Annotated in this window: 46 protein-coding genes (2 of these 46 running past the window's edge); 25 read left to right on the top strand and 21 right to left on the bottom strand. The window is 71.2% G+C overall.

Going from position 1 to position 57,671, the window contains the following annotated elements:
* The 5 genes from ACIQAC_RS02660 to ACIQAC_RS02640 form a co-directional block, all read left to right on the top strand.
* A protein-coding gene (locus ACIQAC_RS02660; protein ID WP_402186293.1) for a multidrug effflux MFS transporter crosses the window boundary here: on the top strand, nucleotides 1–915 show its 3' portion. It extends 375 nt beyond the left edge of the window; only the last 915 of its 1,290 coding nucleotides appear in the window; its start codon lies beyond the left edge, outside the window; its stop codon occupies nucleotides 913–915.
* Nucleotides 873–2,039, top strand: a complete 1,167-nt coding sequence (locus ACIQAC_RS02655) for a serine hydrolase domain-containing protein (RefSeq protein WP_402186292.1) — start codon at nucleotides 873–875, stop codon at nucleotides 2,037–2,039. Before ACIQAC_RS02660 ends, ACIQAC_RS02655 begins: the two co-directional genes overlap by 43 nt.
* A gap of 124 nt (nucleotides 2,040–2,163) precedes the next feature.
* A complete protein-coding gene (locus ACIQAC_RS02650; protein WP_402186291.1) occupies nucleotides 2,164–3,150 on the top strand; it encodes a small ribosomal subunit Rsm22 family protein in 987 nt (328 codons plus the stop codon).
* Nucleotides 3,151–3,311: 161 nt separating this feature from the next.
* A complete protein-coding gene (locus ACIQAC_RS02645; protein WP_402186290.1) occupies nucleotides 3,312–3,926 on the top strand; it encodes a TetR/AcrR family transcriptional regulator in 615 nt (204 codons plus the stop codon).
* A 150-nt stretch (nucleotides 3,927–4,076) separates the two neighbouring features.
* Nucleotides 4,077–4,817 (top strand): bifunctional DNA primase/polymerase, encoded by a 741-nt coding sequence (locus ACIQAC_RS02640; RefSeq protein ID WP_402186289.1) that lies wholly within the window; start codon nucleotides 4,077–4,079, stop codon nucleotides 4,815–4,817.
* Between the two features lie 10 nt (nucleotides 4,818–4,827).
* Here ACIQAC_RS02640 and ACIQAC_RS02635 read toward each other — a convergent pair whose 3' ends face one another.
* The 6 genes from ACIQAC_RS02635 to ACIQAC_RS02610 form a co-directional block, all read right to left on the bottom strand.
* Nucleotides 4,828–5,838: a hypothetical protein gene (locus tag ACIQAC_RS02635; RefSeq protein WP_402186288.1), complete on the bottom strand. Its 1,011-nt coding sequence runs from the start codon at nucleotides 5,836–5,838 to the stop codon at nucleotides 4,828–4,830.
* Entirely contained in the window at nucleotides 5,789–6,670 is an 882-nt protein-coding gene (gene efeU / locus ACIQAC_RS02630; protein WP_402186286.1) for an iron uptake transporter permease EfeU, read from the bottom strand. Before efeU ends, ACIQAC_RS02635 begins: the two co-directional genes overlap by 50 nt.
* Before the next feature lie 3 nt (nucleotides 6,671–6,673).
* On the bottom strand, nucleotides 6,674–7,918 hold the full coding sequence (gene efeB, locus ACIQAC_RS02625; protein ID WP_402186285.1) for an iron uptake transporter deferrochelatase/peroxidase subunit: 1,245 nt from the start codon (nucleotides 7,916–7,918) through the stop codon (nucleotides 6,674–6,676).
* Nucleotides 7,919–7,927: 9 nt separating this feature from the next.
* Complete coding sequence (efeO, locus tag ACIQAC_RS02620; protein WP_402186284.1) at nucleotides 7,928–9,070, bottom strand: iron uptake system protein EfeO; 1,143 nt, start codon at nucleotides 9,068–9,070, stop codon at nucleotides 7,928–7,930.
* A gap of 191 nt (nucleotides 9,071–9,261) precedes the next feature.
* Complete coding sequence (locus tag ACIQAC_RS02615; protein WP_402186282.1) at nucleotides 9,262–10,134, bottom strand: heme ABC transporter ATP-binding protein; 873 nt, start codon at nucleotides 10,132–10,134, stop codon at nucleotides 9,262–9,264.
* Nucleotides 10,131–11,225, bottom strand: a complete 1,095-nt coding sequence (locus tag ACIQAC_RS02610) for a FecCD family ABC transporter permease (RefSeq protein ID WP_402186280.1) — start codon at nucleotides 11,223–11,225, stop codon at nucleotides 10,131–10,133. The genes ACIQAC_RS02615 and ACIQAC_RS02610 overlap by 4 nt, the downstream gene beginning before the upstream one ends.
* 240 nt (nucleotides 11,226–11,465) lie before the next feature.
* On the opposite strand from ACIQAC_RS02610, the gene ACIQAC_RS02605 reads away from it, so the two are divergent.
* Nucleotides 11,466–12,110 carry a PhzF family phenazine biosynthesis protein gene (locus ACIQAC_RS02605; protein ID WP_402186279.1) on the top strand — a complete coding sequence of 215 codons (645 nt, stop codon included), beginning with the start codon at nucleotides 11,466–11,468 and terminating at the stop codon, nucleotides 12,108–12,110.
* A gap of 216 nt (nucleotides 12,111–12,326) precedes the next feature.
* Here ACIQAC_RS02605 and ACIQAC_RS02600 read toward each other — a convergent pair whose 3' ends face one another.
* Nucleotides 12,327–12,974 carry a heme oxygenase (biliverdin-producing) gene (locus ACIQAC_RS02600; protein WP_402186277.1) on the bottom strand — a complete coding sequence of 216 codons (648 nt, stop codon included), beginning with the start codon at nucleotides 12,972–12,974 and terminating at the stop codon, nucleotides 12,327–12,329.
* Nucleotides 12,975–13,133: 159 nt separating this feature from the next.
* Nucleotides 13,134–13,991: a type I methionyl aminopeptidase gene (gene map, locus ACIQAC_RS02595; RefSeq protein ID WP_402186275.1), complete on the bottom strand. Its 858-nt coding sequence runs from the start codon at nucleotides 13,989–13,991 to the stop codon at nucleotides 13,134–13,136.
* 58 nt (nucleotides 13,992–14,049) lie between these two features.
* Between map and ACIQAC_RS02590 the strand changes: the two genes are divergently transcribed.
* Complete coding sequence (locus ACIQAC_RS02590) at nucleotides 14,050–14,286, top strand: hypothetical protein (RefSeq protein ID WP_402186273.1); 237 nt, start codon at nucleotides 14,050–14,052, stop codon at nucleotides 14,284–14,286.
* Between the two features lie 23 nt (nucleotides 14,287–14,309).
* On the opposite strand, the gene ACIQAC_RS02585 is transcribed toward ACIQAC_RS02590, so the two are convergent.
* Entirely contained in the window at nucleotides 14,310–15,626 is a 1,317-nt protein-coding gene (locus ACIQAC_RS02585; RefSeq protein WP_402186272.1) for an MFS transporter, read from the bottom strand.
* Nucleotides 15,627–15,689: 63 nt separating this feature from the next.
* Nucleotides 15,690–16,292, bottom strand: coding sequence for a hypothetical protein (locus ACIQAC_RS02580; RefSeq protein ID WP_402186271.1), 603 nt, complete (start codon nucleotides 16,290–16,292; stop codon nucleotides 15,690–15,692).
* Nucleotides 16,293–16,417: 125 nt separating this feature from the next.
* Here ACIQAC_RS02580 and ACIQAC_RS02575 point away from each other — a divergent pair, with 125 nt between their 5' ends.
* From ACIQAC_RS02575 to ACIQAC_RS02565, 3 genes are all read left to right on the top strand, one after another.
* The gene (locus ACIQAC_RS02575) at nucleotides 16,418–17,500 is read left to right on the top strand and encodes an exo-alpha-sialidase (RefSeq protein ID WP_402186269.1); all 1,083 of its coding nucleotides are present in this window, start codon (nucleotides 16,418–16,420) and stop codon (nucleotides 17,498–17,500) included.
* 47 nt (nucleotides 17,501–17,547) lie between these two features.
* Nucleotides 17,548–18,255, top strand: coding sequence for an NADPH-dependent F420 reductase (gene npdG / locus ACIQAC_RS02570; RefSeq protein ID WP_402186267.1), 708 nt, complete (start codon nucleotides 17,548–17,550; stop codon nucleotides 18,253–18,255).
* Nucleotides 18,256–18,328: 73 nt separating this feature from the next.
* Nucleotides 18,329–18,544, top strand: coding sequence for a hypothetical protein (locus tag ACIQAC_RS02565; RefSeq protein ID WP_402186266.1), 216 nt, complete (start codon nucleotides 18,329–18,331; stop codon nucleotides 18,542–18,544).
* Between the two features lie 6 nt (nucleotides 18,545–18,550).
* On the opposite strand, the gene ACIQAC_RS02560 is transcribed toward ACIQAC_RS02565, so the two are convergent.
* Nucleotides 18,551–19,351: a site-2 protease family protein gene (locus ACIQAC_RS02560; protein WP_402186264.1), complete on the bottom strand. Its 801-nt coding sequence runs from the start codon at nucleotides 19,349–19,351 to the stop codon at nucleotides 18,551–18,553.
* A 255-nt stretch (nucleotides 19,352–19,606) separates the two neighbouring features.
* Here ACIQAC_RS02560 and ACIQAC_RS02555 point away from each other — a divergent pair, with 255 nt between their 5' ends.
* Entirely contained in the window at nucleotides 19,607–22,861 is a 3,255-nt protein-coding gene (locus ACIQAC_RS02555) for a BTAD domain-containing putative transcriptional regulator (RefSeq protein ID WP_402186262.1), read from the top strand.
* A 3-nt stretch (nucleotides 22,862–22,864) separates the two neighbouring features.
* Here ACIQAC_RS02555 and ACIQAC_RS02550 read toward each other — a convergent pair whose 3' ends face one another.
* Both ACIQAC_RS02550 and ACIQAC_RS02545 read right to left on the bottom strand, forming a co-directional pair.
* Nucleotides 22,865–23,695: an ABC transporter permease gene (locus ACIQAC_RS02550; protein ID WP_402186261.1), complete on the bottom strand. Its 831-nt coding sequence runs from the start codon at nucleotides 23,693–23,695 to the stop codon at nucleotides 22,865–22,867.
* On the bottom strand, nucleotides 23,692–24,717 hold the full coding sequence (locus tag ACIQAC_RS02545) for an ATP-binding cassette domain-containing protein (RefSeq protein ID WP_402186259.1): 1,026 nt from the start codon (nucleotides 24,715–24,717) through the stop codon (nucleotides 23,692–23,694). Before ACIQAC_RS02545 ends, ACIQAC_RS02550 begins: the two co-directional genes overlap by 4 nt.
* A gap of 325 nt (nucleotides 24,718–25,042) precedes the next feature.
* On the opposite strand from ACIQAC_RS02545, the gene ACIQAC_RS02540 reads away from it, so the two are divergent.
* Nucleotides 25,043–28,402: a S8 family serine peptidase gene (locus tag ACIQAC_RS02540; RefSeq protein WP_402186257.1), complete on the top strand. Its 3,360-nt coding sequence runs from the start codon at nucleotides 25,043–25,045 to the stop codon at nucleotides 28,400–28,402.
* A gap of 89 nt (nucleotides 28,403–28,491) precedes the next feature.
* Here the strand turns inward: ACIQAC_RS02540 and panB are convergent, their stop codons facing one another.
* Nucleotides 28,492–29,367 (bottom strand): 3-methyl-2-oxobutanoate hydroxymethyltransferase, encoded by an 876-nt coding sequence (gene panB / locus ACIQAC_RS02535; protein WP_402186256.1) that lies wholly within the window; start codon nucleotides 29,365–29,367, stop codon nucleotides 28,492–28,494.
* Nucleotides 29,368–29,589: 222 nt separating this feature from the next.
* Between panB and ACIQAC_RS02530 the strand changes: the two genes are divergently transcribed.
* The 4 genes from ACIQAC_RS02530 (at nucleotide 29,590) to ACIQAC_RS02515 (ending at nucleotide 34,487) form a co-directional block, all read left to right on the top strand.
* The gene (locus ACIQAC_RS02530) at nucleotides 29,590–31,179 is read left to right on the top strand and encodes an MFS transporter (protein ID WP_402186254.1); all 1,590 of its coding nucleotides are present in this window, start codon (nucleotides 29,590–29,592) and stop codon (nucleotides 31,177–31,179) included.
* Nucleotides 31,180–31,285: 106 nt separating this feature from the next.
* Nucleotides 31,286–31,954, top strand: coding sequence for a TetR/AcrR family transcriptional regulator (locus ACIQAC_RS02525; RefSeq protein ID WP_402186252.1), 669 nt, complete (start codon nucleotides 31,286–31,288; stop codon nucleotides 31,952–31,954).
* Between the two features lie 188 nt (nucleotides 31,955–32,142).
* Nucleotides 32,143–33,180 (top strand): endonuclease/exonuclease/phosphatase family protein, encoded by a 1,038-nt coding sequence (locus ACIQAC_RS02520; protein ID WP_402186251.1) that lies wholly within the window; start codon nucleotides 32,143–32,145, stop codon nucleotides 33,178–33,180.
* Between the two features lie 98 nt (nucleotides 33,181–33,278).
* On the top strand, nucleotides 33,279–34,487 hold the full coding sequence (locus ACIQAC_RS02515; protein WP_402186249.1) for an MFS transporter: 1,209 nt from the start codon (nucleotides 33,279–33,281) through the stop codon (nucleotides 34,485–34,487).
* Between the two features lie 368 nt (nucleotides 34,488–34,855).
* Here ACIQAC_RS02515 and ACIQAC_RS02510 read toward each other — a convergent pair whose 3' ends face one another.
* The 3 genes from ACIQAC_RS02510 to ACIQAC_RS02500 form a co-directional block, all read right to left on the bottom strand.
* On the bottom strand, nucleotides 34,856–36,610 hold the full coding sequence (locus tag ACIQAC_RS02510; protein ID WP_402186247.1) for an NAD+ synthase: 1,755 nt from the start codon (nucleotides 36,608–36,610) through the stop codon (nucleotides 34,856–34,858).
* Nucleotides 36,611–36,725: 115 nt separating this feature from the next.
* Nucleotides 36,726–37,361, bottom strand: coding sequence for a DUF305 domain-containing protein (locus ACIQAC_RS02505; RefSeq protein WP_402186246.1), 636 nt, complete (start codon nucleotides 37,359–37,361; stop codon nucleotides 36,726–36,728).
* Nucleotides 37,362–37,383: 22 nt separating this feature from the next.
* The gene (locus tag ACIQAC_RS02500; RefSeq protein WP_402186244.1) at nucleotides 37,384–38,046 is read right to left on the bottom strand and encodes a DUF3105 domain-containing protein; all 663 of its coding nucleotides are present in this window, start codon (nucleotides 38,044–38,046) and stop codon (nucleotides 37,384–37,386) included.
* A 377-nt stretch (nucleotides 38,047–38,423) separates the two neighbouring features.
* Between ACIQAC_RS02500 and ACIQAC_RS02495 the strand changes: the two genes are divergently transcribed.
* Complete coding sequence (locus ACIQAC_RS02495) at nucleotides 38,424–39,785, top strand: glutamine synthetase family protein (protein WP_402186242.1); 1,362 nt, start codon at nucleotides 38,424–38,426, stop codon at nucleotides 39,783–39,785.
* Nucleotides 39,786–40,044: 259 nt separating this feature from the next.
* Nucleotides 40,045–41,271 carry a cytochrome P450 gene (locus tag ACIQAC_RS02490; RefSeq protein WP_402186241.1) on the top strand — a complete coding sequence of 409 codons (1,227 nt, stop codon included), beginning with the start codon at nucleotides 40,045–40,047 and terminating at the stop codon, nucleotides 41,269–41,271.
* A gap of 52 nt (nucleotides 41,272–41,323) precedes the next feature.
* On the opposite strand, the gene ACIQAC_RS02485 is transcribed toward ACIQAC_RS02490, so the two are convergent.
* Nucleotides 41,324–41,773 carry a VOC family protein gene (locus tag ACIQAC_RS02485; protein WP_402186239.1) on the bottom strand — a complete coding sequence of 150 codons (450 nt, stop codon included), beginning with the start codon at nucleotides 41,771–41,773 and terminating at the stop codon, nucleotides 41,324–41,326.
* Between the two features lie 33 nt (nucleotides 41,774–41,806).
* Nucleotides 41,807–42,319, bottom strand: coding sequence for a pyridoxamine 5'-phosphate oxidase family protein (locus tag ACIQAC_RS02480; protein WP_402186238.1), 513 nt, complete (start codon nucleotides 42,317–42,319; stop codon nucleotides 41,807–41,809).
* 234 nt (nucleotides 42,320–42,553) lie between these two features.
* Between ACIQAC_RS02480 and ACIQAC_RS02475 the strand changes: the two genes are divergently transcribed.
* On the top strand, nucleotides 42,554–45,556 hold the full coding sequence (locus tag ACIQAC_RS02475; RefSeq protein ID WP_402186236.1) for a bifunctional [glutamine synthetase] adenylyltransferase/[glutamine synthetase]-adenylyl-L-tyrosine phosphorylase: 3,003 nt from the start codon (nucleotides 42,554–42,556) through the stop codon (nucleotides 45,554–45,556).
* A 296-nt stretch (nucleotides 45,557–45,852) separates the two neighbouring features.
* On the opposite strand, the gene ACIQAC_RS02470 is transcribed toward ACIQAC_RS02475, so the two are convergent.
* Together ACIQAC_RS02470 and ACIQAC_RS02465 are read right to left on the bottom strand one after the other, a co-directional pair.
* Nucleotides 45,853–46,716, bottom strand: coding sequence for a phosphatase PAP2 family protein (locus ACIQAC_RS02470; protein ID WP_402186234.1), 864 nt, complete (start codon nucleotides 46,714–46,716; stop codon nucleotides 45,853–45,855).
* Nucleotides 46,717–46,804: 88 nt separating this feature from the next.
* Nucleotides 46,805–47,848 (bottom strand): LacI family DNA-binding transcriptional regulator, encoded by a 1,044-nt coding sequence (locus tag ACIQAC_RS02465; RefSeq protein WP_402186233.1) that lies wholly within the window; start codon nucleotides 47,846–47,848, stop codon nucleotides 46,805–46,807.
* A gap of 422 nt (nucleotides 47,849–48,270) precedes the next feature.
* On the opposite strand from ACIQAC_RS02465, the gene ACIQAC_RS02460 reads away from it, so the two are divergent.
* The 6 genes from ACIQAC_RS02460 to pulA all read left to right on the top strand — a co-directional run.
* Complete coding sequence (locus ACIQAC_RS02460; protein ID WP_402186231.1) at nucleotides 48,271–49,542, top strand: extracellular solute-binding protein; 1,272 nt, start codon at nucleotides 48,271–48,273, stop codon at nucleotides 49,540–49,542.
* A gap of 102 nt (nucleotides 49,543–49,644) precedes the next feature.
* The gene (locus tag ACIQAC_RS02455) at nucleotides 49,645–50,649 is read left to right on the top strand and encodes a carbohydrate ABC transporter permease (protein WP_402186230.1); all 1,005 of its coding nucleotides are present in this window, start codon (nucleotides 49,645–49,647) and stop codon (nucleotides 50,647–50,649) included.
* Between the two features lie 13 nt (nucleotides 50,650–50,662).
* On the top strand, nucleotides 50,663–51,568 hold the full coding sequence (locus ACIQAC_RS02450) for a sugar ABC transporter permease (RefSeq protein ID WP_402186228.1): 906 nt from the start codon (nucleotides 50,663–50,665) through the stop codon (nucleotides 51,566–51,568).
* Between the two features lie 58 nt (nucleotides 51,569–51,626).
* On the top strand, nucleotides 51,627–53,357 hold the full coding sequence (locus tag ACIQAC_RS02445; RefSeq protein ID WP_402186226.1) for a glycoside hydrolase family 13 protein: 1,731 nt from the start codon (nucleotides 51,627–51,629) through the stop codon (nucleotides 53,355–53,357).
* A gap of 177 nt (nucleotides 53,358–53,534) precedes the next feature.
* Nucleotides 53,535–54,908 (top strand): alpha-amylase family protein, encoded by a 1,374-nt coding sequence (locus ACIQAC_RS02440; RefSeq protein ID WP_402186224.1) that lies wholly within the window; start codon nucleotides 53,535–53,537, stop codon nucleotides 54,906–54,908.
* Between the two features lie 101 nt (nucleotides 54,909–55,009).
* Nucleotides 55,010–57,671: the 5' end (the start) of a pullulanase-type alpha-1,6-glucosidase gene (gene pulA, locus ACIQAC_RS02435; protein ID WP_402186223.1), read on the top strand. The gene runs 2,741 nt beyond the window's last position; 2,662 of the gene's 5,403 nt are visible here — the first part of the coding sequence; the start codon lies at nucleotides 55,010–55,012; the stop codon falls past the right edge of the window.

Raw genomic sequence — 57,671 nt, 5'->3', positions numbered from 1 at the left:
TTCCGGCTGATCCAGGGCCTCGCGGGCGCCTCCGGGATAGTGATCGCACGGGCCGTCGTCCGTGATCTCCACGACGGTGTGGCGATGGCCCGCTTCTTCTCCACCCTGATGCTGATCTCCGGCGTCGCGCCGATCGTGGCACCGCTGATCGGCGGACAGATCCTGCGGGTGACGGACTGGCGGGGCGTGTTCGTCGTCCTCACCGTCGTCGGCGTTGTGCTGGCGCTGGTCGTGTGGGCGAAGCTCCCCGAGACCCTCCCGCCCGAGGACCGGCACGCGGGCGGCGTCGGCGAGGCCCTGCGCTCGATGCGCGGCATCCTGGCGGACCTCCCCTTCACCGGCTTTATGCTCACGGGCGGCTTCGCCTTCGCCTCCCTCTTCGCCTACATCTCCGCGTCCCCGTTCGTGATCCAGGAGATCTACGGCGCCTCCCCGCAGACCTTCAGCCTGCTCTTCGGCGTCAACTCCGTCGGCCTGGTCGTCTGCGGCCAGATCAACGGCAAGATCCTGGTCGGCCGGGTCCGCCTCGACCGGGTCCTGGCCGTCGGCCTCACCATCGTCGTCGTCGCGGCGACCGCCCTCCTCCTCATGTCGACCGGCGTCTTCGGCGAAGTGGGCCTCGCACCCGTCGCCGCCGCCCTGTTCGTGCTGATGTCCGCCATGGGCATCACCCTGCCCAACACCCAGGCCCTCGCCCTGACGCGCGTCAAGCACGCGGCGGGCTCCGCCTCCGCCCTGCTCGGTACGTCGTCCTTCCTCATCGGCGCGATCGCCTCCCCCCTCGTCGGAGTGGCCGGCGAGCACACCGCCGTCCCGATGGCCGTCGTCCAACTGGCCGCCGCGCTGTTGGCGGCCGCCTGCTTCGTGGGAATGTGCCGCCCGTGGAGCGAATCGAGCGTGGGGGAGGAGAGCTGAGCGCGCCACGACTGCGCAACGGCACCCCCGAGCGGGCCGGACTCGACCCCGCCGAACTCAGCATCCTCGTCCGCGAGGTCCACGCCCTCACCGAGGGCGACCGCCCCTGGGCGCCCGGCGCCGTCCTGGTCGCCGGACGCGGTCCGGTGGTCGCGGTACGGGAGGCTGCGGGCCGGGCCGTCCGGTACGCGGCCTACGACCCCGAGTCCGACACGGGCGTCGAACTCCCGCCGGGCGAACAGCTCCCGGCGACCGTCGACACCCCCTTCGACGTGGCCTCCCTCACCAAGCTGTGCACCTCCGTCGCGGCCGTCCAGCAGATCGAACGGGGCCGGCTCGGCGTGGACGCACCGGTGGGCGCGTACCTCCCCGAGTTCCGGGCCGTCGCCCGGCACCGCGTGACCGTACGGCAACTGCTCACCCACACCTCGGGCCTGCGCCCCGAGGCCCCGCTGTACGACTGCGCCGACGACGCCGAACGGCAGGCGCTGCTGCGCGCCCAGGAACCGGTGGGCGTCCCCGGCACCTACTGCTACTCCGACCTCAACATGCTCCTCCTCCAGCACGTCGTCGAGCGTGTCTCGGGCCGGGGTCTCGACGTCCTGGTCCGTGACGGCATCACCCGGCCCCTCGGTATGACCGGGACACGCTTCGGGCCCTGTCCCGGGGCGGCGGCCACGGAGGACCAGCGGCGGCCGTGGGCGAAGGCGGACCGGGGGATGCTGCGGGGGGTGGTCCACGACGAGAACGCGTGGGCGCTGGGTGGGGTGGCCGGGCATGCCGGGCTGTTCTCCACGGGGCGGGATCTGGCGGTGTTCTGCCGGGCGTTACTGGCGGGCGGTTCGTACGGGCCCGCGCGGATTCTCGGGCCGGAGTTCGTGGAACTCCTGCTTGCCCCACCGGGGCTGGGATTCGCGGTCGACCAGCCTTGGTTCATGGGGGAGTTGGCGGGGCGGGGGGCTGCGGGGCATACGGGGTTCACGGGCACGTCGCTGGTACTGGACCCGGCGACGGACACGTTCCTCGTGCTCCTGGCCAACACGGTCCACCCGGTCCGCAGACCCCCGGACAGCCGCCCCCGGGCGGCGGCGGCGACGCGCTTGGCACGAGCGGTACGCGGCTGAGCCTGGATGTTGCCGGGGAGGCTGCTTTTCAGCCCGTCCGGCGTTTGAGGACAAAGGGGGGCCGGGGGCGCAGCCCCCGGGATGGGACGGGTAGGGGCGGCGGGGGCGAGAATAGGATTGGTGGGTGAATGTGCACGTGAACTCCGGGGAGACGCTGCGCGCCGCCCTCGCCGGCCTCCTGGACGGCCTCCCGCCCCGCCAGGCCGCCGCCGCGGTGGACCGCCTGATCGCCAACTACCGCGGAGCGACCCCCACCGACGCCCCCATCCTCCGCGACCGCGCCGACGTGGCGGCCTACGCCGCCTACCGCATGCCGGCGACCTTCGGCGCGGTCACGGCCGCGCTCGACGCGTTCGCCGACACCGTCCCGGACTGGACCCCCGCCACCCACGTCGACATCGGCGGCGGCACCGGCGCGGCGACCTGGGCGGTCAGCGCCACCTGGGAGGGACAGCGCCCGGTGACGGTACTGGACTGGGCGGAACCGGCCCTCGCCCTGGGCAGGGAGATCGCCGAGGGCAACCCGGCCCTGCGGGACGCCCGGTGGCAGCGGACCAGGATCGCGGCGGGGCTCCGCGTCGAGAGCGCGGATCTGGTGACGGTGTCGTACGTCCTGGGCGAGCTCACGGAGGAGGTCCGGACCGCCCTGGTCGACGCCGCCGCGTCCGCCGCGCAGGCGGTGGTGGTCGTCGAACCCGGCACCCCCGACGGATACGCCCGCGTCCTCGCGGCCCGCGAGCGGCTCGTCTCCGCCGGTTTCCGGATCGCGGCGCCCTGTCCGCACAGCGGGGGCTGCCCGATCGTGCCCGGCAGCGACTGGTGCCACTTCTCGGCGCGGGTCAGCCGCTCCTCCCTGCACCGGCAGGTCAAGGGGGGTTCGCTGGCGTACGAGGACGAGAAGTACGCGTATGTCGCGGCGACCCGGTTCGCGTCCGACCCCGCGCCCGCCCGGATCGTACGCAAGCCGCAGATCCGCAAGGGCCAGGTCCTGCTCGACCTCTGCGAACAGGACGGACAACTGGCCCGCACCACGGTCACCAAACGCCACGGCGACCTGTACAAGGCGTCCAGAGACGCGAACTGGGGCGACGCCTGGCCCCGAACGGTCTGAAAAGCAGCCACCCCGGCACTTCCAGCCCCTCCGGCGTTTGAGGAGCGGGGCCCGGGGCGGAGCCCCGGGATGGGACGGGCAGGGGCGGCGGGGGCGAGAATCCGGGGTCTGCCCCGACCGCAGCGAGACGGCGCGTCTCACCGCCTTGATAGCGTCGGCGTATGCCGAAGAAGACCGCGCCCGACTCCACCCGCCGCAGCGAGAAGTCCCGCCGCGCGATCTACGCCGCCGCCCTGGACCTGATCGGTGAGGTCGGCTACGCGAAGGCCACCATCGAGGGAATCGCCGCCCGCGCCGGCGTCGGCAAGCAGACGATCTACCGCTGGTGGTCCTCGAAGGCCGAGGTCCTGATGGAGGCCTTCCTCGACCTCGGCGAACAGTCCCACGAGCAGAGCGGCGGCGGCGACGCCGTCATCCCCGACACCGGCGACCTCGCCGCCGATCTCAAGTCCGTACTGCGCGCCACCGTCGACGAGTTGCTCGACCCGCGCTTCGAAGTCCCCTCCCGCGCCCTCGCCGCCGAGGGAGTCGTCAACGAGGAACTCGGCCGGGCCTTTGTGGCCAAGCTCCTCGAACCCTCGCTCCAGCTCTACGTCCAGCGCCTGCGCACCGCCCAGACCGCAGGTCAGGTACGGGCGGAACTCGACCCCAGGATCGCGCTGGAACTGTTCGTCTCCCCGCTCGCCCAGCGCTGGCTCCAGCACACCGGCCCGATCTCGTACGAGTACACCGACACCCTCGTCGACTACGCGCTGCACGGCCTCGCACCCCGCTGAGCGCCGGCGACATGTCCCGGCAAGGCACCCGATGCCACCTGATTCGGGTGTGCGGTATGTCTCACCCCGGATGTCGGGTCCGCCCCCCGGCGCGCACGATGGTGGGACCATAGGGCATGCTGTCCGCACGACGGCGAGGCAAGGGGACTGATGAGCGCGGAGTTCGGTGGCCGTACCGGCCGGCAGGGCAAACTCAGCCAGTGGCTGCGCGGACGCCGTCCGACAGCGGCCTCCGAGGACAGCGGCCGTGAGGCCCTGCTGCTCGCCGCCGCCGACGCCGGACTGCCCCTCGCGCCCGCCGCGCACCCGGCCCCCGGCTACCGCTGTTCCTGCGACCGCGTCGGCTGTCCGACCCCCGCGCGGCACCCGGTGTCATTCGCCTGGCAGACCCAGTCGACGACCGACCGCGGCCAGATCGAGCGCTGGGCCCGGCACCAGCCCGAGGCCAACTTCATCACCGCGACCGGCATGGTCCACGACGTCCTCGACGTACCCCTCGAAGCCGGCCGCGAGGCGCTGGCGGGCCTGCTGGCCGCCGGTGTAGAGGTCGGCCCGGTCGCCGAGAGCGACGAGGGCCGCATGCTGTTCTTCACCCTCACCCGCGGCACCCCCGAGGACGAGGACGAGTGGTGGCCGTGCGAGCTGGACTGCCACCCCGAGACCACGGACGAGCATCCGGGCCTGCGCTGGCACTGCCGCGGCTCCTACGTCCTCGTCCCCCCGGCCCGGCTGTCGGGCGACGACCGGGCCGTGCGCTGGCTGCGCGGCCCCGAGCACCCGCTGCCGGACCCGCTGACCCTGCTGGAACACCTCACGGACGCCTGCGCGCGGTACGCGGGCACCGAGTCGGAGTCCGAGCGACGGCAGGCCGCCTGGCCGTCCCGCCGCTGACGTACGTCGGCTACTCGCCCTGTGCGGACGTGAGTCCCTGGATCCTGCCGAGCACCGTCACCTGGTTCCCGGCGGTGCCCCGCCTCGGGTTCAGCACCACCTCGTTGGAGACGAACTCCATCGTCAGCGACTGCTTGATCTCGCCCTTCGTCAGCGCGAGCACGTCGTCGTTCGGGGTGGGCACGGAGACACCGGTGTGCGCGGTCTGCTTCTCGAAGTGCCGGGTGGTGAAGAACACCATGGCCCCGCCGTCCGTCGTGCGCAGCGCCAGCGGCGCGTAGTCGCCGTCCGTCATCGGCTCGTCGATGTACTGCGTGACCAGTCCCGGCCGCTCCGCGCTCTTCGCGCGCTGTTCACGCCACTTGGTGGTGTGCGCGCCGGCCGCGAACGTGTCGCCGCCCTGCTTCAGATAGGTGGCGTAGTCCTTGCTCAGGTCCTGTGGCGGTACGGCCAGTTCGGCGGAGTCGGCCGGCACGGGCTCGGCCCAGCCGTCCTGGTCCTTCTTGAACGCCGGCACCTCTCCCGGCGTCACCAGGGTGAGATAGGCCGCCTCCCAGGGCTGGTCCAGGCCGTCCCGGGTGAACACGAACAGCCAGCGCGCCTCGCCGCCCTTGTTGGCCTTCGCGTCGGCGAGGAACCAGCGCGGCCAGCCGGCCTTCTTCGGGATGGTGAACCGCGCGTCCGACAGTTCGAGCGGCGAGTACGACGGGTTGCCCTGCGGGTTGTTGGCCCGGCCCGCCTTCAGCCGCGCCGCGTCGATGTCCGAGAGGGCGCCGGTGACATGGTCGGCGTCCAGCGAACTGTCGTACGCCTTGTCGGCCTTGTTGTAGGCGGCCGTGAACTCCTTGAGGGCCACGGCGGCCTCGGCCCGGGTGGTCGCGGGCAGCACCTCGCGTTCCCCGTGCACCACCACGCATCCGCTCGCCGTCAGCGACAAAGCGGTCATGGAGGCCGCCACCAGAACGCTCCGGTCAATCCTGCGGCGACTGCGCGGCCCCGGAAGGCACCGATCCCTGCTCATCGACTACGTTCACCTTCCCCTTCCCGGAGGCGAACCCTACCGGGGCGAAGAACAGTGCGAGCGTCGGGACCAGGTAGAGCAGCCACACCGTGACCTGGAGGGTGGTCGGATCGGGCTGGAAGTTGAACACGCCCTTCAGGAGCGTGCCGTACCAGCTGTCCGGCGGGATCGTGGAACTGATGTCGAAGGCCCTGGTGTTGAGGCCGGGCAGCCAGTCGGCCTCCTGGAGGTCGTGGAAGCCGTACGCGAGGACGCCCGCCGCCACCACGACCAGCATGGCGCCGGTCCAGGTGAAGAACCGGGCGAGGTTGATCCGCAGCGCACCCCGGTAGAACAGCCAGCCGAGGGCGATCGCGGTGGCGATGCCCAGGGCGACGCCGATCAGCGGGCGGGGGGTGCCGTCGCCGGCCGCGCGCACCGACGCCCACACGAACAGGGCGGTCTCCAGGCCCTCGCGGCCCACGGCCAGGAAGGCGGTCGCGACGAGCGCGCCCGTGCCCAGCTGGAGGGCCGCGTCCAGCCTGCCGTGCAGTTCCGCCCTGAGGTGCCGTGCGGTGCGCCGCATCCAGAACACCATCCACGTCACCAGGCAGACCGCGAGGATCGACAGGGATCCGCCCAGCGCCTCCTGTGCCTCGAACGTCAGCTCCTGGGAGCCGAATTCGAGCGCGCAGCCGAAGCCGAGGGCGAGCAGGACCGCGACGGCGATGCCGAGCCAGATCGGCCGGAGGGCGTCCCTGCGCCCGGTCTTCACCAGGTAGGCGATGAGGATGCAGACGACGAGGCTGGCCTCCAGGCCCTCGCGCAGTCCGATCAGGTAGTTGGAGAACACGGGCTACGCCTCCTCGGAGAACAGCGTCCGGCCCCACCAGTCGTCCGGGTCGCGGACGCCGGGCGGGATCGCGAAGAGCGCCGAACCCACGTGCTGGATGTACTCGTTGAGGGTGTCCGGCGCCAGGCTGCGCTGGATCGGGATGAACCCGGTGCGCGGATCGCGCTGGTAGGCGAGGAAGAACAGGCCGGCGTCGAGCCGGCCGAGGCCGTCCGTGCCGTCGGTGAAGGAGTAGCCGCGGCGCAGGATCGTCGCCCCGTGGTTGGAGTCGGGGTGCGCGAGCCGGACGTGCGCGTCGGGCAGCATCGCCTTGAGGAACGGCTCGTCGCGTTCCTTGGCCTTGCCGACGGGGGCGCCCTCGCCCTTGTCGCGGCCGATGATGTCCTCCTGCTCCTGGAGCGAGGTGCGGTCCCAGGTCTCGATGTGCATCCGGATGCGGCGCGCGACGAGATAGGAGCCGCCGGTCATCCAGCCGGGGCCGTCCTTGGTGTCCACCCAGACGAACTTCTCCAGCCGGTCCGTCTCGGTGCCGGCGATGTTGCGGGTGCCGTCCTTGAAGCCCATCAGGTTGCGCGGGGTCTGCTCGTCCGGGGTCGTCGACGACGTCTTGCCGAAGCCCAGCTGGGACCAGCGCACCACGACCCTGCCGAAGCCGATGCGGGCGAGGTTGCGGACGGCGTGCACGGCGACCTGCGGATCGTCCGCGCAGGCCTGCACGCACAGGTCGCCGCCGCTGCGGTTCCGGTCGAGGTTGTCCCCGGCGAACTTCGGCAGCTCGGTCAGCGCGTCCGGCCGGGCGTCCGCCAGCCCGAACTTCTCGAACAGCGACGGCCCGAAGCCGATCGTCAGGGTCAGCCGCGACGGCCTGAGGCCGAGCGCCTCGCCGGTGTCGTCCGGCGGCGCCTCGGGCAGTCCGCCGTACGCCCCCTCGCCGACGGCCCGTCCCGCGGTCATCCGGCGGGCGGCGGCCGTCCAGTCCTTCAGCATCCGCACGAACTCGGCCCGGTCGTCGGTCTGTACGTCGAACGCGGCGAAGTGCAGCCGGTCCTGCACCGGTGTGGCGATGCCCGCCTGGTGGGGGCCGTGGAAGGCGACCGCGCCTCCCGATCCGGCGCTCACGGGATCGATGTCGGAGCCGGTGCGGGTCACCGCGACCGCGCCGCCGGCCGCGGCGGCGCCGAGCGCGAGCCCGGCTCCGCCCCAGCCGATCAGCGCGCGCCGGGACGGGGAGGGTGAGGTGTCGTTCACGGGGCGCCCCTACTTCACGACGACCGCGGCGGCCAGCTTGGACAGCGGCTCCGCGAGCGCGTTGACCGCGTCGGAGAGCTCCTTGCGGTCGGCCTCGCCGACCTTGTCGTAGGAGGTGAAGTCGTACGACGTCCTGTCCGCGCGGTACTTGTCGAGGAGCGTGTTCAGCGCGGCGAACTGCTTGTCGAGGTCGGTCACCAGCGCCGCGTCGTTCTCCTGGGCGACCGGCTTCAGCAGCGCGTAGGACTTCTCGGCGCCCTCGACATTGGCCTTGAAGTCGACGAGGTCGGTGTGGGAGTAGCGCTCCTCCTCGCCGGTGACCTTGCCGGTGGCGACCTCGTCGAGGAGTTCCTTGGCGCCGTTGGCCATCGAGGTCGGGGTGATCTCGGCCTGGCCGACACGCTTCTGCCAGTCCTTCAGATCGGTGATCAGCCGGTCGGCGAGCGCGCTGTCCTCGGCGGTGAGCTTCTTGTCCTGCCAGAGCGACTTCTCCAGGCGGTGCCAGCCGGTCCACTTCTGGCCGGCCTCAAGGCCGTCCTCGCGGACGTCGACCTTCGGGTCGATGTCGCCGAAGGACTCCGCGACCGGCTCGGTGCGCTCCCAGCCGATCCGGGAGGGCGCGTACGCCTTCTTCGCGGCCTCCAGGTCGCCGGCCTTGACCGCCTCGGCGAACGTCCCGGCGAGCGGCACGGTCTCGTCGGCCTGCTCCTGCGCGTACTGGCGGTAGGCGGCGACGGCCTTGTCGAGCCGCGGGTCGCGCTTGGCCGCCGTGCCGCCGGTGACCTTGAGGTCCTGGCGGATGCCGTCGCCCGTCATGCCGGGCTTGCAGGCGATCTGGTAGTCACCGGCCTTCACCTCGGCGGTGACCCGCTGCTTGGTGCCGGGGCCGATGTTCTCGCGCTCGGTGACCACCCGGTCGTCCGGGAACAGGATGTAGACCTCGTTGACCTTGGAGCCGTTGTTCTCGACGGCGAGCTCGACGTGCCCGGCCGCCACCTCGACCTTGGAGATCTCGCACTTGTCGTCCGTCGCGGTCACGGTGATCACGTTGTCGCCGTCGCCCGAACCGCCCTTCTCGGTGCAGCCGGTGAGGGCGGTCAGTGCCAGCGCGGTGGTGACGGCGGTGACGAGGGAGAGTCCGGCGGCACGCATAGCAGGCTCCATGAGGGTGGCGAGAAATCGCTGACAGAGGTCGCACAGGGTTCGGTGAGGCTCGCCTAACTTAGCTCAGCCATACCTGTGCGATAACCGGTCGTACCGTGATTCCTCTCTCAGGGACGGCGGTTGAGCACGGACCGATCACGGTGGCTCAAAACGGATCTCACGGGAGCGTCAAGGGACGGTCAAATGTCCCGTCGGGGGGCCACCAGGACCGCGCCCGTGCGCGGGTGCGGCAGCACCTCCACCGGCTGGTCGTAGACGTCCGACAGCAGCCGCTCGGAGAAGACCTCCGCCGGCGGGCCGTAGGCCGCGAGCCGGCCCGCGCGCAGGACCGCGACCTGATGCGCGTACGCCGCCGCGAGCCCCAGGTCGTGCAGGACGACCACCACCGTGTCCCCGGCCCGCGCCCGCTCCCGGCACAACCGCAGCACCAGCTCCTGGTGTCTGAGGTCCAGGGCGGCCGTCGGCTCGTCGAGCAGCAGCAGGGGCGCCCGCTGGGCCAGCACCCGGGCCAGCGCCACCCGGGCCCGCTCGCCACCGCTGAGCGCGGAGAACGGGCGCCCCGCGAAGGCGGCCACCTCGGTCGCGGCCATCGCCTCGGCCACCGCCCGGTCGTCGTCGTCCTGGTCGACCACGGCCCAGGGCGCGCGGCCCATCCGTACGACCTCCTCGACCGCGAAGGGGAAGGACAGCGCCGCCGACTGCGGCAGCACCGCCCGGCGCAGGGCGAGTTCGGGCGCGGTCCAGCGCGCCGCGGGACGCCCGTGGATCCGTACGACCCCCGTGGCGGCGCCGACGTCGGCGGCCAGCGCGCCCAACAGGGTGGACTTCCCGGCGCCGTTGGGGCCGACCAGCGCCAGCACCTCGCCCGCGCGGACGGTCAGGTCGAGACCGGTGAGGACCTCGCGGTCGCCGAGCCGGACCCCCAGGCCCTCGGTCTCGGCGAGCACGTCACCCGGTTCGGGGCGCGGCGGGGGAGTGGGCCGGGCGCGCAGCCGGAACAGCCGCCCGGGGCCCTTGCGTTCGTCCGTGCCGTGGATCGCTGCCGGTGTCATGCCCAGCCTCCTTGCTTGCGGCGGGTGCGGCGCAGCAGCCAGAAGAAGAACGGGCTGCCCACCAGGGCGGCCAGTACACCGAGCGGGAGTTCGGCGGGCGCGGCGATCGTGCGGGCGGCCAGATCGGCGCCGAGCAGCACCAGCGCCCCGCCGAGCGCGCTGCCCGGTATCAGGAAGCGATGCCCGGGACCGACGGCCATCCGCAGCAGGTGCGGTACGACGAGACCGACGAAGCCGATCACGCCCGCGACGCTCACCGCGGCCGCCGTCAGCAGCGCGACCACCAGGATCAGCACGATCCGCAGCCGCTCCACCTCCACACCCAGGTGCCGGGCCGGACGGTCGCCCAGGGCGAGCAGGTCCAGGCGGCGCGAGTACAGCGGCGCCAGCACCAGACCGACCGCCGCGCACGGCAGCACCGCGAGCACCTTCGGCCAGGTCGCCTGGGCGAGCGAGCCCAGCTGCCAGAAGGTGATCTGGTTCACCGCGGCGGTGTCGGCGAGGAAGATGAACAGCCCGACCAGCGCCCCGCAGAACGCGTTGACGGCGATACCGGTCAGGATCAGCGTCACGACCTCCGTACGGCCGCCCGCCCGGGACATGAAGTACACCAGCAACACGGTGGCGAGGCCGGAGACGAACGCCATCGCGGGCAGCGTCCAGTTGCCGAGGAAGCTCAGGTCGAGGGCGATCGCGGCGACCGCGCCGACCGCCGCGCCCAACGAGACGCCGATGGTGCCCGGTTCGGCGAGCGGGTTGCCGAACACGCCCTGCATCAGCGCGCCCGCACAGCCCAGCGAGCCGCCGACGAGCAGCGCCAGCACAATGCGCGGGAAGCGGACGTTCCACAGGACCGACTCCGCGACCCGGTCCAGTTCGCTGCCGCCGGCGCCCGCCTTGTGCAGTACCGAGGCGACGACATCGCCCACCGGGACGGGATAGGCGCCGATGCCGGCCGCCACCGGGACCAGGACGAGCAGGCCCACGACCATCCCGGCGGTCAGCAGCCAACCGGGGCCGCGGCCCCAGCGGCGGCGGCCCGGTGCCGCGGGCGCCGCGGACTCCTCTGCCGCCTTCTCCAGCACCGTCACGCGGTACCCCCTGTGTCTCGCCGCCCGGACCTTCCGGAATCACCCAGTCAAGCTTAGGTTAGCCTTACCTTGCTGGCTGGATCGGACCGGGTCCTCTGGCCGGTTCCTTCCACCTGCTGTCGCGTGCCCGTCCGTCACCGCGCCCGCCCGCCCGCCCCTGCCCCGCCGGAACGGCGGGTTGGTCCGGACAACGGGCCACCTCGCCGCCCCCGCGTCACCTCGATGCGCTTCAATGCCACGGTGACGGATTACGACGTGCTGCGCGTCTTCTGCGCGGCGAACGGCGGCTACGGCAACGAACTGGGCGTGGTGCGCGACGGTTCCGTACTGCCGGAGCGGGCGGAGCGGCAGGAGTTCGCGGGGAAGCTCGGGTTCAGCGAGACGGTGTTCGTGGACGACCCCGAGCGCGGCGTCATCGACATCTACACGCCCGGCACCCGGCTGCGGTTCGCCGGATACCCCTGTGTGGGCGCGGCCTGGCTGCTCGACGTGCCCGAACTGGTCACGGAGGCCGGTGTGGTGGGGGCGCGGCAGGACGGCGAGTTCAGCTGGATAGAGGCGCGCGCGGAGTGGCCCGCGCCGCGCACGTTCCGGCAGTACCCGACGGCCGCCGAGGTCGAGGCGCTCGACGTACCGCCGCCGGGGGAGTGGATCTACGCCTGGGCGTGGGAGGACGAGGCGGCGGGCCGGGTCCGGGCCCGCGGCTTTCCCGGCCGCGACGACGGCATCGCCGAGGACGAGGCCACCGGCGCGGCGGCCCTCCAGCTCACGGCCCACCTGGGCCGCGCCCTGAACATCACCCAGGGCGCAGGCTCCCAACTACTGACGGCCCCCCAGCCGGAGGGCTGGGTGGAACTGGGCGGCCGAGTCTTCCTGGAACGCTGAAAAACCCACCTCGCCCCCACCGGCCGTCCGGCTACTTCACAGGCCGTCCTCGGCTTCCACCAGCCCTCCGGCCACCTCGCAAGCCGTCCTCGGCTTCCACCAGCCCTCCGGCCACCTCGCAGGCCGTGCTCGGCCCCCACCAGCCCGTCCGGCGTTTGAGGACGAGGCCGTTCAGGCCGATACGGGGGCGCGGGGGCGGAGCCCCCGACCCTTCGCTCAGGCGGAGAGACGGAACTCCTCACCCAGCGCCCGGAACACGCCGGTGTTCAACGCAAACGCCCGCTTGCACTCGAAGATGATCCGCTGCCGCTCCAACTCATCCGCCGGAACGGCATCCAGCAGCTCCCGGTAACCCCGCTTGAACGCGGCCGGGTTCCCGATCTCCTCGAAGACGTAGAACCGCACACCGTCGCCCTTCTTCGCGAAGCCCCACGTCCGCTCGGCCTTGTCGCGGATGATCTGGCCGCCGGAGAGATCGCCGAGATAGCGCGTGTAGTGGTGGGCGACATAACCACCGGGCCACGTCTGGGCGCACTCGCGCACCCGGTCCGCGTACTCCTGCGTGGCGGGCAGCGCCGACAGCCCGCTGCGCCAGTCCGCACCGCGCAGATGCTCCAGGTCCCGCTCCAGCGAACCGAGCCGGAACAGCTCCGGCTGGATGAAGGGACCCGCCCACGGGTCGGTCGCCAGCCGGTCGGCGCCGGCCTCCAGCGCCTCGTACACGAACCACAGCTGCTCGGTGTAGCGGGCGTAGGCGTCCACGCCGAGCCGGCCGCCGAGCAGATCGCTCATGAACGTCGAGGTCTCCGCCTCCACGTGCTGCTCGTGGGACGCGGTGCGGATGAGTGTCGAGAACGAGTCCATGAGTCCAGATTCTCTATGGTTAGGCTTACCTAAGTCAATGCTTTTGCCGACTGCCTGTCGGTAAAGGTGTACCCGTTCTCGCCCTCCTGATCCACCCCGGCCACGGCAAAGGGCCCGCCCTCCGGGGAGAGCGGGCCCTTTCGCGCGGGTGACCTGCGGTTACGGCAGTGTGAGGATCTCCGCGCCGGAGTCCGTGACCACCAGCGTGTGCTCGAACTGCGCGGTCCGCCGCCGGTCCTTCGTGACGACCGTCCAGCCGTCGTCCCACATGTCGTACTCGTGCGTCCCGAGCGTCAGCATCGGCTCGATCGTGAACGTCATGCCGGGCTGGATCACCGTCGTCGCGTGCGGGCTGTCGTAGTGCGGGATCACCAGGCCGGAGTGGAACGAGGAGTTGATGCCGTGGCCGGTGAAGTCGCGGACCACGCCGTACCCGAAACGCTTGGCGTACGACTCGATGACCCGGCCGATGATGTTGATCTGCCGGCCGGGGCGGACCGCCTTGATCGCGCGGTCCAGGGACTCCCGGGTCCGCTCCACGAGCAGCCGGCTCTCCTCGTCGACGTCACCGACCAGGTAGGTCGCGTTGTTGTCGCCGTGCACCCCGCCGATGTACGCCGTCACGTCCAGGTTGACGATGTCACCGTCGCGCAGCACGGTCGAGTCCGGGATGCCGTGGCAGATGACCTCGTTGACGGAGGTGCACAGGGACTTGGGGAAGCCGCGGTAGCCGAGCGTGGAGGGGTAGGCGCCGTGGTCGCACATGTAGTCGTGCGCGACCCTGTCCAGCTCGTCCGTCGTCACCCCCGGCGCGATGTGCTTCGCCGCCTCCGCCATCGCCCGCGCGGCGATCCGGCCGGCGGTCCGCATCGCCTCGACGGTCTCGGGGGTCTGCACCTCCGGACCGGTGTACGGGGTCGGAGCGGGCTTGCCGACGTACTCCGGGCGGCGGATGTTTCCGGGCACGGAACGGGTGGGAGACAGCTCCCCTGGGACGAGCAGCGACTGGCCAGACATGTCTGCGAGTTTAACCAGCGGGCATGGGGGACCATGTCCTCGGCGAAAGGAGCCGCTCATGGCCCTGTTCAAGAAGCGCACCGCCGGCAAGCCCGGCGAGTGGTACTACTGCCTGGAGCACAAGAAGGTCGAGGAGGGCCCCGACTGCCCGGCCAAGGACCGCTTCGGGCCCTACACGACCCGCGCCGAGGCCGAGCACGCGATGGCGACCGCCCGCGAGCGCAACCTCGAATGGGAGAACGACCCCCGCTGGCACGACGCGCCCCCCGGCGGCGCGGACCGCGACGACGACTGACGAGGGCCGCCGCCTCCGGCGGCTCAGTCCGCGGCCGGTACGGGCGCGGTGCCGGCCGCCTTCACCCGGCGCTCCCGCAGGGCCCGCGCGTGCTCGCTGGTGCGTACGTCGTACGTCATCAGCTTGGGCAGACACAGCGCCAGCAGGCCGACCGCGCCCACGCACAGCAGTCCGCCCGACCACACCGACGTCCGCACCCCGAACAGCGCCGCCATACCGCCCGAGCGGACCTGGCCGAGCGTCGGGCCGGCCGAGTACGACAGCAGCTCGATCCCGGCGAGCCGGCCACGCAGCTCGTCGGGGATCGTCTGGTTCCACATCGCCGAGCGGAACACCCCGCTCACCATGTCGCAGCCGCCCGCGAACGCCAGGCACAGCAGCACCAGCCACACGTTCCCGGCGAACCCCGCGCACGCGATCGACACACCCCACAGCGCCGCCGCCAGCGCCACCATCCGCCCGTGCCGGTGGATCCGCGAGGTCCAGCCGCTGGTCACACTCACCAGCAGGGCACCGAACGGCACCGCCGCGTACATCAGGCCCAGTGACCACTCGGCGTCCAGGTCGTCCGCGAGGAACGGCAGCACCGCCAGCGGCATCGCCAGGAACATCGCCGCGAGGTCCACGGCGTACGTACCGAGCAGCTCCTTGCGGCTCCACGCGTACCGGGCGCCCTCCAGGATCGCCGCGAGGGACGGCTTCGCGGCCTCGTGGCTCGCGGGGGAGGGCGCGATCCGCAGCACCAGCAGCACCGAGACGACGAACGTCAGCAGATCCGCCCCGTACGCCCACGCCGACCCCGCGTACGCCACGACCACACCCGCCACCGCCGGGCCCGCCACCCCGCCGACGGTCCAGCGCAGCGCGTTCAGGGACGCGGCGGCCGGCAGGTCCTCGTGGGCGACGATCCGGGGCCACAGCGAGTCCAGCGCGGGCCGCTGCACCGACACCAGCACCGAGGACAGCGCCGCGATCACATACAGCGGCCAGATCATCGGGGTCGGCAGCATCGCGTTGACCAGCAGCGCAGCCGCCAGCAGACCCTGCCCCAGCTCGGTGCGGACGATCAGCTTGCGCTTGTCCAGCGCGTCGGCGAGCGCACCCCCGTACAGCCCGAACACGATCAGCGGCACCAGCTCCACCGCGCCGATCGCGCCCACCGCCGCCGCGGAGCCCGTCAGCTCCTTCATCTGGACCGGCAGCGCGACGAAGGTCAGAAAGCTGCCGAAGGTCGAGATCAGCCCCGACAGCCACAGCCGGCGGAAGTCGACGGAAGCGTGCCAGGGCGCGAGATCGGGCAGCAGCGCCCGCAGCTTCGAGGGGGGTTGGTCGGCAGTCACGAACCGCCATGCTCCCGGGCGCCCGGATCGCCCGGCAACAGGTTTTCCGCCCCGGCCGATCCCCTACCAGCGGGGCGGTGGCGGTGCCGTCAGCTGGTCCGCGAGCCGCGACACCCGGTCCCGCAGCCGGCGCCGGCCACGCGGCGCGGGCATCGAGTTCTCGCCCGCCGCCGCGCTCACCAGATGCTGCACGGTGTCCAGGTCCAGCTCGGAGCCGTCCGGCACCTCCAGCAACTCGTGGGCCATCGCCGCCAGTTCCCGCTCCCGCGAGCCCAGGGCGAGCACGGTGACCCCGGCCCGCCGGGCGTCGTGCACCCGCTCCAGAAGCGGTGCCCCCGGCTCGCGCGGCGCCACCACCAGCAGCGTCTCGCCGCGCCCGGCCGCCTCGATCCGGCCGAGCCCGACCGCCAGATGGGCCGGATCGGTGGGCCGCGCACCGTGCCGGACCAGGGTCGGCGCCAGCTCGGGCGTGCCCGACCAGGCCGCCTCGTCCACCAGATGCGCCGCCAGATGCCACGGCTCGTACTCCGGGGTGCCCACCAGCAGCAGCCCACCCCCGTGCGACACCACCGACCCGCGCAGCGCCCCCGCGAACCTGCGGGTCGAGCCCAACCACTCGGTCCCGGCGAGCACTTCACGCAACAGTGCGACCCGTACGGCGTCCATGCCCCCGCATCCTGCCGCAATCAACCACTCGTGACCCGGAGTTCACCGCGAATTCGCCCAACCAGGGCATGGAGAGCCGTTATGCCCGAGCCCACCCCGAACCACCCGCAGGCAAGGAGCCGCGCATGCCCGAACCCGTCGTCGCCACCGTCCCGTTCCGCGCCGGGCAGGAGGGCTACGCCAGTTACCGCATCCCGGCGGTCGTCGCGACCGCGTCCGGCACCCTGCTCGCCTTCTGCGAGGGCCGGGTCACGTCCGCGCAGGACTGGGGCCGTATCGACATCGTCCTGAAGCGCTCCACCGACGGCGGCCGCAGCTGGGGCCCGCTCCAGGTGGCCGCCGCCAACGGCACCGACCTGGCCGGCAACCCGGCGCCCGTCGTCCTCGACACCGGCCGCGTCCTGCTCGTCCACGTCCGCTCCGCCGCCACCGCCTCCGAGCACCTGATCCTGCGCGGCGAGGTCCCCGAGGCCGACGGACGCCGGGTGTGGGTGCAGCACAGCGACGACGAGGGACTGACCTGGTCGGCCCCCAGGGAGATCACCGCACAGGTCAAGGAAGCGGGCTGGCGCTGGTACGCCACCACCCCCGGCCACGGCATCCAGCTCACCGGCGGCCGGGTCGTCGTCCCCGGCAACCACACCCTGCCGCCCACCGGCACCGACACCGGCGCCGAACCCCAGTACAACAGCGGCCACTGCCTGCTCAGCGACGACCGCGGCGAGACCTGGTACCTCGGCTACCTCGAACAGAACACGGACGGCTACATCAACGCCAACGAGACCACCGCCGCCGAACTCCCCGACGGCCGCGTCTACTTCAACACCCGCAACGACTCCCGCTCGCCCGGCAACCGCGCCGACGCCCACTCCACCGACGGCGGCCGCACCCTGGAGCGGCCCTTCCGCCCCCAGGCCGGCCTCGACGGACCGGTCTGCGAAGGCAGCCTGCTCCAACTGCGCGACCCCGACGTACTGCTCTTCTCCGGCCCCGCCCTCTCCGCCGCCCGCGCCCTGATGACCGTCCGCGCCTCCGACGACGACGGCACCACCTGGCACCCGGTCCACACCGTCGACGGACTGCCCGCCGCCTACTCCGACCTCGTCCGCGTCGACGCCCGCACGGTCGGACTGCTCTACGAGACCGGGGACTTCTCCGCCTACGAGCGGATCGTCTTCCGGCGGGTGCCCGTGTCCCGTCTCACCTGAGCGAACACGGGCGGCGCGGGCTGCGGGGGCGCACGTAGAGTCGGCCCATGACCTCTACCGACAGTGCTGTACAGAAGGCCCCCGCCAAGGACCCCTGGGACCTTCCCGACGTCTCCGGGCTGGTCGTCGGCGTGCTCGGCGGGACCGGGCCGCAGGGCAAGGGCCTCGCCTACCGGCTCGCCCGCGCCGGACAGAAGGTGATCATCGGCTCCCGGGCCGCCGAGCGTGCGCGGGCCGCCGCCGAGGAGCTCGGCCACGGCGTCGAGGGCGCCGACAACGCCGACACCGCCCGCCGCAGCGACATCGTGATCGTCGCCGTGCCCTGGGAAGGACACGGCAAGACCCTGGAGTCGCTCCGGGAGGAACTCGCCGGGAAGCTCGTCGTGGACTGCGTCAACCCGCTCGGCTTCGACAAGAAGGGCGCCTACGCGCTCAAGCCGGAGGAGGGCAGCGCCGCCGAACAGGCCGCCGCCCTGCTGCCCGACTCCCGGGTCGCCGCCGCCTTCCACCATCTGTCGGCCGTGCTCCTCCAGGACCCGGAGATCGAGGAGATCGACACCGACGTGATGGTCCTCGGCGAGGAGCGCGCCGACGTGGAGATCGTCCAGGCACTGGCCGGCCGCATCCCCGGTATGCGCGGCATCTTCGCCGGCCGGCTGCGCAACGCCCACCAGGTCGAGTCGCTGGTGGCGAACCTGATCTCCGTGAACCGCCGCTACAAGGCACACGCCGGACTCCGCGTCACGGACGTATGACCCGATGGGGGACACTGGTGACGCGCGGCAGCAGCATCCGCGCACCCCGTGTCCCCCGACAGGAGCCACCCCTATGCCCCCCTTGCTCCCACCCGGCCCGTCCCGGCGACTGGGCCTTTACGCCCTCGTCGTCTGCCTGCTGGCCGTCGTCGCCGCAGTCGTCTCCTTCGTGCAGGGCAGCTGGCTCGGGATCGTGTGGGTGCTGATCGCCGGCCTCGCGTCCAACATGACCTGGTACTACGTCAGGCGCGGCCGGGCCGAGCGGCGGCAGTCCGCCACTACTGGCTGACCTGCACTACTGGCTGACCTGGCAGAACTCGTTCGAGTCCTGCCAGAAGCGGTACAGGTCGCGGCCGCAGTAGGTCTCGAAGTCGGTGATGCCGAGGCCGCTCAGGATCCCGTCGATCGCGTCGAAGAACAGGTTGTTGACCGACGGCACCCACAGCAGCGCGAACACGAACAGCAGGCCGAACGGGGCGAACGGCTCCACCTGGCGCCGCACGTTGTACGACAGCCACGGCTCGATCACGCCGTAGCCGTCCAGGCCCGGGACCGGCAGGAAGTTCAGGATCGCCGCCGTGAGCTGGAGCAGCGCCAGGAACGCCAGCGCGAACCGGAAGTCCGTCGGCACCCCGTCCAGCGCGTCCAGCCAGAACGGGGCCGTGCACACCAGCGCGAACAGCACGTTCGTCAGCGGGCCGGCCGCCGAGATCAGGCTGTGCTTCCAGCGCCCGTGGATCCGGTTCCGCTCGATGAACACGGCACCGCCCGGCAGCCCGATGCCGCCCAGGATCACAAAGACCACCGGCAGCACGATGCTCAGCAGGGCGTGGGTGTACTTCAGCGGGTTCAGCGTCAGATAGCCCTTCGCGCCGACCGAGATGTCGCCGCTGTGCAGGGCCGTGCGCGCGTGCGCGTACTCGTGCAGACACAGCGACACGACCCAGGCGCCGGTCACGAACAGGAAGACGGCCAGACCCGGCTGCTCGGCGAAACCGGTCCAGGTCGCCCAGCCCGTGACCGCCGTGACGGCCAGGATGCCGAGGAAGACCGGGCTGATCCGCCGGTCTCCGGCGCGGGTGGTGGCGGTGGGCATGAGCGGGACTCCCGGGTTCGTGAACGGGCTGTGTGAACGGGCCGCCGCGTGAGCGGACTGGGTGATCGGGCGGACGTGCGGGCTCGACCGTACCGGTGGTGCGCGGTGAGTGGGGAACGAGCCGGGGACGGGCCCTGGTTCCTGGGGCTCCCGGCCGGCCCGGACCGGCCGCGCCGGCCCCGGAACGGCACCGTCCGGTCCATGCCCCCGTAAACCCACAGGCGGTGACCGCCCACGGACAGGGACAATGGGCCGGTGCACTATCGGATTCTCGGCACCACGCAGGCGTTCCGCCCCGACGGCAGTGCCGTCCCGGTCGGCGGGGCGCGGCTGCGCGCGCTGCTGACCGTGCTCGCGCTCAGGCCCGGCCGGACCGTGCCGGTGACCCTGCTGGTCGAGGAGGTCTGGGACGGGGACCCGCCGGCCGACGCGACCGGCGCCGTGCAGGCCCTCGTCGGACGGCTGCGCCGGGCCCTCGGCGCCGACGCCGTGGAATCCGTGGACGGCGGCTACCGGCTCACCGCCCCCGCCGACGACATCGACCTGCACCGCTTCGAGCGGCTCACCGACGAAGGCCGCCGCGCCCTCGCCGACGGCGACGCCGCCAAGGCCGCCGACGTCCTCGACGACGCCCTGGCCCTGTGGCGCGGCCCCGCCCTCGCCGACCTCCCGGACCGCACCGCCGAGGCCGCCCGCGTCGAGGCCCGCCATCTGGAGGCCCGCCGCGCCCGCCTCACCGCCGCCCTCGCGCTCGGCGGCGCCGACGGGGCGCTGCCCGAACTGACCGCCCTGTGCGACACCCACCCCCTCGACGAACCCCTCCAGGCGCTGCGGCTGCGCGCCCTGCGCGACACCGGCCGCACCGCCGAGGCCCTCGCCGCCTACGACGACGTACGGCGTCTGCTCGCCGACCGGCTCGGCTCCGACCCCGGGCCCGAACTGCGGGAACTGCACGCCGAGTTGCTGCGCGCCGACTCGCCCGCGCCGGCCGCCGCGCCCCGCTCGCGCGGCAATCTGCGCGAGCGGCTCACCTCGTTCGTGGGCCGCGGCGCCGACATCGAGGCCATCCGCGGCGACCTCGCCACCGCCCGCCTGGTGACCCTGCTCGGGCCCGGCGGCGCGGGCAAGACCCGGCTGTCCCAGGAGGCCGCCGAGACCGTGCAGGACACGGTCCCCGACGGCGTCTGGCTGGTCGAACTCGCCCCCGTCGACGACCCCGCCGCCGTACCGGAGGCGGTCCTCACCGCGCTCGGCGCCCGACAGACCGTGATGTACGGCGCAGGCGCCGAGGAGATCCGGGCCTCCTCCGCAGACCGGCACGACAACCCACTGGACCGGCTGACCGAGCACTGCGCACCGCGCCGCATGCTGATCGTCCTCGACAACTGCGAGCATGTCGTCGACGCCGCCGCCCGGCTCGTCGAGGAGCTCCTCGCCCGCTGCCCGCGGCTCACCGTGCTCGCCACCAGCCGCGAACCCCTCGGCGTACCGGGGGAGTTGCTGCGCCCGGTGGAACCGCTCCCCGAGCCGTTCGCGCTACGGCTGTTCGCGGACCGCGGGGCCGCCGCCCGGCCCGGGTTCCGGATCGAGGACGACCCCGGGGCCGCCGCCGAGATCTGCGAACGCCTCGACGGACTGCCGCTCGCCATCGAACTCGCCGCCGCCCGGCTGCGGATGCTCACCCCCCGCCAGATCGCCGACCGGCTCGACGACCGCTTCCGGCTGCTCACCTCCGGCAGCCGCACGGTCCTGCCCCGCCAGCAGACCCTGCGGGCCGTCGTCGACTGGTCCTGGGACCTGCTCGACGAGGACGAACGCGACGTACTGCGCCGTCTGTCGCTGTTCGCCGGCGGCTGCGACCTCGCCGCCGCCGAAGCCGTCTGCGGTCCCGGCGCGCTCGACACCCTCGGCTCCCTCGTCGACAAGTCCCTCGTCGTCGCCGCCCCCGCGGACGGCACCGGCATGCGCTACCGGCTCCTGGAGACCGTCGCCGAGTACGCCGCCGAGCGGCTCACCGAGTCCGGGCGGCGCGCCGACGCCGAGCGCGCGCACCTCACGTACTACCGCGAGTTCGCCCGCACCACCGACCCGTTGCTGCGCGGTCCCGGCCAGCGGCAGGCCGTCGAGGGACTGGAGCGCGAGTACGAGAACATCCGCACCGCGCTGCGCCGCGCCGTCGCCGGCCGGGACGAGCAGGAGGCGCTGAGCCTCGTGCACTCCCTGGTCTGGTACTGGCAGCTGCGCGACCTGCGGATCGAGACCCGCACCTGGTGCATCGAGGTGATGGCCCTCGGCCCCGACCCGTTCGCCGAGCCGCTGCGCCGCGCCGAGCCGGTGTGGGAGCGGGTCACCGACGCGCCGCCACCGCTGACCGGCGAGGCCCTGTGGGAGGCCCGGCGCGGTGTCCATCTGGCCCGGCTGTCCTGCATGGACGTCGAGATGGACCTCTGGCAGACCGACGCGGCCCGGCGCAAACTGCACCTCATCGGCCAGGCCTACGACCCCGGCATGCCGCAGGTCTGCCGCAGCCCCGGCATGTTCTGGTTCTTCGCGGTGATGCTCGACAGCGGCTTCGACCGGGTGCTCGGCATCCTCGACGCGGCCGTGGAGACCACCCGCAGGACCCCGGGCTACGAGTGGGAACTGGCCGGTGTCCTGCACGTGCGCGCCAACGTCCTCGCCAACCGCAGCGACAGGACGGGCGACGCCACCCGTGACGCCGAGGAGGCGCTGGAGATCCACCGCCGGATCGGTGACGCCTGGGGCCTGGCCGAGGCGCTCTCCGCCCGCGCCGAGACCCATGAGCGGCGCGGCCAGTACGCCTTGGCCGAGGTCGACTTCCTGGCCGCGGTCGAGCTGGCGGAACAGCTCGGCGCGCGCAATCAGGCCGCGATCCTCACGGCCCGCCTCGGCGGCACGCTGGCCGAGGCGGGGGAGTACGAACGGGCCGAGGCGACCCTGCGGGACGTACTCGCCCGGTACGACGGCACACCCAACGAGGCGATGCCCGCCGCCCGGCTGTTCCTGGCCGGACTGCTCGGCACCACCGGGCGCACCGTCGAGGCCCGTGAGCAGCTCACCACCCTGCGGGCGGACTTCCACCTCTCCTCCTTCGCCGTCTTCGACGCCTTCATCCTGGGCGCCGAGGCCTGGCTGGACGCGGCCGAGGGCCGCTACGACGACTGCCTGGACAACACCCGGCGCGCGCTGCGGGAGGCCAACGACCAGCTGGCCATGGCCATCCAGCCGACCATGCGGGCCGCGTTCCTCAACATCGGCGCGATCGCCCTCGCCGAGGCGGACGGCGGACGGCGCGCCCGTGACGCCGCCCGCTGTCTGGGCGCCGCGGCCGCCCTGCTGCCGCCCCAGCACGTGCAGGGCGCCCAGGAGCGGCTGGCCCGCGAGCACGCCACCGCGGCGGCCCGTGCCGCGCTCGGCGACGCCGCGTTCGAGGAGGCGTACGCCGAGGGCGGCGGCCTCTCCCCTGAGGAGGCCGCCGCCCTGCTGTGAACATCAGTTCTTGGTGCGGAACTTGTGGATCGCGACCGGCGCCATCACCGCGGTGATCGCCGCCGACCAGCCCAGCGTGATCCACAGATCGTGCGCGACCGGGCCGCCCACCATCAGCCCGCGGGCCGCGTCGGCCAGGGTGGAGAGCGGGTTGTAGTCGGTGAAGGCCTGGAGCCAGCCCGGCATCGACGCGGTCGGCGCGAAGATCGACGAGCCGAACTGGAGCGGGAACAGCACCAGGAAACCCATCGCCTGCACGGACTGCGCGTTCTTCAGGATCACGCCCAGGGTGAGGAACACCCACATGATCGACGAGGCGAACACCGCGGACAGTCCGACCGCCGCGAGCAGACCGGTCCAGCTGTTGATGTCGAACCCGACCAGGACGGCGACGATCATCAGCACGGTCGTCGCGAACAGCATCCGCAGCAGCTCGACGGAGACCTTCGCGAACAGCACCGAGCCGCGGCCGATGGGCAGGGACCGGAAGCGGTCCATGACACCGGAGTTGAAGTCCTGGCTGAAGCCGGTGCCGACGCCCTGGGAGAGCGTCATGCTCATCATGGCGATCATGCCCGGGATGACGTACTGGACATAGCCGTCCTGTCCGCCGCCCAGGGCCTGGCCGATCGAGCCGCCGAAGACGTAGACGAACAGCAGGGTGAAGACGACCGGCATCAGCAGGGCGTCGAACATCGACTCCGGGTCCTGGCGGATCCACAGCAGATTGCGGCGGACCAGGGCTCCGGTGTGGCGCAGATGGCCGCGCAGCGAGATCCGCGCGTCGTCCTTCGGGTCGGGGAACCGGGTGACATCGGTGGCGACGGCGCTCATACGGCGACCTCCTCGCGGGTCTCGGCGGGCACCGTGTCCTGCGGGGCGCTCGCGCGGTGCCCGGTCAGGGACAGGAACACCTCGTCCAGGCTGGGCAGTTCGGTGGTGATCGAGCTGATGGTGATACCGCGGGCGACGACCGCGCCGGTGACGGCGGTGAGCTGCTCGTCGCTCAGGATCGGCACCAGGACGCTGCCGCCCTCGGTGTCCACGACCGTGCTCGCGAGGCCGGTGATGCCGAGCTCGTCGAGGTCGGTGGCGAGCGGGCGCAGCTGGAGCGGGTCGGCCGGCCTGATCCGCAGCGCGCGGCCGCCGACCTTCGCCTTCAGCTCCTCGATGCCGCCGCTCGCGATGACCTTGCCGCGGTCGACGACGGTCAGCTCGCCGGCGAGCTGCTCGGCCTCCTCCATGTACTGCGTGGTGAGCAGGACGGTGACGCCCTCCCCGACCATCGCCTTGACCTCGTCCCAGACCTCGTTGCGGGTGCGCGGGTCGAGGCCGGTGGTCGGCTCGTCGAGGAAGAGCACCTGCGGGCGGCCGATCATCGAGGCGGCGAGGTCGAGGCGCCGCCGCATACCGCCCGAGTACGTGTTCACCGGCCGGCGGGCCGCCTCGGTCAGGGAGAACCGCTCCAGGAGCGCGTCGGCGCGTGAGCGGGCCTCCTTGCGCGGGAGGTCGAGCAGCCGGCCGATCATGTAGAGGTTCTCCCAGCCGGGGAGCTTCTCGTCCACCGAGGCGTACTGGCCGGTGAGGCCTATCACGCGGCGCAGCTGCCGGGGCTGGCGGACCACGTCGTACCCGGCGACGACACCGGTGCCGGTGTCCGGGGTGATCAGGGTGGAGAGAATGCGTACGAGGGTGGTCTTGCCGGCGCCGTTCGGCCCGAGCACGCCCATCACGGTGCCCTCGCGCACGTCCAGGTCGACGCCGTCCAGCGCCTTGGTCTCGCCGTAGTGCTTGACCAGCCCCCGTACGGTGACAGCGGATCCGCTGCCGTTGGGGTTCTTGTCGATTCGCGTCATGGGCAGAACGCTCCCAGGCCCCACCGACAAACCGCCGACAGCCGCCCGACATGCTGTCGACGCCCCGTCGGGCCCCTGTAGGCGCCGGCATCGCGTGCGTGCCGGAAAAAGCACCGGGAATGCGTCGATAATGCCTACGGGCCGGAATTCTTTCACAGAGTGGAAACATGCCAATCGGTTTAATGAAAGCCGACAGCGAAGTGGCTGTTTTATCGCAACTGTCCATGGCCAGGGGCCTGTTGAGGAATGGTGCTTGTCATGTCCATACTGAAGAAGCGGAGCCCGCCGGGTTTCCTTTCGCTATGACTTCGTCAGGGGAACGGAATTGAAAAGACAGCCGAGCAGCAGACCGCGTCGAATACGAGCCTTTTCCGTCGCCGCGGTCTCGGCCACCGCACTTGTCGCCGGACTGACCACGACCCCGGCGGCCGCGTCCCCCGCCTCGGGGACCCCGTCCGCACCGGACGCCGGCACCGCGCGGAACTGGATCACCCTGGTCACGGGCGACCGCATCGCCGTGGACGGCGAGGGCGAACCGCTCTCCGTGGAGCGCCCCGAGGGACGCGAGGACATCCCCATCCAGATCCAGCACGTCGAGGGCCACACCTACGCCGTGCCCGCCGACGCCGCCCGCCTGGTCCAGGAAGGCACCGTCGACCGGCGGCTCTTCGACCTCACCACGCTCGCCGAGCCCGCCTACCTGGCCCGCCAGCGCGACGGACTCCAGCTCATCGTCACCTACCGGGGCGAGCGCCCCGCCGCGCGCCAGGACGTCCGCACCGCAGGCGGCAACGAGCTGCGGCGCTCCTTCGCGGCGCTCGACGCGGACGCCGTGACCACCCCGGCCGAGGACGCAGCGGCGACCTGGGACGCGCTCACCGGTGAACCCCCGGGCGCCGCCCCGTACCGCACGGCCGCGTCCGGGATCGACGCCGTCTGGCTGGACGACATCCGCCAGGCGGACCTGGACCGGAGCGTGCCGCAGATCGGTGCCCCGGCCGCCTGGCAGGCCGGATACGACGGCGAGGGCACCACGATCGCCGTCCTGGACACCGGAGTGGACCAGACCCACCCGGACCTGGCCGGCCAGGAGATCGCCGAGAGGAACTTCACGACCTCCCCCGACTCGAAGGACCGCTTCGGCCACGGCACCCACGTCGCGTCCATCGCGGCCGGTACGGGGGCCAAGTCGGCGGGGAAGTACACGGGTGTCGCGCCGGGCGCGAAGATCCTCGACGGCAAGGTGCTCAACGACTACGGCTCGGGCGCCACCTCCGGGATCATCGCCGGAATGGAGTGGGCCGTCGCGCAGGGTGCCAACGTTGTCAACCTGAGCCTGGGCGGCGCCGACTCCCCGGGCATCGACCCCCTGGAGGAGGCCGTCAACCGGCTCTCGGCCAGTACCGACACGCTGTTCGTCGTCGCCGCGGGCAACACCGGCGTCGGATCCGGTACCGGCACGGTCAACTCGCCCGGCAGCGCGGACGCCGCCCTGACCGTCGGCGCCGTCGACAAGAGCGACGTCCTCGCCCCCTTCTCCAGCCGCGGCCCGCGCGCGGGTGACGCCGCGATCAAACCCGACGTGACCGCGCCCGGCGTGGGCATCGGCGCCGCCGCGGCGCCGGACAGCACCATCGCGAGGACCGGCACCCCCGTGGCGGACGGCTATGTGGCGATCTCCGGCACATCCATGGCGACCCCGCACGTGGCCGGCGCCGCCGCCGTCCTGGCCCAGGAGCACCCGGACTGGACCGGCGAGCAGATCAAGTCCACGCTGACCGCGTCCACGGTCTCCGGCGGCTACACGCCGTTCCAGCAGGGCTCCGGCCGGATCGACCTGGCCCGCGCGATCGGCCAGAGCGTCACCGCCGAGCCCAACTCCCTCTCCTTCGGCCGCCAGTCGTGGCCGCACACCGACGACGAACTCCTCACCAAGCGCCTCACCTACCGCAACGACGGCACCGAACCGGTCACCCTCGACCTGTCCGTGACGGCCACCGGCCCCGACGGAAAGCCCGCACCCGAGGGCCTGTTCACCGTCGAGCACCCGCGGCTGACCGTGCCCGCCGGCGGTGAGGCGTCCACCACGGTCGGCGCGGACACCCGCGCCGGCACCCTGGACGGCGCCTACAGCGCGTACGTCACCGCGAGCGGCGGCGGCCAGAGCGTGCGCACGGCGGCGGTCGTGGAGCGCGAGATCGAGTCGTACGACCTGACCCTCGAACACCTCGGCAAGGACGGGAAGTCCGCGACGAGCTATCTGAGCCACTACGTGGGCGTCGGCGGACTCGGCAGGGGCCGCTGGGGCGATCTGGCCGGCACGACCGGCACCGACACCGTCCGGCTGCCCAAGGGCCGCTACTTCGTCAGCACCTCCTTCTACGTCTTCACCGGCTCCACCTGGACGGGCGCGGACGTCATCAACCAGGCCAACCTCCAGCTCGACCGGAACACCAAGGTCACCGTCGACGAGCGCACCGCCAGGCCCGTCGACATCACCCCGCCCGATCCCAAGGCCACGGCCCTGTCGGGTTACGTCGCCGCGGAGATCAGGACACCCGAGTACTGGACCAGTGCCGGGTGGCTGCTCAGCAGCTTCAGGACGTTCACGTTCGGCACCGCGCACCTCGGACCCGAGGCCGCCCCCGGTGAACTCCAGCAGCGCGTGCAGGCCAGCTTCCTGAACGACGGGGCGGCCGCCGAGTACCACCTCGCGTACCAGGCGGCCGGCACCCGCTACACCGACGGCTTCGTCCGCAGCCCGGACGCCGGCGACCTGGCGAGGATCTCCACCCGGCTCGGCTCACCCGTCCCCGGCAAGCAGGCCTACCTGCTGCTCAACGCCGACACCGGCAACGGCCCGACCGGCGCCTCCTACATCGTCGCCCGCGCGCTGCCGTACGAGACCACGGTCCACGTCAACACCGACAACGCCACCCGGTGGCAGGTCGACTTCCGGCGCTACGACGTCGCGACCGGCGCCTTCGAGGCCCAGTACATCGCCCCGTACACGGCGTACGAGCCGGGCAGGACCTATCAGCGCTCCTTCGCCATCGGAGTGTTCGGCCCCCACCTCGGCACGGGACAGGGGCTGTTCCGTACGGGGGACACGATCACCGGTACGGTCCCGCTGTTCGCCGACAGCGACGGCAACTCCGTGCCGCTCACCTACGCCTCGGCGCGCACCTCGCTGTCCAGGAACGGCACCGAGATCGGCACCAGCGACGATCCGCTGACCGGCGCCGCCTCCTTCACGGTCCCGGCCCGCTCCGCCGCCTACCGGCTGACCACCACGGCCACCCGGGCCGCGGGCACCCCGGTCTCCAGCAAGGTCACCGCGACCTGGACGTTCCGCTCCCGCAACGTCACCGAGAAGACCCCCCTCCCGCTGTCGGTGGTGCGCTTCACCCCACCCCTCGCCGCGAACACCACGGCCCCGGCGGGCTCAACCCTCAAGATCCCGGTCACCGTCCAGGGCCCGGCGGCCGGCAAACGGCTCGCCGCACCGCACGTGTACGTCTCGTACGACGAGGGCGCGCACTGGACCCCGCGGACGGTCGTCGCGGGCAAGGTCAAGGTCAGAACCCCGAAGACGGGCGACACCGTCTCCCTCCGAGCCAAGGCAACCGACAAACAAGGCAACACGGTGACCCAGACCATCCTCCGCGCCTACACCGCCCGCTGACCGCGAAAGCGGCGCCGGCTCAGGCGCAAAGCACAGACGGCCCGCCGACGGGGGAAGATCGGCGGGCCGTCCAGGTGGTGCGGCAGTGGTCAGTGGACGGAGTGCTCGTCCTGCGGGAAGGTGCCGCCGACGACGTCGTCCGCGAACGCCTTGGCCGCGGCTCCGAGAACGCTCCGCAGGTCGACGTACTGCTTCACGAACTTGGGTACGCGGCCGGCGGTGAGGCCCATCATGTCCGTCCAGACCAGCACCTGGGCGTCCGTCTCGGGGCCCGCGCCGATGCCGACGGTCGGGATGTGCAGGGTGCGGGTCACCTCGGCCGCGAGTTCGGCCGGTACCAGTTCCAGGACGACCGCGAAGGCGCCCGCGTCCTGGACGGCCTTCGCGTCCCGCAGCAGCTGGGCCGCCGCTTCCTCGCCGCGCCCCTGGACGCGGTAGCCCATGGCGTTGACGGACTGCGGGGTGAGGCCGATGTGGGCCATCACCGGGATGCCGGACTCGACGAGCAGTTCGATCTGCCGGTGCGAGCGCTCGCCGCCCTCCAGCTTGACGGCGCCGACTCCGGCCTCCTTGACCAGGTGGGTCGCCGAGCGCAGCGCCTGCACCGGGCCCTCCTGGTAGGAGCCGAAGGGGAGGTCGCCGACGATGAGGGCGCGGCTGGTGCCGCGGACGACCGCGGCGGACAGCATGGTCATCTCGTCGAGGGTGACGGGCACGGTCGACTCGTAGCCCAGGTGGACGTTGCCCGCGGAGTCGCCGACGAGCATGACCGGGATGCCGGCCTCGTCGAAGACGGACGCGGTCATGGCGTCGTAGGCGGTGAGCATGGGCCACTTCTCGCCGCGTTCCTTGGCGGCGGTGATGTCCCGGACGGTGATGCGGCGGGTCCCCTTGCCCCCGTACAGCGTCTTCGCGCTGTCGGGAGGTGTCTGCTGCGCGGACCGGGCAGCCGAGAGCTGCGTCATGGCAACGGCTCCTTACGTCATCTCGAGGCGCCCTTACGGCGTCCCCGGATCACCCCCCATGGTGGCACCTCGTGTCACAGAGGACCAGGGGACCCTCGTCACGTCCGCGACGAGCCGTGCGGACGCCGTCCGGAACCGGCCACCCGGCGCGGACGTAAGAAGGCGGTAAAAGGTTTACGATACGGCACGGTGCCGTATCGTAAGTCGCCTAGCCTCTACGGCATGACTACTCCTGCCGTCCCCGCCTCGCGCGTACCGGCCGAGGTGCACCGGCGACGCTGGGCCATCCTCGGTGTGCTCATGTTGAGCCTGCTGATCGTGGTGCTCGACAACTCGATCCTGAACGTTGCGGTCAAGACCATCTCCACCCCGGCCCCGACCGGTCTCGGCGCCACCCAGAGCGAGCTGGAGTGGGCGATCAACGCCTACACCCTCGTCTTCGCGGGCCTGCTGTTCTCCGCCGGTCTGCTCGGCGACCGGCTGGGCCGCAAGAAGGTGCTGCTCGGCGGCCTCGTGGTGTTCGGCACAGGCTCCGCGCTCGCCGCGTCCTCCGGCTCGCCGGGCGAACTGATCAGCTTCCGTGCCGTGATGGGTCTGGGTGCCGCCTTCGTCATGCCGGCCACCCTCGCCGTCCTCATGAACGTCTTCGAGCGCGACGAGCAGCCCAAAGCCATCGGCATCTGGGCGGGCGGCGTCGGACTCGCCATCGCCATCGGCCCGATCACCGGCGGTGTGCTCCTCGACCACTTCTGGTGGGGCTCGGTCTTCCTGGTCAACGTGCCGATCGTGATCGTCGCGGTCGCCCTGATGCTGTGGCTGGTCCCCGACTCACGCGACCCGAAGCCCGGCCGGATCGACCCGATCGGCGTGGGCCTGTCCGTCGTCGGCCTGGTACTGCTCGTCTACGGCATCATCCGCGGCGGCGAACTCGCCGACTTCACCGACCCGACCGTGCTCGCCTCGATCGGCGGCGGCCTTGTGGTGCTGATCGCCTTCGTGCTGTTCGAGAAGCGCAGCAGCCACCCCTCCATCGACGTCGGCTACTTCAAGAACAAGGTGTTCTCGGCGGCGATATCCGTCATCGCCCTGGTCTTCTTCGCGCTCATGGGTGTGACCTTCTTCTCCGTCTTCTACACCCAGAGCGTGCGCGGCTACTCGCCGCTGGAGACCGGTCTCCTGCTGCTGCCGCTGGCCGTCGCCCAGCTGATCTTCGCGCCGCGCGCCCGCCTCGTCGTCGACCGGATCGGCATCCGGGCCACCACGACCGGCGCGATGCTGCTCATCGCGGCGATGCTCGCGGCGTTCGCCACCCTGGACGCCGACACGCCGATCTGGGTCCTCGAAATCATCTTCTTCCTGATGGGCACCGGAATGGCGCACATCATGACGCCGACCAGCGTCGTCATCATGCAGGCCCTGCCCCGCGAGAAGGCCGGCTCCGCCTCGGCGCTCAGCAACACCTTCCGCCAGGTCGGCGGCGCCCTCGGCATCGCCGTACTCGGCTCGGTGCTGTCCACCGCCTACCGCGGCAGCATCGAGGACAAGCTCGGCATGGTCCCGCCCAACCTCCGGGACACCGCCGGCGAGTCCATCGAGGCCACCCTCGGCGTCGCCGCGAAGCTCGGCCCCGAGGGCCGCGCCCTGGTGACACCCGCCTACGACGCCTTCCTGCACGCCATGCACATCACCGCCCTGTGCGGCGCCGGCGTGGCGCTGCTCGGCGCCGTGGTGGTGGCCCTGTGCCTGCCGGGCCGGCAGCGGCCCGCCGAAGGGGCCGAGAAGGAGGCCGAGTTGGTGCCCGCGGGCGAGTGACGACACCAAGGGCGCCGGGGGGCGCCGGAGCGCCGGGTGGTTCCGTCGGGGCCGCCCGGCGCTCGCGCGGGGGAGCTGCCGCGGGCGGGGGCGGCGGCATAGGACAATGCCAGAACCGCTGTACACCGAAGGGCCAAGTGACGTGAGCAGTCTCGCCGGCGACCGGCCGAAGCCATCCGGAACTCCCAAGGGGCGCCCCCGTAGCGAGGCCGTCGAGCGCGCCATCCTGGAGGGCGCCATGAAGCTCCTGGAGGAGGGCATCCCCCTCTCCGAGCTCTCCATCGAGCGCATCGCGCGCACCGCGGGCGTCGGCAAGGCCGCCATCTACCGCCGCTGGAGCGGCAAGGAGGCCCTCTTCGTCGACGTCGTACGCGCCGCCGAGCCGGACGAGGCCCCGCTGCCCGGCACTTCGATGCGCGACGACCTCGTCGTGCTGCTCGAAGCGCTCCGCCGGCGCGGCCTCGCCAAGCGCAACTCGGCGATCCTGTACAACGTGCACGCCCAGATGAGGACCAGCCCGCGGCTGTGGGAGTGCTACGACGAGGCGGCCGTCGCCCCCCGTCGCAGGCTCGGCATCGAGGTGCTGCGCCGCGGCCAGCGCAACGGCGAACTCCGCGACGACATCGACGTGGAGCTCCTCAACGACATGTTCGTCGGGCCCATGCTGGTGCGTACGGTCATGCGTCCCGACGGCGATCTGCCCGAGACGCTCGCCGAGGAGATCGTGGACACAGTCCTGGAAGGACTACGACCCGTCAGGTCCCCCGAGTCCTGACCCCAATGTGCGCGTTTCGTCACAGAGCACGCGTTCCGCCCGGTGGACCGGAACTCCCGACGACCACTTCTTCGTCCTCGTGCCCGTACGGCCGTCGAGTGACGGCGGGAACGGGACCGATCATCCCCTAGGGTCTCCTTGGGACACGGGGGGATAACGGTGTGCACGGCAGGTAGCGAGGCGACGGTATGGCGCAGCAGGCGTACGTGACGGAGACGGCAGACGACGGCTCGGGTCCCGAGCGGCGTGCGGCGCGGCTTCGGCGCCTCTTCGGCGAGAGACTGCGCGACTCGGGTGTCTGGCGTCGCGGCATCGTGCTCGCCGCCCTCGCGGTCCTGCTCGCGCTCGTGATGGCCCTGCACTCACGGATCCCCAACGCCATCGGCAACCTCGGCAGCCTCATCGAGACGTTCCTGCCGTGGTTCGGTCTGGCCGTGCCGGTGCTCCTCGCGCTCGGCCTGTTCCGCCGCTCCGCGACCGCCGTCATCGCCGCGGTGCTGCCGGCGGTCGTCTGGCTCAACCTCTTCGGCGGGCTGATCACCGGCAAGAGCGGCACCGGCGGCGACCTCACGATCGCCACGCACAATGTCAACGCCGACAACCCCGACCCGTCCGGCACCGCCCGGGACGTGGCCGCCTCGGGCGCCGACGTGATCGCCCTGGAGGAGCTGACCACCGACGCCGTGCCGGTCTACGAGGAGGCGCTGGCGGCGACGTACAAGTACCACGCGGTGGAGGGCACCGTCGGGCTGTGGAGCAAGTACCCGCTCAGTGAGGTCGCCCCGGTCGGCATCAAGCTGGGCTGGACCCGCGCGATGCGCGCCACGGTCACCGCCCCCGCCGGGCAGGTCGCCGTCTACGTCGCCCATCTGCCGTCGGTACGGGTGAAGCTGGAGGCCGGTTTCACGGCCCGGCAGCGCGACAAGAGCGCCGACGCGCTCGGTGAGGCGATCTCCGACGAGAAGCTGGAGCGGGTGGTCCTGCTCGGCGACCTCAACGGCACCATGAACGACCGCGCGCTCAACGCCGTGACCGCCCAGATGCGCTCCACGCAGGGCGCGGCGGGCGACGGCTTCGGGTTCAGCTGGCCGGCCTCGTTCCCGATGGCGCGGATCGACCAGATCCTGGTCAGGGGAGTGGAACCGGTGAGTTCCTGGACCCTGCCGGAGACCGGCAGCGACCATCTGCCGGTGGCCGCGCGGGTGGACCTCGCCACGGGTTCCTAACCGGGGGAATACCCGGCGGGAACGTCTTTGTTCCGTACGTGAACATAATGGGTACCGACGGTACCGACGTCCCCGCTCCGAAAGGCACAGGCACCTCCATGCCCCTGGCCCTGCTCGCACTGGCCGTAGGCGCATTCGGCATAGGCACCACCGAGTTCGTGATGATGGGACTGCTCCCCGACGTCGCGGACGACCTCCACGTCTCCATCCCCACCGCCGGCCACCTGGTCTCGGCGTACGCGCTCGGCGTGGTGATCGGCGCGCCCCTGCTGGCCGCCGTCACCGCCCGGATGTCCCGCCGCAAGGTCCTGATCGGCCTGATGCTGCTGTTCATCGCCGGCAACACCCTCTCGGCCTTCGCCCCCGACTACGACTGGCTGCTCGCCGCCCGCTTCCTCAGCGGCCTGCCGCACGGCGCCTTCTTCGGTGTCGGCGCGGTCGTCGCCACCGGGCTCGCCGCGCCCGAGCGCAAGGCGCGCGCGGTCTCGCTGATGTTCCTCGGCCTCACCATCGCCAATATCGCGGGTGTCCCCGTCGCCACGCTCATGGGCCAGCACCTCGGCTGGCGCTCCACGTTTCTCGGCGTCAGCGTGATCGGCGTCCTGGCGGTCGTGTCCCTGGCGCTGCTCGTCCCTCACGACGGCACGCACGCGCCCTCCGCGGGCCTGCGCGGCGAACTGGCCGCCCTGCGCTCGCTCCCGGTCTGGCTCGCGCTCGGTACGACGGTGGCCGGGTTCGGCGCGCTGTTCGCCGCGTACAGCTACATCACGCCGATGCTCACGGACGCTGCCGGCTACGCCGACTCCAGCGTGACGCTGCTGCTCGCGCTGTTCGGCGTCGGCGCGACGGCGGGCAACCTGCTGGGCGGACGCCTCGCGGACCGCTCGATGCGGGGCACGCTGTTCGGAGGCCTGTTGTCATTGGCGGCGGTCCTGGCCCTCTTCCCACTCCTGATGGCAACGGAGTGGAGCGCGCCCCTTGCCGTGATCCTCCTGGGCACGGCGTCATTCGTGACGAGCTCCCCCCTGCTGCTGATGGTCATGGAGAAGGCGTCCTCGGCCCCGTCGCTGGCGTCCTCGGCCAACCAGGCCGCGTTCAATCTCGCGAACGCGGGCGGCGCGTGGATCGGCGGCCTCGCCCTCGCGGCGGGCTTCGGAGTGACGTCGCCTGCGGTGGCGGGAGCGTTCCTGGCGGTGCTGGGCATGGGTGTGGCAGGCGTGGCCTACGCGGTGGACCGCCGCCGCCCCGCCCCCGCCCGAATCGTGGCCACCCACATCCCCCAACCCACAGAACCCCTACACCACTGACCGCCCGCGTTGCGCAGCCCGGCACGACGGGGGTGCCGCCGCGCCCACCCGTGCCGCCCTGCGGCACGACTGCCCGCGGCTACGCGGGGAGGGCGTGTGCTCTGAAGGGGCGCGGGGAACTGCGCGACAAGCCCCCACAGGCCCCGCGGCCGCCCGACAACCGGTCACCCCCCCCCAGGGGCGCGGGGAACTGCGCGACCAACCCCCACCGGCCTTGCGGCCGCCCGACAACCGGTCACCCCCCCAGGGGCGCGGGGAACTGCGCGACCAACCCCCACCGGCCCGCGGCCGAGCGACGACCCTCAAGGGGCGCGGGGAACTGCGCGAACAGCCCCCACGCACCCGCACCCGCACCCGACCCCGTACCCCTACGCAGTCTCCCGCCACCCATTGGTAATCGGCAGCCGCCGATCCTTGCCGAACCCCTTCGGCGAGATCTTCGTCCCCGGCGGATACTGCCGCCGCTTGTACTCCGCCGTATCCACCATCCGCAGCGTCTTCGTGACAAGCCCCCGCTCGAACCCGGCACCGACGATCACGTCAGCCCCCTCGTCCCGGTCCACATACCGCTCAAGAATCGCGTCCAGCACCGGATAGTCCGGCAGCGAATCCGTATCCACCTGCCCAGGCCGCAGCTCCGCACTCGGCGGCTTCGAGATCGAGTTCTCCGGAATCGGCGGCACGGCCCCCCGCTCGACCGCCGCCCGGTTCCGCCACTCGGCGAGCCGGAAGACGGACGTCTTGTACACGTCCTTGATCGGCCCGTACGCGCCCACGGAGTCGCCGTACAGCGTCGAATACCCCACCGCCAGCTCCGACTTGTTGCCGGGCGCCAGCACGATGTGCCCCTCCTGGTTGGAGATCGCCATCAGCATCGTGCCCCGCAGCCGCGACTGGAGGTTCTCCTCGGCGAGCCCGGTCAGCCCCAGCGACCCCATGTACGCGTCGAACATCGGCTCGATCGCCACGGTCCGGAAGTTCAGCCCGGTCCGCCGCGCCAGCTCCGCCGCGTCACCCTTGGAGTGGTCGGAGGAGTACTTCGACGGCATCGACACGCCGTACACGTTCTGCGCGCCCACCGCGTCGCACGCGAGCGCCGCGACGAGCGCCGAGTCGATACCGCCGGACAGCCCGATCAGCACCGACTTGAAGCCGTTCTTGGCGACATACGCCCGCAACCCCACCACCAGTGCCGAGTACATCTCCTCGGCGTCGTCGAGCCGCTCGGCGTACCCGCCGGTGTGCTCGGGCTCGTACGCCGGAAGCGGGTCCTCCGACAGCACCACCCGGTCGATGCGCAGCCCGTCGTCGACGATCCCCTCGGGCGCGTCGGCCCGCGCGGCCGGCAGATCCAGGTCGAGCAGCACGCACGCCTCGGAGAACTGCGGCGCCCGCGCCACCACGTCGCCGCTCGCGTCGACGACGATCGAGTCGCCGTCGAAGACCAGCTCGTCCTGGCCGCCCATCATCGCCACATAGGCGGTGGTGCAGCCGGCCTCCTGGGCACGCTTGCGGACCAGTTCGAGCCGGGTGTCGTCCTTGTTCACCTCGTACGGCGAGGCGTTGACGGAGACCAGGAGACCCGCGCCCGCTGAACGCGCCGCCGGCACCCGGCCGCCGTCCTGCCACAGGTCCTCGCAGATCGCGAGGGCGACGTCGACACCGTGCACCCGCACCACCGGCATGGTGTCGCCGGGCACGAAGTAGCGGAACTCGTCGAACACGCCGTAGTTCGGCAGGTGGTGCTTGGCGAAGGTGAGCACCACCTCACCGCCGTAGAGCACCGCCGCCGCGTCCTGCGGGGCGCCGGCCGGCTGGCCGTACTTCGGCTGGGCGGTCTCGGAGCGGTCCAGGTAGCCGACGACCACCGGGAGCGTGCCGAGGCCCTCGTCGGCGAGCCGGGTCGCGAGGCCGCGCAGCGCGGCGCGGGAGGCCTCGACGAACGAGGACCGCAGGGCCAGGTCCTCCACGGGATACCCGGTCACCGCCATCTCCGGGAACGCCACGAGATGGGCTCCCTGCTCGGCGGAGAGCCGGGTCCAGTCGAGGATCCGGTCGCAGTTCCCGGCGATGTCGCCGACGCGTGAGTCGATCTGGTTCAGGGCGAGGCGTAGTTGAGGCACGGGGCCCAGTGTAATCGTCAGAGCGACGCGATGGGGTGGCGTGAGATGAGCGCCACCCCGCCGGAGCCACTTCCCCGGTCCCGCCCACGACGGCCTACGGACGGCCCACGACGTCCTACGCGTCCGGTTCCGCCGTAGCGCCCCGGTCCTCCAGCATGTCCGCCATCAGCCTGATGTCCGACTCCTGGCCCTGGACCATGCCCCGCGCCAGCTGCTTCTCCACACCCACCGAGCAGCGCTCGACACAGCCCTCGGCCATGTGGATGCCGCCCTGGTGATGGGCCGTCATCAGCTGGAGGAAGAAGATCTCGGCCTGCTCGCCGTTGAGCCTGCCCAGCTTCTCCATTTCGCTGTCGGTCGCCATGCCCGGCATCAGCGAACCCTTGCCCTTGGACGGCATGTCGCCCATGTCCATCCACGACATCGGCGGCTTCGAGGAGACCTTCGGCAGCCCCCACAGATCCAGCCAGCCCAGCATCATGCCCCGCTGGTTGGCCTGCGTCTGCGCGATGTCGTAGGCGAGACGCCGTACGTCCGCGTCGTCGGTGCGGTCGCGCACGATGTACGACATCTCCACCGCCTGCTGGTGGTGGACCGCCATGTCGCGGGCGAACCCCGCGTCCGCCGAGTCGGCGGCCGGCGGCTCGACCCCCGACCCGCCGTCCTCGGCGACCGCGTACGTGATCGCGCCCGCCGCGACCAGTACCCCCGCCACGGTTCCCGCGATCCAGCCGGCCCGCGCCTGTCCCATCACCGTCGCCGCCCCACTGCGCTCACTTCTCCAGTCCGCCCGTGCACGCGGCACCCGGCTCCGGGGTCTGCTCGCCCTGGACGAACTTCTCGAAGAACTTGTCCACGTTCGGGTCGGCCGCGCCGGTCACCGTCCGCTGGTGGCCCCAGGCCGACAGCATGATCGGCGACGCCTGCTTCTCGTCCGGGCTCATCAGCGTGTACGGGGTCTTCCCGACCTTCTCCGCCAGCGCGTCCACGTCCGCCTTGGACGCCTTGCTGGTGTACGTCACCCAGACCGCGCCGTGCTCCAGCGAGTGCACGGCGTTGACGTTGGGGATCTCCTTGTCGTAGACGTCCCCGTTGCAGTTCATCCAGACCTGGTTGTGGTCGCCCCCGACCGGGGGTTCCATCGGGTAGTCCACGTTCTCGGTGACATGGTTCTGGGTGAGCTTGGTGTCCCACTCCCGCACACCGTCCGCGCCGGTGACGAACTTGCCGGTGCCCTTGGAGCCGCCCGCCGCGTCGGAGTCGTCCGACTGCGACTGGAAAAGGACCACACCGCCGACGACGAGACCGGCGACGACGACCACGCTCGCGGCGATCGTGAGGATCCGGCCACGCCGGGCACGGGCACGCTCCTCGCGCCGCATCTCCTCTATTCGCGCCTTGCGCGCGGCGCTGTCTCTCTTCTTGGCGGAACCCATGGGGGCGGCCCTTCTGGGATGTGGAGTGCACGGGCGGACGGTCGGGTCAACTGATCGTAGTGGGATACGACTGTCTCTCCGCAGGGAGGGCACAGGAATGGCGGGATCGACAGGGAACCGACAGCTCCCCCTGCCGCCCCGCGCCGCCCCGTACCGCGGGGAGAGCCGCCGACCATGACGTATCCCCGGGCGGCCGGGCAAGATGGGCCGGGAGCGGTACATCTGCCGTACCCGTGGCGTTCAGGCCGGGGTCGGCGGACCGATCAAGGTCCGCAACGCGCACGAAACGGTGTTGTGGTGGGATGCTCAGGTGCCCGACCGTCTCTCACGGTCTCCGGGAGCAGATGGCCTGACCAGCAAGGATGGGGAAGCGGAAGATGGACAAGCAGCAGGAGTTCGTGCTCCGTACATTGGAGGAGCGCGACATCCGGTTCGTGCGCCTGTGGTTCACCGACGTCCTGGGCTTCCTCAAATCCGTGGCAGTCGCCCCCGCCGAGCTCGAACAGGCCTTTGACGAGGGCATCGGCTTCGACGGCTCCGCGATCGAGGGCTTCGCCCGCGTATACGAGTCCGACATGATCGCCAAGCCCGACCCGTCGACGTTCCAGGTGCTGCCGTGGCGCGCGGAGACCCCGGGCACGGCCCGGATGTTCTGCGACATCCTCATGCCGGACGGCTCCCCGTCCTTCGCGGACCCGCGCTATGTCCTCAAGCGCGCCCTGGCCCGCGCCTCGGACCTCGGCTTCACCTTCTACACCCACCCGGAGATCGAGTTCTTCCTGCTGAAGAACAAGCCGGTCGACGGCACGGTGCCGACCCCGGCCGACAACTCCGGCTACTTCGACCACACCCCGACCAACGTCGGTATGGACTTCCGCCGCCAGGCGATCACCATGCTGGAGTCGATGGGCATCTCGGTCGAGTTCTCCCACCACGAGGGCGCCCCCGGCCAGCAGGAGATCGACCTGCGGTACGCGGACGCGCTGTCGACGGCGGACAACGTCATGACCTTCCGGCTGGTCATGAAGCAGGTGGCGCTGGAGCAGAACCTCCAGGCGACCTTTATGCCGAAGCCGTTCTCCGAGCACCCCGGCTCCGGTATGCACACCCACCTCTCCCTCTTCGAGGGCGACCGCAACGCGTTCTACGAGTCGGGCGCCGAGTACCAGCTGTCGAAGGTGGGCCGCTCCTTCATCGCGGGCCTGCTGCGGCACGCCGGCGAGATCTCCGCGGTCACCAACCAGTGGGTGAACTCGTACAAGCGCATCTGGGGCGGCTCGGAGCGCACCGCGGGCGCCGGCGGCGAGGCCCCCTCGTACATCTGCTGGGGCCACAACAACCGCTCGGCGCTGGTCCGCGTCCCGATGTACAAGCCCGGCAAGACCGGCTCCGCGCGGGTCGAGGTGCGCTCCCTGGACGCGGGCGCGAACCCCTACCTCTCCTACGCGGTCCTGCTGGCCGCCGGCCTCAGGGGCATCGAGGAGGGCTACGAACTCCCGCCGGGCGCCGAGGACGACGTCTGGGCGCTGTCCGACGCCGAGCGCAGGGCGATGGGCATCGAGCCCCTGCCCCAGAACCTCGGCGAGGCGCTCTCCCTCATGGAACGCAGCGACCTCGTCGCCGAGACCCTCGGCGAACACGTCTTCGACTTCTTCCTCCGCAACAAGCGCGCCGAGTGGCACGAGTACCGCAGCGAGGTCACGGCCTTCGAACTGCGGAAGAACCTGCCGGTGCTGTAGGGGCTGCTGAGTCAAGTCGTGGCGGTCGGGGGGCGGTTCGGCGGCTGTGCCGGCCGGTCGTCGCCCCGCCGGGCAGTGGTGGGGGCCGGTTCGGGCAGAGAGCGCGCGCTCACCGTGTGAGGGCGGTCGCTCACGGTATGTACTGGCGTTCGAGCGTGACGCCACCCGCCACGATCCCCCCACACCCCGGTCCCGCACCGACCGGGTGTGCCGGGCGTGTCCGCTCCAGTCCGTTCGTACGAACAGCCTGGAGACCCCCGTGACCACGACCGACCGCATCGTCGTCGACCCGACCGGCGCCGACCTCCCCGCCGAGGCCGCCCGGCTTCGCGCCCTGGGACCCGTCGTCCCCGTGGAGCTGCCCGGCGCCATCCCCGCCTGGGCGCCCACCCGCCACGACATCGTCAAACGCCTGATCCTCGATCCGAACGTCAGCAGGGACGCCAGACTGCACTGGAACCTGTGGCCACGGTTCGCCGAGAACCCGGCCTGGGGCTGGATCATGACCTGGTCGGCCATGAACAGCCCACTCGCCACCTACGGCACCTACCGGGCCCGGCTGCGCGGCCTCGTCGCCCCCAGCTTCACCAATCGGCGCACCGAGAAGATGCGCCCCCGGGTCGAGGCCATCGCCACCGAACTGCTGGACGGACTGGAGGCCTCGGACGACGAGACCGTCGACCTCATCGAACGGCTCGCCTACCCGGTGCCGATGCGGGTGATCTTCGCGCTGATGGGCGTCCCGGACGAACTCCTCGACGACACCCGCAAGTTGATGGCCGCCATCATGGACACCTCCGAGGTCACCCCCGAGCAGGCCGCGTTCATCCAGGGGCAGATCGTCAGCGTGGCGACCGCCCTGATCACGTACCGGACCGAGCACCCCGGCGACGATCTGACCAGCGAGCTGATCAGGGTACGGGACGAGGAGGGCAGCGGACTCACCCACGAGGAACTGGTGTGCACCCTGCTGCTGGTCATCGGCGCCGGATTCGAGACGACGGTCAACCTCATCGGCAACGCGGTCGTGGCCCTGCTGCGCGACCCGGCACAGCTCGACGCCGTCCGCTCGGGCGCGCTCGGCTGGGACGCGGTGATCGAGGAGACCCTGCGCGTCCACCCGCCACTGGCCTCCGTACCCCTGCGGTTCGCGGTGGCGGAACTGGACGTCGAGGGCGTGACCATCCCCGCCGGGGACGCGATCATCACCACGTACGGCGCCGCGGGCTGGGACCCCGGGCGCTACGGGGCGGACGCGGAGCTCTTCGACGCGAGCCGGGGCCGGGACGACCACCTGGCGTTCGGCGCCGGCGTGCACCGCTGCATCGGCGCCCCGCTGGCCCGCATGGAGGCGCTGAGTGTGCTGCCCGCGCTGTTCGAGCGCTTCCCCGGCCTGCGCCTGGCCGTCGATCCGACGGAACTGCGGCAGGTGCCGTCGTTCATCGCGGTCGGCTGGCGGGAGGTACCGGTGCGCCTGCGCGGCTGACGCACGGACCGGGGGTACGGGGACGTCCCCCGCACCCCCGGGGCCCGCTCGCTCAGTCCCGCTCCGCCGCCTGCGCGGACAGCAGTGTGTGCAGCGGCTCCTCCGCGCGCCGTCTGAACTCCTGGATCGACCAGCCGTTGCCGTCCGGATCCTTGAAGTACATAAAGGTGGCGCCGTCGTCGGGGGAGTACTGGACGGGCTCGGACACCTCCAGGCCCCGCTCCACCAGCTCCGCGTGCGCCGCCTTGATGTCGGCCACACAGAGCTGGAGACCCTGGTAGGCGCCGGGCTTCGGCGGGGTCTCGCCCTTGGTCATGTCCCAGATGCTGTCGCCGAGCGCGATCGAACAGCCCGAGCCCGGAGGCGTCAGCTGGACGATCCGCATCCCCGGCATGACCTCCTGATCGATGTCGACATGGAAACCGACCTTGTCGCGGTAGAAGTCGCGGGCCCGGTCGATGTCGCTCACGGGCAACGGGATCACTTCGAGTGTGTAGTCCACAGCTGGTCCTCCGAGACGCCGGTGACGGGTGGGTCAGCCGAACCGCCAACGCGTCTGGCTGAACGGCTCCCCCTTACCGAAGCCGAAAACGGTCCGCGGCGCCACCGAGAACACGTAAGCACTGCCCGACCCGTGCCCGAAGCAGCCGTCGGCGACCTCGAAGTGCCAGAAGCTGCCGTACTTCGCCTCCCACGCGTCCGCCAGTTCGCGCAGCCGGGCGTCGTCCGTCACGCGGACCGCCGCACCCTCGTAGACGAGGTCGTGCCCCTCGTTCCAGAGGTTGTTTCCCGTGGTCAGCACCACGTGCGGGTTCTCGGCGAGATTACGGGCCTTGCGCTCCTCGGGACCCGTACAGAAGTGCAGGGCGCCCTCGGACCAGACCGCGGGCAACGGCGTCACATGCGGCCGCCCGTCGGGCCGCACTGTGGAAATCCAGAACAACTCGGCCCCGGCGAGCCGCCGCTCCGCCTCCTCCCAGGGCACGGCGGTCGCGGCCTCGTCGCTGTAGCGGGAGTCGAGCCGGGTATCGGGTTCGTTACCGGTCATGGCAGCCTCCAGCCCTGGGAAACAGTCTCGAAGGGCAGACCAGGACGGACCTCAAAACTCATCGCAGGGTCCGGCAACGCCGCCAAGGGGCGCGGGGCTGTGACATGTGCGGCTCCGCCGCGTGGGCGCGACCAGCCACGATGCCGCAGCAGCCGGCCACCGGCATATCGCGGCACTTCCTGCGGAGCGTCTACGCTCACTCTGGACCACGTAGATCCGGACGGGAGGGCGAACATGACGCCGGGCCGCAGAAGCAGCACCTTCACCCGCCTCCTGCGCCACGGCTTCACCGACCCCTCCGGCGCCGAGCGCCTCCTCGACAGCCAGGAGCTGGCCCCACTCCGCGACGACCCGGTCCTCCTGGACGCACTCGGGGTCACCGCCGACCCCGACCTCGCCCTGCACGGCCTGGTCCGCCTGCTGGAGGCGCAGCCCGACCCCACCGCCCGCCGGGAACTCCTCGACACCCTGACCACGGCCAAGCCGTTGCGCGACCGGCTGCTCGGCGTCCTCGGCGCGTCCGCCGCCCTCGCCGACCACCTCGCCCGGCACCCCCGCGACTGGCACGCGCTGGTGACGTACGAGCCGCGGGACCTGCACCCGGGGGTGGCGGAGTTCGAACGCGGCCTCGCCGGGGCGGACGATCCGGTGTCGCTGCGGGTCGCCTACCGGCGCTGTCTGCTGTCCATCGCCGCCCGGGACGTGTGCGGTACGACGGATCTCGCGCAGACCGCCGCCGAACTCGCCGACCTGGCCACGGCGACCCTGCGCGCGGCCCTCGCCCAGGCCTCCGCCGCCGCCCCCGACGACGCCGCGCTGTGCCGGCTCGCGGTCATCGCGATGGGCAAGTGCGGAGGCCACGAGCTGAACTACGTCTCCGACGTCGACGTCATCTTCGTCGGCGAGGGAGTGGAGGGCGCCGACGAGACCAAGGCGCTGCGGGCCGCGACCCGGCTCGCCTCGCACATGATGCGGATCTGCTCCGAGACCACCGTCGAGGGCTCCATCTGGCCCGTAGACGCCAACCTCCGTCCCGAGGGCCGCAACGGCCCGCTCGTGCGCACCCTCAGCAGCCATGTCGCCTACTACCAGCGCTGGGCGAAGACCTGGGAGTTCCAGGCCCTGCTGAAGGCCCGCCCGGTGGCCGGCGACCCGGAACTGGGCGAGGCGTACGTCACCGCCCTCGAACCCATGGTCTGGCAGGCCGCCGAGCGCGAGAACTTCGTCCCCGACGTACAGAAGATGCGCCGCCGCGTCATCGAGAACATCCCCGTCGCCGAGGTCGAACGCGAGCTGAAACTCGGCCCCGGAGGGCTACGGGACGTCGAGTTCGCCGTACAGCTCCTCCAGTTGGTGCACGGCCGCTCCGACACCACCCTGCGCAGCGGCACCACCCTCGACGCCCTCCAGGCGCTGGCCGCGGGCGGTTACGTCGGCCGCGCGGACGCCGTCCAGCTCGACCAGTCGTACCGCTTCCTGCGCTCCATGGAGCACCGCATCCAGCTCCACCGGCTGCGCCGCACCCACCTCGTGCCCGAGGACGAGGCCGACCAGCGCCGCCTCGGCCGCTCACTGGGCCTGCGCGCGGACCCGGTGGTCGAGCTCAACCGCGAGTGGAAGCGGCACGCGGCCGTCGTACGCCGGCTGCACGAGAAGCTCTTCTACCAGCCGCTGCTCGATGCCGTCGCCCAACTCGCCACCGGCGAGACCCGGTTGAGCCCCGAGGCCGCCCGCGAACGGATGGTCGCCCTCGGCTACGCCGACCCCGCCGCCGCCCTGCGCCACCTGGAGGCCCTCGCCTCCGGCGTCTCCCGCAAGGCCGCCATCCAGCGCACCCTGCTGCCGGTGCTGCTCGGCTGGTTCGCCGACTCCGCCGACCCGGACGCCGGACTGCTCAACTTCCGCAAGGTGTCGGACGCGTTGGGCAAGACGCCCTGGTATCTGCGGCTGCTGCGCGACGAGGGCGCGGCCGCCGAGAACCTCGCCCGGGTGCTGTCCGCGGGGCGGCTCGCGCCCGACCTCCTGATGCGCGCGCCCGAGGCGGTCGCCCTGCTCGGCGACGGCGCCGGCGGTGGCCTCGAACCGCGCCCGCGCGCCCATCTGGAACAGGAGATCCTCGCCGCCGTCGGCCGCGCCGACAACGGCGAGCAGGCCGTCGCCGTCGCCCGCGGGATCCGCCGCCGCGAGCTGTTCCGGCTGGCCGCCTCCGACATCGTCGGCTCCTACGGCACCGAGACCCGGCCCGCCGAGGCCGACCAGGGCACCCTCGTGGACCGGGTCGGCGGCGCCATCTCCGACCTCACCGCCGCCACCCTCGCGGGCACGCTGCGCGCGGTCGTCCGCGACGGGTGGGGCGACGAACTCCCCACCCGGTTCGCGATCATCGGTATGGGCCGCTTCGGCGGCCACGAGCTGGGCTACGGCTCCGACGCCGACGTCGTCTTCGTGCACGAACCCCGTGACGGCGTCAGCGAGGAGGAGGCCTCCAGGGCGGCGAACAAGGTCGTCTCCGAGATGCGCCGCATACTCCAGCTCCCCAGCTCCGACCCGCCCCTGCTGATCGACGCCGACCTGCGCCCGGAGGGCAAGTCCGGCCCCCTCGTCCGCACCCTCAACTCCTACGCGGCCTACTACCGCCGCTGGTCCCTGGTCTGGGAGGCGCAGGCCCTGCTGCGCGCCGAGCCGGTCGCCGGCGACCCCGAACTGGGCCGTCGCTTCATCGAGCTGATCGACCCCCTGCGCTACCCCGCCGACGGCCTCGGTGACGACGCGGTCCGCGAGATCCGGCGCCTCAAGGCCCGTATGGAGTCCGAGCGGATGCCTCGCGGCGCCGACCCGAAGCTCCACACCAAGCTCGGCCCCGGTGGGCTCTCCGACGTGGAGTGGACCCTCCAGCTGCTCCAGATGCGGCACGGGAGCAGCGAGCCCGGCCTGCGCACCACCCGCACCCGCGAGACCCTCGCCGCGGCCCGTGCGGCCGGGCTGGTGTCCGAGGAGGACGCGGCGGTCCTGGACGAGGCGTGGGTCCTCGCGACGCGTATCCGCAACGCCGTGATGCTGGTCCGTGGGCGGGCCGGCGACACCTTCCCCACGGACCCGCGGGAACTCTCCGCGGTCGGCCGCTACCTCGGCCACGGCCCCGGCCACGCGGGCGACATGCTCGACACCTACCGCCGCACCACCCGCCGAGCCAGATCAGTAGTGGACCACCTCTTCTACGGCACAGACCGCACGTAGGGAGCCCTGCGGCACGATTGCCCGCGGCGACGCGAAGAGGCTTTCAGGGGCGCGGGAAACTGGACGCCCCCACAGACCCGCGCACAACGACGGCGGGTCGGCCCCTCAGGGGCGCGGGGAACTGCGCGAAAAGCCCCCACGGACCCGCGCACAACGACGGCGGGTCGGCCCCTCAGGGGCGCGGGGAACTGCGCGAAAAGCCCCCACGGACCCGCGCATAACGACGGCGGGTCGGCCCCTCAGGGGCGCGGGGAACTGCGCGAAAAGCCACGACGAGACCCGCACTCGGCAACCGGTCAGACCCGCCGAGCCCGCAGCCGCAGGCGCCTACGTGGCCCCGCCGCGACCACCCGCGGCAACGCATACGGCAACGCCCCGTACCAGACCCGGGCCACCCCGAACCCGAAGGCCAGGCAGGCCATACCCCCCACGGCGTCCAGCCAGAAGTGGTTCGCCGTGGCCACGATCACCACGAGAGTCAGAGCGGGGTACAAAAGCCCGAGCACCCGCACCCACGGCACGGAAGCCAACGCGAAGATCGTCAACCCGCACCACAACGACCACCCGATATGCATCGAGGGCATCGCCGCGTACTGGTTCGACATGTTCTTCAGGTCCCCGGACGCCATCGACCCCCACGTCTGGTGGACCAGAACCGTGTCGATGAAGTCCCCGCCGTTCATCAGCCGAGGCGGCGCCAGCGGATACAGGTAGTAACCGACCAGAGCCACACCCGTCGTCGCGAACAGCACCAGACGCGTGGCGGCGTACCGCCCGGGATGACTCCGGTACAGCCACACCAGCACACCCAGCGTGACCACGAAGTGCAGCGTCGCGTAGTAGTAGTTCATCCCGACGATGAGCCAAGTCACCGAGTTCACGGCGTGGTTGACGGACTGCTCCACGGCGATGCCGAGATGGTTCTCGACGCTCCAGATCCAGTCGGCGTTCTTGAGCGCCTGCCCCCGCTGCTCGGGCACCGCGTTGCGGATCAGTGAGTACGTCCAGTAACTCACCGCGATCAGCAGGATCTCGAACCACAGCCGTGGCCGGCGCGGGGTGCGCAGGCGGCGCAGAAAGGCGCGCCCCGTCCCGTGCGCGACGGGGTTCCGGAGGGCCGGTCCACGGCCTTCCCTCGTCGTCACGGTCGTCTCGCCCATGGGCACAGAGTCTGCCAGAAAAGCCATCCTGGTCCGATCATCCCCTGGTCGGGTTCGGACCGCACCTCCTACACCCTGCGGAGGACTTTCACCCTGATTGCGGACGATTTCGATCCCCGGGCGCGGAAGCCGTGGAACCGCGTACGACCAGCTCGGGCATGAACACGAACTCGCTGTGCGGCGCGGGCGTACCCCCGACCTCCTCCAGCAGCGTCCGCACCGCGGCCTGGCCCATCGCCGGCACCGGCTTGCGGATCGTGGTGAGCGGCGGATCGGTGAACGCGATCAGCGGGGAGTCGTCGAAACCGACCACCGAGACGTCCTTCGGCACCTTGAGACCACGCTGGCGGGCCGCCCGGATCGCGCCGAGCGCCATCATGTCGCTGGCGCAGACCACCGCCGTACAGTCCCGCTCGATCAGCGCCGCGGCGGCCGCCTGGCCGCCTTCGAGCGTGTACAGCGAGTGCTGGATCAGCTCGGACTCCACGGTGTGCGCGCTCAGCCCCAACTGGTCCTGCACGGCCCGCGTGAACCCCTCGATCTTCCGCTGCACCGGCACGAACCGCTTCGGCCCGAGCGCCAGCCCGATCCGGGTGTGGCCGAGCGACACGAGATGCGTCACCGCGAGGGTCATCGCGGCGCGGTCGTCGGGGGAGATGAACGGCGCCTGCACCTTCGGCGAGAAGCCGTCCACGAGGACGAACGGCACCCCCTGCGCCCGCAGCTGCTCGTAGCGCTGCATGTCGGCGGTGGTGTCGGCGTGCAGCCCGGAGACGTAGATGATGCCGGCCACCCCGCGGTCGACGAGCATCTCGGTCAGCTCGTCCTCCGTGGACCCGCCGGGGGTCTGCGTGGCGAGCACCGGGGTGTACCCCTGCCGGGTCAGCGCCTGCCCGATGACCTGGGCGAGGGCCGGGAAGATGGGGTTCTCCAGCTCCGGGGTGATCAGACCGACCAGACCGGCGCTGCGCTGCCGCAGCCGCACGGGGCGTTCGTAGCCGAGCACGTCGAGTGCGGCCAGTACGGACTCACGGGTGGTGGCGGCGACGCCCGGCTTGCCGTTGAGGACGCGGCTGACGGTCGCTTCGCTCACCCCCGCCTGAGCAGCGATGTCGGCAAGCCGTGTGGTCACGGGACCGGACTGTACCGGGCGTATGTCACCCTGCGCACCAATCGGACGCCTGACGCGGGCTGTTGCACGTCCCGGGGCGGGTTGCTTCGGCATGGCGTCCCCTTGAGGTCTTGATCGGTCGCTGAGCGGTCACTTCTGAAACGTGCGGCAAGAGCTTGCAGAGTCTTGCACAACCCGGTACTTCCCCGCTCACTAGCGGTATTCAACGGTCTCCAGTGGTCCGGTCAAGGGCGGCGACAGGTCACGCAGGGATAACTTCCCTGCCGTCTTGCACTTTTTTGCTGCAAGGTCTTTCGCACCGCTTGCAACGCTGTTACGTTCACGTCGCCCGGCCGCCGCAACGGCGCTGTCGGCAAGTCGACAGGAGCGGTGGACGGGACCGCCCCTGTAGCTACACGGGCTTTCACCCTCAAGGAGAACTCATGCGGCGTGGCATAGCGGCCACCGCGCTGGTGGCCTCACTCGCCCTCGCGGCGACGGCCTGCGGCGGAAGCGACGACAGCGGCGACTCGGCCGACGGTCCGACCACCATCACCTGGTGGGACACCTCCAACGCGACCAACGAGGCCCCCACGTACCAGGCCCTGGTCAAGGAGTTCGAGGCCGCCAACAAGGACATCAAGGTCGAGTACGTCAACGTCCCCTTCGACCAGGCGCAGAACAAGTTCGACACCGCCGCCGGCTCCAAGGGCGCCCCGGACGTGCTGCGCTCCGAGGTCGGCTGGACCCCGGCGTTCGCGAAGAAGGGCTTCTTCCTGCCGCTGGACGGCACCGAGGCCCTCGCCGACCAGGACAAGTTCCAGTCCAGCCTGATCGAGCAGGCCAAGTTCGAGGACAAGGTCTACGGCGTCCCCTTCACCACGGACACCCTCGCCCTCGTCTACAACAAGGACCTCTTCGAGCAGGCCGGCGTCGAGGCCCCCAAGACCTGGGACGACCTGAAGACCGCCGCCGCCACCATCAAGGACAAGACCGGCGTCGACGGCTACTGGGGCTCCACCCAGGCCTACTACGCCCAGTCGTTCCTCTACGGCGAGGGCACCGACACCGTCGACGCCGACGCCAGGAAGATCACCGTCACCTCGCCCGAGGCGAAGAAGGGCTACGCCGCCTGGCAGGGCCTGTTCGACGGCAAGGGCCTGCACAAGGCCGACACCACCGCCGACGCCTACGCCCACATCCAGGACGCGTTCGTCACCGGCAAGGTCGCCTCGATCGTGCAGGGCCCCTGGGAGATCACCAACTTCTACAAGGGCTCCGCGTTCAAGGACAAGGCCAACCTCGGCATCGCCACCGTCCCGGCCGGCTCCACCGGCAAGGCGGGCGCCCCGACCGGCGGCCACAACCTGTCCGTCTACGCCGGCTCCGACGAGGCCCACCAGCAGGCCGCGCTGAAGTTCGTGAACTACATGACCTCCGCCAAGGCGCAGGAGACCATCGCGCTGAAGAACTCCACGCTGCCCACCCGCGAGGACGCCTACACCGACCAGGTCACCGCCGACCCGGGCATCGCCGGCTTCCAGAGTGTGCTGCCCGCCGCCCAGCCGCGCCCCGCGCTGCCCGAGTACAGCTCGCTGTGGACGCCCCTGGACGACGAACTGCTCGCCGTCGCCGGCGGCAAGAAGTCCCTGGACGACGGGCTCGGCAGCGCCGAGACCGCGATCGCCAAGCTGGTCCCGGACTTCAGCAAGTGACCCCGCGTGGCCGCCGGATCCTCCTGACATCCGGGGGAAGGATCCGGCGGTCACCGGTCCGCCCACCCACCAGCGCAGTCCCTCACGAAGGTTTGCCGAACCATGACAGTCGCCATCGACCGAGCCACCGGCAAGCGGCTCGGTGACCGCGGGCCCCGGCCAGGACTGGGCGGGCGCCTGAGACGCAGCTACCAGAAGTACTGGTACGCCTACGCGATGATCGCGCCCGTGGTCGTCGTGCTGGGTGTGCTGGTGCTGTATCCGCTGGCGTACGGCTTCTATCTCACCCTCACCGACGCCAACAGCCTCAACACCGGCCGCACGATCGGCGTCAACGAGATCGAGGCCACCTACAAGTTCATCGGCCTCGACAACTACGCCGACATCCTGTGGGGCGAGACCGCCTACGACCGGTTCTGGTCGCACTTCATCTGGACCGTCGTATGGACGGCCGCCTGTGTCTTCCTGCACTACACGATCGGTCTGGGCCTCGCGCTGCTGCTCAACCAGAAGCTGCGCGGCCGCACGGTCTACCGGCTGCTGCTGGTGCTGCCCTGGGCCGTGCCCACGTTCGTCACCGTCTTCGGCTGGCGCTTTATGCTCGCGGACGGCGGCATCCTCAACTCCGGTCTTGACCTGCTGGGGATGCCCACGCCGGCCTGGCTGGAGGACACCTTCTGGCAGCGGTTCTCCGCGATCATGGTCAACACCTGGTGCGGTGTGCCGTTCATGATGGTCTCGCTGCTCGGCGGGTTGCAGTCCATCGACTCCACGCTGTACGAGGCCGCCGACATGGACGGCGCCAACGCCTGGCAGCGGTTCTGGTACGTCACGCTGCCCGGCCTGCGGTCCGTCAGCTCCACCGTTGTACTCCTCGGTGTGATCTGGACGTTCAACCAGTTCGCGGTGATCTTCCTGCTGTTCGGCAACACCGCGCCGGACGCACAGATCCTCGTCACCTGGGCCTACCAGCTCGGCTTCGGCCAACAGCCGCGCGACTTCGCCCAGTCCGCCGCCTACGGCATCCTGCTGCTGGCCATCCTGATCGTCTTCACCTCCGCCTACCGCCGCTGGCTGAACCGCAACGACCAGCAGCTCGCGATCTGAGGCAGGAACACCCATGAGCGCAACGACCGTTCAGAAGTCCACCGCGGACCCCGCCCGCACGCCCGCCGTGCCCGGCGGTCCCCGCGGGCGCGGGAGGCGCGGCCTCCTCGGAACCCTCGCCTCGCACGGCGTCCTCACCGTCGCCAGTCTGATCGCGCTGTTCCCGATCGCCTGGCTGGTCTTCCTGTCCCTCGGCCCGGACAAGGACGACTATCTCCACCCCGGCGGCATCTGGTCGAAGATGACCTTCGCCAACTACTCGCACGTGCTCACGGAGACCAACTTCCTCGACTGGCTGAAGAGTTCGCTGATCGTCTCCCTGGGCACCACGCTCATCGGCGTGATCATCGCCGCCAGCACCGGCTACGCGGTGTCCCGGATGCGCTTCCCCGGCTACCGGAAGTTCATGTGGGTCCTGCTGGTCACCCAGATGTTCCCGGTCGCCGTACTGATGGTGCCGATGTACCAGCTCCTGTCGGAGCTCCAGCTCATCGACACCTACTTCGGGCTGATCCTGGTGTACTGCTCGACGGCCGTGCCGTACTGCGCGTGGCTGATGAAGGGCTACTTCGACACCATTCCGTTCGAGATCGACGAGGCCGGGCGGGTCGACGGGCTGTCGCCCTTCGGTACGTTCCTGCGGCTGATCCTGCCGCTCGCCCGGCCGGGGCTGGCGGTCGCGGCGTTCTACAGCTTCATCACCGCGTTCGGTGAGGTGGCGTTCGCCACGACGTTTCTGCTGGACGACGAGAAGTACACGTTCGCCGTGGGGCTTCAGAGTTTTGTGTCCGAGCATGACGCCCAGCGGAATCTGATGGCGGCGACGGCCGTGCTGATCGCGATACCCGTGTCCGCGTTCTTCTATCTCGTGCAGAAGAATCTGGTCACGGGCCTGACCTCCGGCGGCACGAAGGGCTGACGCCCGGTCGTTGCCCTGCCCCCACTTGTACGCACCGTCTCCTCGTACCAAGGACGTCATGACCAAGCACTCCACCGACCCGGCACCGAACTCCGCCGTAGCCACTGTCGTGAGGCACCGCGACTGGTGGCGGGACGCTGTGATCTATCAGGTCTATCCGCGCAGCTTCGCCGACAGCAACGGTGACGGGATGGGCGATCTGGAAGGTGTACGTTCCCGGCTGCCGTATCTGCGCGACCTCGGCGTGGACGCGGTGTGGCTGAGCCCCTTCTACTCCTCGCCGCAGGCCGACGCCGGCTACGACGTCGCCGACTACCGGGCCGTGGACCCGATGTTCGGCACGCTGCTCGACGCCGACGCGCTGATCCGCGACGCCCACCAGTACGGGCTGCGGATCATCGTGGACCTGGTGCCGAACCACTCCTCCGACCAGTACGAGTGGTTCAGACGGGCCGTCGCGGAAGGGCCGGGCTCCCCGCTGCGGGACCGCTACCACTTCCGCCCCGGCAAGGGGGAGAGCGGCGAACTGCCCCCGAACGACTGGGAGTCCATCTTCGGCGGCCCCGCCTGGACCCGGGTCACCGAACCCGACGGCACACCCGGCGAGTGGTATCTGCATCTCTTCGCGCCCGAGCAGCCCGACTTCAACTGGGACCACCCGGCGGTCGGCGACGAGTTCCGCTCGATCCTGCGGTTCTGGCTCGACATGGGTGTCGACGGCTTCCGGATCGACGTGGCGCATGGCCTGGTGAAGGCGCCGGGCCTGCCGGACCTGGGATCCCACGACCAACTGCGGCTGCTGGGCAACGATGTCATGCCGTTCTTCGACCAGGACGACGTGCATGTCATCTACCGGCAGTGGCGGACGATCCTCGACGAGTACGCCGAAAGGGAGGGGCCCGAAGGGCCTTCGTCAGAAGGGCGGTGGTGGGAGACGGGTGGGCGGATCTTCGTCGCGGAGGCGTGGACGCCGACCGTCGAGCGGACCGCGAACTACGTCCGTCCCGACGAACTCCACCAGGCCTTCAACTTCCAGTACCTGAGCACCGGTTGGGACGCCGAGGAGCTGCGCGGGGTCATCGACCGCACCCTTGAGGCGATGCGCCCGGTCGGCGCCCCCGCCACCTGGGTGCTCTCGAACCACGACGTGACCCGGCACGCCACCCGGTTCGCCAACCCGCCCGGCCTCGGCACCCAGATCCGCAGCGCGGGCGACCGCGACCTGGGTCTGCGCCGGGCCCGCGCGGCCACGCTGCTGATGCTGGCGCTGCCCGGCTCGGCGTATGTCTACCAGGGGGAGGAGCTGGGGCTGCCGGACGTCGTCGACCTGCCCGACGACGTCCGGCAGGACCCCGCGTACTTCCGCGGCGCCGGCCAGGACGGCTTCCGCGACGGCTGCCGGGTGCCGATCCCCTGGACGCGCACGGGACCGGCGTACGGCTTCGGCGATGGCGGCAGCTGGCTGCCGCAGCCGACGGGCTGGGGCGAGCTGAGCATCGAGGCGCAGACCGGCGTCGAGGGCTCGACGCTGGAGCTGTACCGCTCGGCGCTCGCCCTGCGCCGGGACCGGGCCGACCTCGGCGCCGGTGACGCGGTGGAGTGGCTGCGGGCGCCCGAGGGTGTACTGGCGTTCCGGCGCGGCGAGTTCGTGTGTGTCACCAACACCACCGGCGAGTCCGTGACCGTGCCCACGCACGGGCGGCTGCTGCTCGCCAGCGGTGAGGTCGTCGAGGGCGACGGCGAGACGAAGGTGCCGGGCGACACCACGGCGTGGTGGACGACGGGCTGACGGCGGACCGGCCGGGGTCACCTCGCGAGCCCGGCAAGATTTTTCATTGAAGTGCGTACGGCCCGCTGCCCTTTCGGGCGGCGGGCCTTTACCATCTGCGTCACCGCAAGATGGCTGAAATCTTGCAGCAAGAGAATTCACCCCAGCATGAGCCTTCAATGACGAAGGAGCCCCCACATGGCCCGCAGGACCCTCGCCGCGGCGGTCGCCCTCACCGCCGCCGCCCTTGTTATGAACCCGCCCGCCGCGCAGGCCTCGCCGCCCGGCACCAAGGACGTCACCGCCGTCCTCTTCGAGTGGAACTTCGCCTCCGTCGCCCGCGAGTGCACCACCACCCTCGGCCCCGCCGGCTACGGATACGTCCAGGTCTCCCCACCTGCCGAGCACATACAGGGCGCGCAGTGGTGGACGTCGTACCAGCCCGTCAGCTACCGGATCGCCGGCCGGCTCGGTGACCGCGCGGCCTTCCAGAACATGGTCAGCACCTGCCACGCGGCCGGTGTGAAGGTCGTCGCCGACACCGTCGTCAACCACATGTCGGCGGGCAACGGCACCGGCACCGGCGGCTCGTCGTACACCAAGTACAACTACCCCGGCCTGTACTCGGCCCCCGACTTCGACAACTGCACTTCCCAGATCACCAACTACCAGGACCGCTGGAACGTCCAGAACTGCGAACTCGTCGGCCTCTCCGACCTGGACACCGGCGAGGACTACGTACGCGGCGCGATCGCCGGCTACATGAGCGACCTGCTCTCACTCGGTGTCGACGGCTTCCGCATCGACGCGGCCAAGCACATGCCCGCCGCCGACCTCGCCAACATCAAGTCCCGGCTGACCAACCCTTCCGTGTACTGGAAGCAGGAGGTCATCTACGGCAGCGGAGAGGCCGTCCAGCCCACCGAGTACACCGGCGCCGGCGACGTCCAGGAGTTCCGCTACGCCTACGACCTCAAGCGGGTCTTCAACAACGAGAACCTCGCCTACCTGAAGAACTACGGCGAGGGCTGGGGCTATATGAGCAGCGGTGTCTCCGGCGTCTTCGTCGACAACCACGACACCGAGCGCAACGGCTCCACCCTCAGCTACAAGGACAACGCCAACTACACGCTGGCCAACGTCTTCATGCTGGCCTGGCCCTACGGTGCGCCCGACATCAACTCCGGCTACGAGTTCACCGACCACGACGCCGGGCCGCCCAACGGCGGGCGGGTCGACGCCTGCTGGCAGAACGGCTGGAAGTGCCAGCACGCCTGGCCCGAGATCCAGCGCATGGTCGCCTTCCGCAACGCCACCCGCGGCCAGGCCGTCACCAACTGGTGGGACAACGGCGCCGACGCCATCGCCTTCGGCCGCGGCACCAGGGGCTTCGTCGCCATCAACCACGAGTCCGGCTCCCTGACTCGCACCTACCAGACGTCCCTGCCCGCCGGCACGTACTGCAACGTCCAGAACAACACCCCGGTCACCGTGAACGGCTCCGGCCGGCTCACGGCGACCCTCGGCGCGAACACCGCGCTCGCGGTCTACGCGGGCAAGTCCAGCTGCTGACCCTGAACTGAAACTTCTTTCTTGATGTTGCAGAAGTCTTGCTGCAAGGCGTTGCGCGGCGATACGGTCTCGCGACGTCTCAGCGCAAGGAGTGCTCGCCCGTGATACCGAGATGGCCGGCGGACCGTGGACGCCGTATCGCTCTTACCGGACGGATCGCGGCCCTCGCCGCCACCGCGCTCACCGCCGGCCTTGTCCAGCCCCTCGCCGCACGGGCCGACAGCCCGCCCCCGCCGCCCTCGGACGCACGGCTCGCCGCCGAACCCGCCCGCCACGAACTCACCCGCGAGCAGTTCTACTTCGTGCTGCCCGACCGCTTCGCCAACGGCGACCGCGCCAACGACCGCGGCGGCCTCACCGGTTCACGCCTCGCCACCGGGTACGACCCCACCGACAAGGGCTTCTACCAGGGCGGCGACCTCAAGGGCCTGACCCGCAAGCTGGACTACATCAAGGGCCTCGGCACCACCGCCATCTGGATGGCGCCCATCTTCAGGAACCAGCCGGTCCAGGGGACGGGAAGCGACGCCTCGGCCGGCTACCACGGTTACTGGATCACCGACTTCACCCAGGTCGACCCGCACTTCGGCACCAACGCCGACCTGGAGACCCTGATCGACAAGGCCCACGACAAGGGCATGAAGGTCTTCTTCGACGTCATCACCAACCACACCGCCGACGTCGTCGACTACGAGGAGAAGTCCTACGACTACCTCTCCAAGGGCGCCTTCCCCTACCTGACGGAGACCGGCGAACCCTTCGACGACGCCGAATACGCCGACGGGAAGCGGGACTTCCCCGCCGTCGACGAGGACTCCTTCCCGCGTACGCCGGTCGTCCCCGACGCCAAGCAGGACGTCAAGGTCCCGTCCTGGCTCAACGACCCGACGATGTACCACAACCGCGGTGACTCCACCTGGGCCGGCGAGTCGACCACGTACGGCGACTTCTCCGGGCTCGACGACCTGTGGACCGAGCGTCCCGAGGTCGTCGAGGGCATGGAGAGGATCTACCAGCGGTGGGTGCGGGACTTCGGCATCGACGGCTTCCGGATCGACACCGTGAAGCACGTCAACATGGAGTTCTGGACCCAGTGGGCCACCGCCCTCGACTCCTACGCCGCCCGCCAGGGCCGCGACGACTTCTTTATGTTCGGCGAGGTGTACTCGGCCGACACCGCGGTCACCTCCCCGTACGTCACCGAGGGCCGGCTCGACTCCACCCTCGACTTCCCCTTCCAGGACGCGGCCCGCGCCTACGCCTCCCAGGGCGGCAGCGCCGCGAAGCTGGCCGGAGTCTTCGGCGACGACTACAAGTACACGACCGACAAGGCCAACGCGTACGAGCAGGTCACCTTCCTCGGCAACCACGACATGGGCCGCATCGGCACCTTCCTCAAGCAGGACGACCCCGACGCCACCGACGCCGAGCTGCTGAAGAAGGCACGGCTCGCCAACGAGCTGATGTTCCTCAACCGCGGCAACCCGGTGATCTACTACGGCGACGAACAGGGCTTCACCGGCGCGGGCGGCGACAAGGACGCCCGGCAGACCATGTTCGGCTCCCAGGTCCCGGACTACCTCGACGACGACATCCTCGGCACCGACCACACCCACGCCCAGGACGCGTACCGCACACAGGCGCCGCTCTACCGGCAGATCAGCGAGCTCGCGGGGCTCCGCAAGGCCCACCCCGCCCTCGCCGACGGCATCCAGACCGAGCGCTTCGCCGCCGACGGACCCGGCGTCTACGCCGTCTCCCGCACCGACGCGAAGACCGGCACCGAGTACGTCGTCGCGTTCAACAACGCCGAGCGGGCGAGGACGGCGACCTTCCCGACCGGCTCCGCGCACCAGACGTTCCGCGGTCTCTACGGCACCGACGCCACCGCGAAGTCCGACACGGACCGCCGGCTCACCGTCACCGTCCCGCCCGGCGCGGCGATCGTCCTCAAGGCGACCGGCAGACCCGCCGCCCCCGCCACCAGGCCCGCCGTCACCCTGAAGGCCCCCGCCGCCGGCGCCACCGGCACCGTCGAACTGACCGCCGACGTCGAGGGCGGCGCCCGCAACCGGGTCGTCTTCGCCGCCCAGACCGGCACCGGCAAGTGGCGCACCCTCGGCTCCGCCGACCACGCCCCGTACAAGGTCACCGACACCATCGCCAAGGACGTACCGCCCGGCACCGCCCTGCGCTACAAGGCCGTCGTCGTCGACGCCTCCGGCCGCACCGCGAGCGCCACCGCCGCCTCCGTCACCGGCACCCCGCCCGTGGTGGAACCGCCGAGCGCGTCCTCCCGCGAGTACGCGATCGTCCACTACAAGCGCGAGGACGGTAACTACGCCGACTGGGGCCTGTACGCCTGGGGCGACCTCGCCGACGGCGAGTCCACCCCGTGGCCCGAGAGCCACCCCTTCACCGGCCGGGACGCCTACGGCGCCTTCGCCTACGTCAAGCTCAGGCCCGGGGCGTCCAGTGTCGGCTTCCTCGTCATCGACAAGGACGGCAACAAGGACGTCGCCGCCGACCGCACGATCGACGTGACGCGGACCGGCGAGATCTGGATCGAGCAGGGCAAGGAACAGATCCGCACCGAACGCCCCGAGTACCCGGACCAGGACAAGTCCAAGGCCGTCCTGCACTACCACCGCGCCGACGGCTCCTACGACGGCTGGGGCCTGCACGTCTGGACCGGCGCCGCCGAGCCCACCGACTGGTCGAAGCCGCTGATGCCGGTGGAGACTGACTCCTATGGCGCGGTCT

The sequence above is a fragment of the Streptomyces sp. NPDC088387 genome (assembly GCF_044753385.1).
Taxonomy (GTDB): Bacteria; Actinomycetota; Actinomycetes; order Streptomycetales; family Streptomycetaceae; genus Streptomyces.
Note: the sequence above shows the minus strand (reverse complement) of the source record. Positions and strands in the feature narration are given on the sequence as shown.

Coding starts and splice junctions, on each gene's coding strand:
- ACIQAC_RS02645 (WP_402186290.1), top strand. CDS start 3,312: ATGCCGAAGAAGACCGCGCCCGACTCCACCCGCCGCAGCGAGAAGTCC.
- ACIQAC_RS02640 (WP_402186289.1), top strand. CDS start 4,077: ATGAGCGCGGAGTTCGGTGGCCGTACCGGCCGGCAGGGCAAACTCAGC.
- ACIQAC_RS02635 (WP_402186288.1), bottom strand. CDS start 5,838: ATGAGCAGGGATCGGTGCCTTCCGGGGCCGCGCAGTCGCCGCAGGATT.
- efeO (WP_402186284.1), bottom strand. CDS start 9,070: ATGCGTGCCGCCGGACTCTCCCTCGTCACCGCCGTCACCACCGCGCTG.
- ACIQAC_RS02615 (WP_402186282.1), bottom strand. CDS start 10,134: ATGACACCGGCAGCGATCCACGGCACGGACGAACGCAAGGGCCCCGGG.
- ACIQAC_RS02600 (WP_402186277.1), bottom strand. CDS start 12,974: ATGGACTCGTTCTCGACACTCATCCGCACCGCGTCCCACGAGCAGCAC.
- map (WP_402186275.1), bottom strand. CDS start 13,991: ATGTCTGGCCAGTCGCTGCTCGTCCCAGGGGAGCTGTCTCCCACCCGT.
- ACIQAC_RS02590 (WP_402186273.1), top strand. CDS start 14,050: ATGGCCCTGTTCAAGAAGCGCACCGCCGGCAAGCCCGGCGAGTGGTAC.
- ACIQAC_RS02580 (WP_402186271.1), bottom strand. CDS start 16,292: ATGGACGCCGTACGGGTCGCACTGTTGCGTGAAGTGCTCGCCGGGACC.
- ACIQAC_RS02575 (WP_402186269.1), top strand. CDS start 16,418: ATGCCCGAACCCGTCGTCGCCACCGTCCCGTTCCGCGCCGGGCAGGAG.
- npdG (WP_402186267.1), top strand. CDS start 17,548: ATGACCTCTACCGACAGTGCTGTACAGAAGGCCCCCGCCAAGGACCCC.
- ACIQAC_RS02565 (WP_402186266.1), top strand. CDS start 18,329: ATGCCCCCCTTGCTCCCACCCGGCCCGTCCCGGCGACTGGGCCTTTAC.
- ACIQAC_RS02560 (WP_402186264.1), bottom strand. CDS start 19,351: ATGCCCACCGCCACCACCCGCGCCGGAGACCGGCGGATCAGCCCGGTC.
- ACIQAC_RS02550 (WP_402186261.1), bottom strand. CDS start 23,695: ATGAGCGCCGTCGCCACCGATGTCACCCGGTTCCCCGACCCGAAGGAC.
- ACIQAC_RS02545 (WP_402186259.1), bottom strand. CDS start 24,717: ATGACGCGAATCGACAAGAACCCCAACGGCAGCGGATCCGCTGTCACC.
- panB (WP_402186256.1), bottom strand. CDS start 29,367: ATGACGCAGCTCTCGGCTGCCCGGTCCGCGCAGCAGACACCTCCCGAC.
- ACIQAC_RS02530 (WP_402186254.1), top strand. CDS start 29,590: ATGACTACTCCTGCCGTCCCCGCCTCGCGCGTACCGGCCGAGGTGCAC.
- ACIQAC_RS02525 (WP_402186252.1), top strand. CDS start 31,286: ATGCCAGAACCGCTGTACACCGAAGGGCCAAGTGACGTGAGCAGTCTC.
- ACIQAC_RS02520 (WP_402186251.1), top strand. CDS start 32,143: ATGGCGCAGCAGGCGTACGTGACGGAGACGGCAGACGACGGCTCGGGT.
- ACIQAC_RS02515 (WP_402186249.1), top strand. CDS start 33,279: ATGCCCCTGGCCCTGCTCGCACTGGCCGTAGGCGCATTCGGCATAGGC.
- ACIQAC_RS02505 (WP_402186246.1), bottom strand. CDS start 37,361: ATGGGACAGGCGCGGGCCGGCTGGATCGCGGGAACCGTGGCGGGGGTA.
- ACIQAC_RS02500 (WP_402186244.1), bottom strand. CDS start 38,046: ATGGGTTCCGCCAAGAAGAGAGACAGCGCCGCGCGCAAGGCGCGAATA.
- ACIQAC_RS02495 (WP_402186242.1), top strand. CDS start 38,424: ATGGACAAGCAGCAGGAGTTCGTGCTCCGTACATTGGAGGAGCGCGAC.
- ACIQAC_RS02480 (WP_402186238.1), bottom strand. CDS start 42,319: ATGACCGGTAACGAACCCGATACCCGGCTCGACTCCCGCTACAGCGAC.
- ACIQAC_RS02475 (WP_402186236.1), top strand. CDS start 42,554: ATGACGCCGGGCCGCAGAAGCAGCACCTTCACCCGCCTCCTGCGCCAC.
- ACIQAC_RS02470 (WP_402186234.1), bottom strand. CDS start 46,716: ATGGGCGAGACGACCGTGACGACGAGGGAAGGCCGTGGACCGGCCCTC.
- ACIQAC_RS02460 (WP_402186231.1), top strand. CDS start 48,271: ATGCGGCGTGGCATAGCGGCCACCGCGCTGGTGGCCTCACTCGCCCTC.
- ACIQAC_RS02455 (WP_402186230.1), top strand. CDS start 49,645: ATGACAGTCGCCATCGACCGAGCCACCGGCAAGCGGCTCGGTGACCGC.
- ACIQAC_RS02450 (WP_402186228.1), top strand. CDS start 50,663: ATGAGCGCAACGACCGTTCAGAAGTCCACCGCGGACCCCGCCCGCACG.
- ACIQAC_RS02445 (WP_402186226.1), top strand. CDS start 51,627: ATGACCAAGCACTCCACCGACCCGGCACCGAACTCCGCCGTAGCCACT.
- ACIQAC_RS02440 (WP_402186224.1), top strand. CDS start 53,535: ATGGCCCGCAGGACCCTCGCCGCGGCGGTCGCCCTCACCGCCGCCGCC.